Annotated in this window: 50 protein-coding genes (2 of these 50 cut by a window edge); 19 read left to right on the top strand and 31 right to left on the bottom strand. The window is 68.1% G+C overall.

All coding sequences use genetic code 11. From position 1 onward, the window contains the following. The 3 genes from ACAM26_RS16015 to ACAM26_RS16005 all read left to right on the top strand — a co-directional run. Positions 1-231: the final stretch of an AAA family ATPase gene (locus ACAM26_RS16015; RefSeq protein ID WP_369614090.1), read on the top strand. Its footprint begins 1,488 nt before the window's first position; 231 of the gene's 1,719 nt are visible here — the last part of the coding sequence; its start codon lies off the left edge, out of view; it ends in the stop codon at positions 229-231. Between the two features lie 17 nt (positions 232-248). Then, positions 249-710, top strand: a complete 462-nt coding sequence (locus ACAM26_RS16010) for a TIGR02281 family clan AA aspartic protease (RefSeq protein ID WP_369614089.1) — start codon at positions 249-251, stop codon at positions 708-710. 147 nt (positions 711-857) lie between these two features. Next, positions 858-1,544 (top strand): putative metalloprotease CJM1_0395 family protein, encoded by a 687-nt coding sequence (locus ACAM26_RS16005; protein ID WP_123140691.1) that lies wholly within the window; start codon positions 858-860, stop codon positions 1,542-1,544. A gap of 126 nt (positions 1,545-1,670) precedes the next feature. On the opposite strand, the gene ACAM26_RS16000 is transcribed toward ACAM26_RS16005, so the two are convergent. Further along, entirely contained in the window at positions 1,671-1,901 is a 231-nt protein-coding gene (locus tag ACAM26_RS16000; protein WP_132230476.1) for a putative motility protein, read from the bottom strand. 402 nt (positions 1,902-2,303) lie between these two features. On the opposite strand from ACAM26_RS16000, the gene ACAM26_RS15995 reads away from it, so the two are divergent. The 5 genes from ACAM26_RS15995 (at position 2,304) to ACAM26_RS15975 (ending at position 6,436) form a co-directional block, all read left to right on the top strand. Beyond that, a complete protein-coding gene (locus tag ACAM26_RS15995) occupies positions 2,304-2,621 on the top strand; it encodes a hypothetical protein (RefSeq protein ID WP_123142081.1) in 318 nt (105 codons plus the stop codon). Positions 2,622-2,694: 73 nt separating this feature from the next. Beyond that, positions 2,695-2,985, top strand: coding sequence for a PilZ domain-containing protein (locus tag ACAM26_RS15990; protein WP_123140694.1), 291 nt, complete (start codon positions 2,695-2,697; stop codon positions 2,983-2,985). Between the two features lie 183 nt (positions 2,986-3,168). Then, positions 3,169-4,131 (top strand): hypothetical protein, encoded by a 963-nt coding sequence (locus ACAM26_RS15985; RefSeq protein WP_123142080.1) that lies wholly within the window; start codon positions 3,169-3,171, stop codon positions 4,129-4,131. 121 nt (positions 4,132-4,252) lie between these two features. Continuing rightward, complete coding sequence (locus ACAM26_RS15980; RefSeq protein ID WP_123142079.1) at positions 4,253-5,464, top strand: HDOD domain-containing protein; 1,212 nt, start codon at positions 4,253-4,255, stop codon at positions 5,462-5,464. 117 nt (positions 5,465-5,581) lie between these two features. After that, the gene (locus tag ACAM26_RS15975; protein ID WP_123140697.1) at positions 5,582-6,436 is read left to right on the top strand and encodes an HDOD domain-containing protein; all 855 of its coding nucleotides are present in this window, start codon (positions 5,582-5,584) and stop codon (positions 6,434-6,436) included. A 25-nt stretch (positions 6,437-6,461) separates the two neighbouring features. Here ACAM26_RS15975 and ACAM26_RS15970 read toward each other — a convergent pair whose 3' ends face one another. From ACAM26_RS15970 to motA, 4 genes are all read right to left on the bottom strand, one after another. Next, positions 6,462-7,190 (bottom strand): OmpA family protein, encoded by a 729-nt coding sequence (locus ACAM26_RS15970; RefSeq protein WP_369614088.1) that lies wholly within the window; start codon positions 7,188-7,190, stop codon positions 6,462-6,464. Beyond that, positions 7,187-8,278, bottom strand: coding sequence for a hypothetical protein (locus ACAM26_RS15965; protein ID WP_369614087.1), 1,092 nt, complete (start codon positions 8,276-8,278; stop codon positions 7,187-7,189). Before ACAM26_RS15965 ends, ACAM26_RS15970 begins: the two co-directional genes overlap by 4 nt. Positions 8,279-8,461: 183 nt before the next feature. After that, the gene (gene motB / locus ACAM26_RS15960; protein ID WP_123140700.1) at positions 8,462-9,331 is read right to left on the bottom strand and encodes a flagellar motor protein MotB; all 870 of its coding nucleotides are present in this window, start codon (positions 9,329-9,331) and stop codon (positions 8,462-8,464) included. A gap of 5 nt (positions 9,332-9,336) precedes the next feature. Then, complete coding sequence (gene motA, locus ACAM26_RS15955) at positions 9,337-10,197, bottom strand: flagellar motor stator protein MotA (protein WP_123142075.1); 861 nt, start codon at positions 10,195-10,197, stop codon at positions 9,337-9,339. Positions 10,198-10,346: 149 nt separating this feature from the next. On the opposite strand from motA, the gene ACAM26_RS15950 reads away from it, so the two are divergent. Further along, positions 10,347-11,744 (top strand): HDOD domain-containing protein, encoded by a 1,398-nt coding sequence (locus tag ACAM26_RS15950; protein ID WP_369614086.1) that lies wholly within the window; start codon positions 10,347-10,349, stop codon positions 11,742-11,744. Here ACAM26_RS15950 and ACAM26_RS15945 read toward each other — a convergent pair. From ACAM26_RS15945 to ACAM26_RS15935, 3 genes are all read right to left on the bottom strand, one after another. Next, positions 11,737-12,735, bottom strand: a complete 999-nt coding sequence (locus tag ACAM26_RS15945; protein ID WP_369614085.1) for an HD domain-containing phosphohydrolase — start codon at positions 12,733-12,735, stop codon at positions 11,737-11,739. The two genes, ACAM26_RS15950 and ACAM26_RS15945, sit on opposite strands and share 8 nt — an antisense overlap. A 6-nt stretch (positions 12,736-12,741) precedes the next feature. Next, complete coding sequence (locus ACAM26_RS15940) at positions 12,742-16,818, bottom strand: response regulator (RefSeq protein WP_369614084.1); 4,077 nt, start codon at positions 16,816-16,818, stop codon at positions 12,742-12,744. A gap of 424 nt (positions 16,819-17,242) precedes the next feature. After that, positions 17,243-18,181 carry a putative 2-dehydropantoate 2-reductase gene (locus tag ACAM26_RS15935; protein ID WP_123140705.1) on the bottom strand — a complete coding sequence of 313 codons (939 nt, stop codon included), beginning with the start codon at positions 18,179-18,181 and terminating at the stop codon, positions 17,243-17,245. A 300-nt stretch (positions 18,182-18,481) separates the two neighbouring features. Between ACAM26_RS15935 and ACAM26_RS15930 the strand changes: the two genes are divergently transcribed. Continuing rightward, positions 18,482-18,733 carry a hypothetical protein gene (locus ACAM26_RS15930; protein WP_132230484.1) on the top strand — a complete coding sequence of 84 codons (252 nt, stop codon included), beginning with the start codon at positions 18,482-18,484 and terminating at the stop codon, positions 18,731-18,733. Between the two features lie 86 nt (positions 18,734-18,819). Here ACAM26_RS15930 and ACAM26_RS15925 read toward each other — a convergent pair whose 3' ends face one another. The 6 genes from ACAM26_RS15925 to ACAM26_RS15900 form a co-directional block, all read right to left on the bottom strand. Continuing rightward, positions 18,820-20,550 (bottom strand): nickel-dependent hydrogenase large subunit, encoded by a 1,731-nt coding sequence (locus ACAM26_RS15925; RefSeq protein ID WP_369614083.1) that lies wholly within the window; start codon positions 20,548-20,550, stop codon positions 18,820-18,822. Positions 20,551-20,606: 56 nt separating this feature from the next. Beyond that, entirely contained in the window at positions 20,607-21,914 is a 1,308-nt protein-coding gene (locus ACAM26_RS15920) for a (Fe-S)-binding protein (RefSeq protein ID WP_123142068.1), read from the bottom strand. Then, positions 21,911-22,573: a hypothetical protein gene (locus ACAM26_RS15915; RefSeq protein ID WP_123142067.1), complete on the bottom strand. Its 663-nt coding sequence runs from the start codon at positions 22,571-22,573 to the stop codon at positions 21,911-21,913. The genes ACAM26_RS15920 and ACAM26_RS15915 overlap by 4 nt, the downstream gene beginning before the upstream one ends. Then, positions 22,570-23,667 (bottom strand): hydrogenase small subunit, encoded by a 1,098-nt coding sequence (locus tag ACAM26_RS15910; protein WP_369614082.1) that lies wholly within the window; start codon positions 23,665-23,667, stop codon positions 22,570-22,572. Before ACAM26_RS15910 ends, ACAM26_RS15915 begins: the two co-directional genes overlap by 4 nt. Positions 23,668-23,684: 17 nt before the next feature. Beyond that, positions 23,685-24,125 (bottom strand): hydrogenase expression/formation C-terminal domain-containing protein, encoded by a 441-nt coding sequence (locus ACAM26_RS15905; RefSeq protein WP_369614081.1) that lies wholly within the window; start codon positions 24,123-24,125, stop codon positions 23,685-23,687. A gap of 120 nt (positions 24,126-24,245) precedes the next feature. After that, positions 24,246-24,746 carry a hydrogenase maturation protease gene (locus tag ACAM26_RS15900; RefSeq protein ID WP_369614080.1) on the bottom strand — a complete coding sequence of 167 codons (501 nt, stop codon included), beginning with the start codon at positions 24,744-24,746 and terminating at the stop codon, positions 24,246-24,248. 74 nt (positions 24,747-24,820) lie between these two features. Between ACAM26_RS15900 and ACAM26_RS15895 the strand changes: the two genes are divergently transcribed. Next, positions 24,821-25,051, top strand: coding sequence for a HypC/HybG/HupF family hydrogenase formation chaperone (locus ACAM26_RS15895; RefSeq protein WP_123140713.1), 231 nt, complete (start codon positions 24,821-24,823; stop codon positions 25,049-25,051). A gap of 8 nt (positions 25,052-25,059) precedes the next feature. On the opposite strand, the gene ACAM26_RS15890 is transcribed toward ACAM26_RS15895, so the two are convergent. Continuing rightward, a complete protein-coding gene (locus ACAM26_RS15890) occupies positions 25,060-25,518 on the bottom strand; it encodes a hypothetical protein (protein ID WP_369614079.1) in 459 nt (152 codons plus the stop codon). A gap of 332 nt (positions 25,519-25,850) precedes the next feature. Here ACAM26_RS15890 and ACAM26_RS15885 point away from each other — a divergent pair, with 332 nt between their 5' ends. From ACAM26_RS15885 to ACAM26_RS15865, 5 genes are all read left to right on the top strand, one after another. Continuing rightward, on the top strand, positions 25,851-26,687 hold the full coding sequence (locus tag ACAM26_RS15885) for a pyruvate, water dikinase regulatory protein (protein WP_005220989.1): 837 nt from the start codon (positions 25,851-25,853) through the stop codon (positions 26,685-26,687). 229 nt (positions 26,688-26,916) lie between these two features. Beyond that, positions 26,917-28,011: a Re/Si-specific NAD(P)(+) transhydrogenase subunit alpha gene (locus tag ACAM26_RS15880; RefSeq protein ID WP_123142063.1), complete on the top strand. Its 1,095-nt coding sequence runs from the start codon at positions 26,917-26,919 to the stop codon at positions 28,009-28,011. Between the two features lie 44 nt (positions 28,012-28,055). Further along, positions 28,056-28,352 (top strand): proton-translocating transhydrogenase family protein, encoded by a 297-nt coding sequence (locus tag ACAM26_RS15875; RefSeq protein ID WP_005220991.1) that lies wholly within the window; start codon positions 28,056-28,058, stop codon positions 28,350-28,352. A gap of 13 nt (positions 28,353-28,365) precedes the next feature. Continuing rightward, entirely contained in the window at positions 28,366-29,769 is a 1,404-nt protein-coding gene (locus ACAM26_RS15870) for an NAD(P)(+) transhydrogenase (Re/Si-specific) subunit beta (RefSeq protein WP_123140716.1), read from the top strand. A 338-nt stretch (positions 29,770-30,107) separates the two neighbouring features. Beyond that, positions 30,108-31,265: an AI-2E family transporter gene (locus ACAM26_RS15865; protein ID WP_123140717.1), complete on the top strand. Its 1,158-nt coding sequence runs from the start codon at positions 30,108-30,110 to the stop codon at positions 31,263-31,265. 81 nt (positions 31,266-31,346) lie between these two features. Here ACAM26_RS15865 and ppsA read toward each other — a convergent pair whose 3' ends face one another. After that, positions 31,347-33,722: a phosphoenolpyruvate synthase gene (gene ppsA / locus ACAM26_RS15860; RefSeq protein ID WP_123140718.1), complete on the bottom strand. Its 2,376-nt coding sequence runs from the start codon at positions 33,720-33,722 to the stop codon at positions 31,347-31,349. A 365-nt stretch (positions 33,723-34,087) separates the two neighbouring features. Here ppsA and ACAM26_RS15855 point away from each other — a divergent pair, with 365 nt between their 5' ends. Further along, entirely contained in the window at positions 34,088-35,350 is a 1,263-nt protein-coding gene (locus tag ACAM26_RS15855) for a hypothetical protein (protein WP_369614078.1), read from the top strand. A 244-nt stretch (positions 35,351-35,594) separates the two neighbouring features. On the opposite strand, the gene lpdA is transcribed toward ACAM26_RS15855, so the two are convergent. From lpdA to ACAM26_RS15835, 4 genes are all read right to left on the bottom strand, one after another. Then, positions 35,595-37,286 carry a dihydrolipoyl dehydrogenase gene (gene lpdA, locus ACAM26_RS15850; protein ID WP_369614077.1) on the bottom strand — a complete coding sequence of 564 codons (1,692 nt, stop codon included), beginning with the start codon at positions 37,284-37,286 and terminating at the stop codon, positions 35,595-35,597. 114 nt (positions 37,287-37,400) lie between these two features. After that, on the bottom strand, positions 37,401-39,089 hold the full coding sequence (gene aceF, locus ACAM26_RS15845; protein WP_369614076.1) for a dihydrolipoyllysine-residue acetyltransferase: 1,689 nt from the start codon (positions 39,087-39,089) through the stop codon (positions 37,401-37,403). Between the two features lie 30 nt (positions 39,090-39,119). Then, positions 39,120-41,774 (bottom strand): pyruvate dehydrogenase (acetyl-transferring), homodimeric type, encoded by a 2,655-nt coding sequence (gene aceE, locus ACAM26_RS15840; RefSeq protein ID WP_369614075.1) that lies wholly within the window; start codon positions 41,772-41,774, stop codon positions 39,120-39,122. 127 nt (positions 41,775-41,901) lie between these two features. After that, entirely contained in the window at positions 41,902-42,561 is a 660-nt protein-coding gene (locus ACAM26_RS15835; RefSeq protein ID WP_190287934.1) for a biliverdin-producing heme oxygenase, read from the bottom strand. A gap of 93 nt (positions 42,562-42,654) precedes the next feature. Between ACAM26_RS15835 and ACAM26_RS15830 the strand changes: the two genes are divergently transcribed. Beyond that, the gene (locus ACAM26_RS15830; protein WP_369614074.1) at positions 42,655-44,223 is read left to right on the top strand and encodes a GAF domain-containing protein; all 1,569 of its coding nucleotides are present in this window, start codon (positions 42,655-42,657) and stop codon (positions 44,221-44,223) included. Here ACAM26_RS15830 and fusA read toward each other — a convergent pair. Beyond that, complete coding sequence (gene fusA, locus ACAM26_RS15825; protein WP_369614073.1) at positions 44,220-46,268, bottom strand: elongation factor G; 2,049 nt, start codon at positions 46,266-46,268, stop codon at positions 44,220-44,222. The two genes, ACAM26_RS15830 and fusA, sit on opposite strands and share 4 nt — an antisense overlap. Before the next feature lie 382 nt (positions 46,269-46,650). Between fusA and ACAM26_RS15820 the strand changes: the two genes are divergently transcribed. Next, a complete protein-coding gene (locus ACAM26_RS15820) occupies positions 46,651-47,130 on the top strand; it encodes a YbhB/YbcL family Raf kinase inhibitor-like protein (RefSeq protein WP_123140726.1) in 480 nt (159 codons plus the stop codon). Positions 47,131-47,187: 57 nt separating this feature from the next. Here ACAM26_RS15820 and ccmI read toward each other — a convergent pair whose 3' ends face one another. The 10 genes from ccmI to rlmKL all read right to left on the bottom strand — a co-directional run. Next, positions 47,188-48,477 carry a c-type cytochrome biogenesis protein CcmI gene (gene ccmI, locus ACAM26_RS15815; protein WP_132230505.1) on the bottom strand — a complete coding sequence of 430 codons (1,290 nt, stop codon included), beginning with the start codon at positions 48,475-48,477 and terminating at the stop codon, positions 47,188-47,190. 6 nt (positions 48,478-48,483) lie between these two features. Then, the gene (locus ACAM26_RS15810; protein WP_123140728.1) at positions 48,484-48,978 is read right to left on the bottom strand and encodes a cytochrome c-type biogenesis protein; all 495 of its coding nucleotides are present in this window, start codon (positions 48,976-48,978) and stop codon (positions 48,484-48,486) included. Continuing rightward, positions 48,975-49,520: a DsbE family thiol:disulfide interchange protein gene (locus ACAM26_RS15805; RefSeq protein WP_123140739.1), complete on the bottom strand. Its 546-nt coding sequence runs from the start codon at positions 49,518-49,520 to the stop codon at positions 48,975-48,977. The genes ACAM26_RS15810 and ACAM26_RS15805 overlap by 4 nt, the downstream gene beginning before the upstream one ends. A 22-nt stretch (positions 49,521-49,542) precedes the next feature. Next, the gene (locus tag ACAM26_RS15800) at positions 49,543-51,528 is read right to left on the bottom strand and encodes a heme lyase CcmF/NrfE family subunit (RefSeq protein ID WP_132230507.1); all 1,986 of its coding nucleotides are present in this window, start codon (positions 51,526-51,528) and stop codon (positions 49,543-49,545) included. Further along, complete coding sequence (gene ccmE, locus ACAM26_RS15795) at positions 51,528-51,995, bottom strand: cytochrome c maturation protein CcmE (RefSeq protein ID WP_123140730.1); 468 nt, start codon at positions 51,993-51,995, stop codon at positions 51,528-51,530. Before ccmE ends, ACAM26_RS15800 begins: the two co-directional genes overlap by 1 nt. Then, positions 51,992-52,165 carry a heme exporter protein CcmD gene (gene ccmD, locus ACAM26_RS15790; RefSeq protein ID WP_005221019.1) on the bottom strand — a complete coding sequence of 58 codons (174 nt, stop codon included), beginning with the start codon at positions 52,163-52,165 and terminating at the stop codon, positions 51,992-51,994. Before ccmD ends, ccmE begins: the two co-directional genes overlap by 4 nt. Continuing rightward, complete coding sequence (gene ccsA / locus ACAM26_RS15785) at positions 52,162-52,920, bottom strand: cytochrome c biogenesis protein CcsA (RefSeq protein ID WP_123140731.1); 759 nt, start codon at positions 52,918-52,920, stop codon at positions 52,162-52,164. Before ccsA ends, ccmD begins: the two co-directional genes overlap by 4 nt. Before the next feature lie 27 nt (positions 52,921-52,947). After that, positions 52,948-53,622 (bottom strand): heme exporter protein CcmB, encoded by a 675-nt coding sequence (ccmB, locus tag ACAM26_RS15780; protein ID WP_123140732.1) that lies wholly within the window; start codon positions 53,620-53,622, stop codon positions 52,948-52,950. 7 nt (positions 53,623-53,629) lie between these two features. Further along, on the bottom strand, positions 53,630-54,247 hold the full coding sequence (gene ccmA, locus ACAM26_RS15775; protein ID WP_369614072.1) for a cytochrome c biogenesis heme-transporting ATPase CcmA: 618 nt from the start codon (positions 54,245-54,247) through the stop codon (positions 53,630-53,632). Between the two features lie 128 nt (positions 54,248-54,375). Further along, on the bottom strand, positions 54,376-55,898 hold the 3' portion of the coding sequence (gene rlmKL / locus ACAM26_RS15770) for a bifunctional 23S rRNA (guanine(2069)-N(7))-methyltransferase RlmK/23S rRNA (guanine(2445)-N(2))-methyltransferase RlmL (RefSeq protein WP_369614071.1). 664 nt of this gene lie beyond the right edge of the window; only the last 1,523 of its 2,187 coding nucleotides appear in the window; the start codon falls outside the window, past its right edge; the stop codon is at positions 54,376-54,378.

The raw sequence follows: 55,898 nt of genomic DNA, 5'->3' as shown, positions 1-55,898 counted from the left end.
ATCGCCGTCAGCAGTCTCGAGGCGGCGCGCGACTATGTGACGCGTCACCGTCTCGATGGCGTGCGCTTCCTGCCGATCCGCTCCCGCGATCGTGACTTCGTGGTCGTGCTCGCCGGGGCCTTTGCCAGTCGCGGCGAGGCCGAACGGGTTTATGCGGCCCTGCCCGAGGCGGTACGCGCCGATCGGCCGTGGATTCGCGCGATCGGTTCGGTGCAGGGATCACTGCGGTGAGGGCGCATCGATGGGGAATGGCGCTCGTGCTGCTCTGTACCGTGACGACCGGCCCGGTGATGGCGCTCGACCCCTGTCCCGGCGGACAGGCTCAAGCCGCGGGGCCGGAGGCACGGTTCTATCGCGACAGTCGAGGCGACTATCGGTTGCGTGGTCGGATCGGTCGCTCGGCGGTGACCTTTCGGCTGGCGCCCGAGGCCGACACCGTGGTGCTCGGCGAGCGTGAGGCGGCCAGGCTGGGACTCAGATATTCACGCGGCCGCATCGTGCGCCATCAGGGGGCGGCAGGTGTGGGCCTCGGGCATGCCGTGGTGCTCGACAGCGTGCAGGTCGGTGGTCTCGTGCGCGAACGGGTCGCTGCAGTGGTCGTCACCGGCGACGGGTCTGGCGAGGTCCTGCTCGGGCAGAGCTTTCTGCGTGGGCTCAGGCGATGTCGTGATGCCGGAGCCATCGTGCTGCGCGCGCTGTATCATCGCTGATGCTGCCGGGATCGCTCGGTTGGTGGGGAAATGGCCGAATCGCGTAGCATTCTCATGGAGATCCAGGTCGCATTGTCGAGGTGATGCTGCGGCAGCGTCATGCGCTAACGGCTAGACTGAGAGACAGTCGATACCCGGTGAGTGCCGATGGAGATCCATTCCGGGGTCGGTGCGTCGCTTCGACCATCTCCCGCGCCCGTTGCCGATTCCTCCGGTGGCGCCACCCGCCAGCAAGAGACGGCATCCACCGCTGGTCGCGAGAGCGGTGAGAACGCACAGCCCCACCCCGTAGAGCAACCAGAACAGACGCCCCCGCCCGAAGAGCTGCGGCTGATCGAGCAGTTGCGCCAGCGCGACCGCGAGGTCCGCATGCACGAGCAGGCGCATGTCGCTGCGGGCGGGCGTTATGTCACTGGCGGTCCTTCCTATACCTATCAAACCGGCCCCGACGGGCGTCAGTACGCGATCGGTGGCGAGGTGCAGATCGACACCTCGGAGGAGGCCGATCCGGCGGCGACGCTGGAGAAGGCCGAGACCGTGCTGCGCGCCGCCCTGGCGCCCGCAGAACCTTCCGGCCAGGATCAGCGGGTTGCCGCACAGGCGCGCGCGATGCAGATCGAGGCCCAACGCGAGATGCGTGTCCTCGAGCAGGCGGATCAGGAGATGCGTCGAATGGAGGGCGAGGCGTCGGCTGCGCGGGCCGATGCGAATGCGCAGGATACGAACGCTGCGGGCATGCAGGAGCCGGGCGCCGAGCGTGACCGACTCGAGCGTAGGATTGCCGGATTCTTTGCGCCAGCGCGCTCGGCAGAACAGATCAACCAGTTCGCCTGAGTGTGGAGCGGTTAGCACCCGGGCGTTGGTGTCGTCTCTTGGCCGGGCTGTGTCGCCGGGGTGGCGTGTCCCGTCAGGCGGATGTGCTCCGGCGGGACACGCGCCTCGGTGTCGCGAGGCGTGGATTCAGGCGGTGACGTTGATGTTGCGCCCGACATTCTCCGGCAGCCCCCGCGTGCTCGAAGGCTCTTGCGGCGCCTGCTGAGGCGTCAGCGACTGGTCGACCTGCTGCGCGGCCTGTTGTGCCTGGGTGTCGAGTGCCTGGTTGAGCGATGCGGCACTCGTGTCGTTTGCGGTCTTGCTGCCGGCCATCGTGTTGGTTACGGTGGCGACGCCTGCCATCGATGAGATGTCCATGATCGAATCCCGTGTTCTCTGTGTGTCGATTGGCGATGCCGGGGCTTGTCGGTTTTCTGCTGCTGCGTCTTTACCTGTCCCGCATCGCGATAAACCGCGGCCGACTCCCGATCCTCTCAAGGGCGGTATCGCGGCGTCCGGCGCGAACTGGGGACGTTAAACCCCTCATCTGCGATGACTGCGGTTTACCTAAACTGTAGACCAAGGTGGCTATCCTTGACGTCGGGTGGCGCACAGTCCGGTGCGGCAATGATCTTGCCGTACCAACTATTGCTTGAGGGCGAGCCTGTGTAGACTCAAGTTCGTGGTGCCCGGGTCGTTATCGATGGGGGAGGCGATGTCAGCGTCTCCGCGCGGGATGCCGGGCTCGGCTCCCGGCGACAATGATCCTGGAGTCGAACGATGCTCGAGCAAGGTCCCCTCAGCCCCCGGTCAGGAACGCCGCCTCCTGCGACGAACCTGCCTTTGCCACAGTCTCTGCTGAGCGGCTTTCGTCCCGCCTTCTGCGACGTGCGCAGCGGCGAGGTCAGATTGTGCCGTACGATCGACGGCGAGCTGGCCGAGGCGCATACGTTTGAGCATCTGCCACAGGAGTGGGTGGCCGAGTGTGATGGCGGCGGCCGCCCGGTGCGGCTGCGCTCGGAGATTCGTGCGGGGTTCCTGCGTGGGATCGATTTCTGGCGGTTGTCGGATCTGTTGCGCCCCACGCTGGATGCTTGATCGATCGACATGCCCCGGCGGCTGTTGGCCGCCGCGATTCAGTGACGCGCCTGGGGCTAAGGGGGGGGTGATAATGGATTCAGACAGGCGGCGTCATCCACGGTTGCCGATGCAGGTCGAGGTCGATCTCTTTCGGTCCGGTCGTCCGGCTCAGCGGGTCTGGACCAATGACCTCAGTGGCGGTGGGGTGATGATCCTGATGGATGACACCGACCGCCCCGCGGTTGGCAGCTGGGTCGAGCTGCAGGTGACCGGAACCCTCGGGGCAGGTGAAACGCCGCCCCTGGTGAGGGCGCAGGTGGTACGCCATCTGCCCGATGGTCTGGCGCTCTCGTTCGATGACGACGACGATCCCGTGGACTGATCCCCGCGCTTGCTCAAGATCTCGTGCTGGCGGCCGTTGTTGTTGCTGGGACGACGATTAAGCCTGCTCCCGCAGTGTCGGGAGGTGGGCGAGAGGGGCGTGTTGAGACGGAGTCTGCACGCCGATCAAGCGCGCGATCCCCTGGAGGCCGTCTCGTTCGTGCGCGCATCGGGAGTCGATGTCATGCTTGCCGCCCGTACCACCACGCTGTTCGCCACCGAACCCTTTCCCATGCGTCCAGCGCGTCCGCTGGCGCCGCCGGCGACTGCTCCTGCCAGTCAGCAGGTGGCCACCGCCGCGCTACCGAGCCAGGGCCTCGCTGCCGAGGTCGCCAATCGTGTCAATGCCGATCAGGACTATCAGATCCTGCGCAAGTCCTTCGATCTCGAAAAGGTTGCGGTTCCCCTCGCCGAAGGCCAATCCGGGACGCTCGATGCGCGTGCGACACGGATCAAGGAGCGGGTGATGAATGCCCAGGTCCGGCTCGCCCAGGAGCAGATCCATCGTCGTCTGGCCGAGCTCGAGCTCTCCTGGCAGAGCAGTAGCAGCCTGCGTCTCGAGTTCGGTGGCGGTGGCCTGCAGAGGCTCGAGTTTGCCCAGATGCAGAGTTTCAGCCTGAGTCTGCAGGCCGGTCCAGGCGGCGTGAACGTGCGTGACCCCCTGGTGCTCGACCTCTCCGGTGAGGGTCTCCAGACCACCGGGATCGAGGGCGGGGTGAGTTTTGATCTCGACGCCGACGGTCAAGCCGAACAGGTCAGTTTCGTCACCGGCGGGACCTGGGCGCTGGCGCTCGATCGCAACGGCAATGGCCAGATCGACGATGGTCGCGAGCTGTTCGGTGATCAGAACGGTGCCGCCCACGGCTTCGGTGAGCTGGCGCGCTATGACTCCAACGGAGATGGGCAGATCAACGCCGACGATCCGGTGTTCGGCGCCTTGCGGCTGCTGCAGATCGGCCCCGACGGCACCCAGGTGCAGCGTACTCTGGCCGAGGCATCGATCCAGTCCCTGGAGACCGGCTATCAGCATACCCGCAAGGCGCTCAATGCCTATGATGTCGTGGCCCAGACCGGCCAGTTCGTGCGTGACGACGGTTCGCGCGGTGAGCTCGCCGATGTCCTGTTGGGCTATCGGGCCGAGGCGTGATCGCAATGCGGATCCCGTCCGGGACGCATGACACCGCTGATGCGTAGCGATGCTGGACGCAGGTGCGATACTGCTAGACTATGTGCGATCACCGCCTTGTCGACTGTTCAGGTAGCACTCAATGTCCCAGACGCTCGAGGTCCTCTCACTGCTCGCCGAGATGGACATCACCAAGGATCTCCCCCAGGCCGCGCGCGAGGAACTGGCCGCGCACTGTGGTTTCGGTGAGGTTCCGGCCAAGCAGCGCATCCGCCTGACCGAGTCAGGGGGGCAGCGCCTGTTCCTGGTCGACGGACACTTGGTGCGTCTGACCGACGGTTCGGGCGAACGCTTCCAGAGCTTTCGTGGCCTGAGTGATCCGATCGAGGTGTTCGATGGCGTGACCCGTGGCGAGTCGATGATCGTCACCGAGAGCCCCTGCCTGCTGCTCAAGGTGTCCTCGGCGGCACTCGAGTCGGCGCAGCAGTCGGGTCTGGAGGTCAGCGACATCGAGCTCGATGCCACCGAGGGCGAGTTCCTCGCCGAACTCTACGGCCTGATCTCCAGCAATCGACTCGAACTGCCGGCACGGCCCGAGGTGGCGTTCAAGATCCAGGAACTCACCAACGATCCCGAAGCCGGGATCGTCGAGTTGACCGAGGTCATCCAGAGCGACGGGACCATCGCCGGGGCCCTGTTGCATGCCACCAACAGTCCGCTGTTTCGCGCCACCAAGCAGATCCAGTCGGTGCGAGACGCAGTCTTGCGGCTGGGATTCCGCAACACCCGGATGCTCACCACCAACCTGGCGTTGCGCCAGGCCTTCAAGGCGCGTCACGTGGTCACCCGCGAGGCGATGCAGCAGGTCTGGGCCGATGGCGTGCTGTGCTCGGCCTACAGCTACCTGCTGGCCGAGACGCTCGGGCTGCTGCATCGCGAGCGGGCGCTGCTCGCCGGTCTGGTGGCCGGGATCGGTGCCGTCCCCATCATCCAGTTCATCGAGATGCGCGACCCCGACCCCAGTCCTGAACTCATCGCCTCCCTGGTCGACAAACTCAGTGGTATCACCGGCGTTCTGGTGATCAACTACTGGGGGCTGGGCGAGGATCTGGTCGCGGTGGCCGAGCACTCGCACGACTGGTCCTATGTCGCGCCCGAGCCCGATTATGCAAGCATCGCCATCGTTGCCCGCTGGGCGGCGTTACAGAGCGAGGGCAGGGAGCACCCGGAGGCGAGCGAGGTTCCCGCCTTCGCCACCCTGGGGTTGACCCCGCCCGCGCCCGGTGAGCCAATCGGCGAACTGGCCTCGAGCACCGAAACCCTGGAGTCGCTGAAGATGATGTTCGATGTCTGATCCACTCCGCAGACGCGTTCGACCCGGGGGAATCCCCGGTCGTGTTTGCGATCCCGAGCCGCGCTTCCCTGTTGCCTGGCGCTCGGGACGATATTGGAGGATTGGCGCGTGTCCGCGATGACCATCGAAGGCCTGGTAAAGAACACGGGGCGGCTGCTGGCCATCCCTCGCGTGGTTGGCGAGGTGATGAAGCTGCTCGACGACCCCGACAGCCCGCAGCGCGAGATCGCCTCACGGCTGGAGCAGGACCCTGGGCTGGTGGCGATCCTGCTGCGGCTGGCCAACAGTCCGGCGTTCGCGCCGGCGCGCACCGTCGATTCGGTCGAGCGCGCGCTGGCGCTGCTCGGGCGTGAGCATGTGCGCAGACTGGTGATCGCCGGAGCGGTGACCCAGGCATCCGACCGTCTGCCGGTCCAGAACCTGTTGCCGCTCGAGGTGTTCTGGCACCACTCGGCCTACTGCGCGGTGATCGCACGCCTGCTTGCCGAGGATCGCTCGCGGGCCCTTGCCGGCACCGTGTTCCTCGGTGGCTTGCTGCATGACCTCGGTCAGCTGGTACTGTTCTCCGAGGTGCCCGAGGAGGCGCACCGCGCCTTCCTCAGCAGTCTCGATGCCCCCAACGAGATCTCGCCGCAGGCAGCCGAGCACGGCGAGCTGGGTTTCGACCACGCCGAGCTTGGTGGTGCCCTGGCCGAACGCTGGGGGTTGCCCGAGTCGCTGTGTGCCTGTCTGCGTTATCACCATGCCCCGCTGGATGCGCCCGCCGAGCACTTCGAGGCGGTCGCCATCGTCCATCTCGCCAACACCGGGGCCCATCTCGCCGAGCTCGATTCGCGTGACTGGAACGATGCGCCACCGATCGTTCCCGAGATCTGGGATCGTGTGGGGGTGACCCCCGATCAGCTGCTTGCCAGCCTCGATGCCGCGCAGTATCAGGTTTGCGCCGTCGAGGCATTGCGCGATCCCGGCTGAGTCCCGCGCCGCTCATGCGTCGGGCTCAGGGTGTCGCGGCGACATCGAGCCCGGTGGGGGCCAGCAGTCGGTCCTCGAAGTTGGTCAGCACGCTGAACTCCACCCGACGCGAGGCGGTCGGGTCCTCGTGTCCGGTGGCGTCGAGTACCAGCCGTGACGAGGACAGCCCGACCGCGGCCACCCGATACCTGAACCACTGCTCGTGACGCAGCGCCTCGAGTCCGTAGGCGAAGCGCAGCACTGCGCGGGTGCGTTTCTGACTGAGTTCCATGTTGGCGAAATAGGCCTCAAGCGGGCTGCTCCCCGGCGCCCATTCGCTGGAGGTATGACCCTCGATGCGGATCTCGCGGATCACCGTGCTGAACGGGCGCAGGCGCGCGACATAGCGTGGCAGGAAGTCGCTGAGGATGGCCTCGAACTCCGGCTTGATCCGCGACGAGCTGCGATCGAACAGCACGTCTGGCTCGCGAAAGCGCAGCGTCAGCGTGTCGCGCTCGAGTTCGGCGTTCCACCGCGGCAGGTCGTCGACGAACTCGTCTTCCAGCGCGTGATAGATCGCCTGACGCAGCTCGGCCGCGGAGGTTCGCACCTCGGTCTCGACCTCGTGGGCGCGCTCGATCTGCACCATGTGGAGCAGGGCGAGGAAGAGGAAGATCATCATCAGCGAGGCCATCAGGTCGGAGACCACCAGCCAGTGGCTGTCGCCCTCGTTCTGCTGGCGGTGTCCGGGGAGGCGTGGTGTGAAGGCGCTCATGCCCCGGCTCCCGCGGCCAGCGCCGTGCCGCGTGCGGGGGGGCTCTGGGCGATGCGTCGCTGTGCCTCGAGCGCCGAGAGCACTGCGTTCTCGATGTTCTCGAGCATCGCCTTGAGCCGGGTGTCCATCGCCGGGAAGGCCTCCTTGGCGCGATCACGCAGCTCGGCGATGCCGCTGAGCAGGGATTCGAGCTCCATGGTCTCGCGCCTCAGCCCGGCCATGGTCGTCTCCTGGTCCTCGACATGACGCGAGATCTGCATCGCCTGACGGGTGAGCGCCTCGATCGCGGTCTGTGACTGACCGACGGCACCGACGGCGTGGTCGAGTTGATCGCCGAGCGCCTGCATGTGCTGGCGATACTGCTCCTGCCATTGCAGCAGCTTGCCGACCGAGTCGTCGAGTCGGCGGAAGTTCTCACCGAACTGCACCCCGAGCTTGTCGTTGAAGTCGCGGATGGCGCCTTCGAGGGCTTCGATGAGCTGGCGTGAGCCCATCTCGCCGAGCCGCCGGGCGAAGTCGTCGAGCTGGCCGAGCAGCTGCGCGTGATGCGTCTCCAGGGTCTGGGTCAGGTCGTGGTCGAGATGCTCCAGCCGCCGTTCGAGCGTCTGGGTGGCTGCGAGCTGGGCGCGGGCGGCCTCGGCCTGGTGTTCGCCGAGCGCCACCAATCGCTCGAGGGCGTCGAGTTCCGGCCGCTCGATCTTGGTCGCGGCGTCGGACTGCATCTGCGCCGACGGGGTATCGGTGCCGAGCAGCAGCACCAGACGCAGGATGGCGCCGAGCAGGATGCCGATGATGCTGGTGACGAAGGCGAGCTTGAGTCCGTCGAGCAGCACCGGGATGCTGTATTCGATGTCGCGCACGTCGAATTCCAGCAGCCCGATGGCGATGCCGAGGAAGGTGCCGAGGATCCCCAGCGTGGTCAGCAGGGTCGGCGCACCGTGATAGAACTCCTCGCCGCGACCACGACCGATCGCCGCCAGCGCTGCGCCGAAGAGCGCGACCAGCAGCAGGGTGAAGGCGCCGATCACCGCCATCGCATTGAGTTGGTGAAGGGCCGAGAGTACGCCGAGTGCGATTGATTCGAGCATGGTTGAGCGTCCGCCGGTTATCGGGTTCGGGGCCATTCGGCCCTGGTCTGAAACCAGATAAGCAGGAAGCGCGCCACCTATTTGGTGTCACGAAACAATGTGGCGTCTGGGCTGTGTGCGTCAATAAGATGACGATTGTCGGCGGCGCTCTGGAGCAAGGCGTCGCGATGACGACGCCCGAACTCAGTCGCCGGGCAGCTCGATGGTGGCGCTGTCGTGTGCGAAGGCCGCCTCGGCTGCCTCCAGGCGCATCACCACGATGCTGATCCGCCGGTTGATCGGCGCGCTCGGATGCTCGGGGTCGGCCGGGGCGCTCGATCCCAGTCCGACGATGCGTCCAACCTGCTCGTCCGGCATTCCGCCGGCGATCAGCGCGCGCCGGGCGGCGTTGGCACGATCGGTCGACAGCTCCCAGTTGGTATAGTCCGGGCTGGTATAGGGGCGCGCGTCGGTATGCCCGGAGATGGCGGTGGGGTTGGGCACCGTCTCGATCATGGTGCCGATCTCCTCGAGGATGGCCGCGGCGTGGGGTCGCAGTCGGGCACTACCGAGGTCGAACATCGGTCGGTTCTCGCGATCGATGATCTGGATGCGCAGCCCCTCGGGGACGACATCGATCAGGAGTTGCTCCTTGTAGGGGGCGAGCGCGGCGCTGTCGTCGAGCGCCGCCTGCAGGCTGACCCGCAGGCTCTCGAGCCGTGCGGCATCGAGCCGTTGGGCCAGGGCCTCGAGCCGGGACGGACTCCACCCCTCGGGCGAGGGTGCGAAACCGCCCTCGAAGTCGATGATCGAGGGGGCGTTGCCGCTGCCCTCACCGGCCGGGACGGTAAGCACCGGGCTGCCGGCCTCGAACAGCGCCGGGTCCTGGAAATAGCCGGCGATCGCCGCGCGTTGCTGATCGTCGGTGGCGTTGAGGATCCACAGGAGCAGGAAGAAGGCCATCATCGCGGTGGCGAAGTCGGCGTAGGCGATCTTCCAGGCGCCGCCGTGATGAGCGCCCTTGCGGATCACCTTGCGGACGATCACCGGCTGTTTCTTCGGTTCGAGCGACATCCCGGCTACCTCGCCCGTCCGCCGTGCAGATGGCGCTCGAGCTCGGTGAAGCTCGGGCGCAGCGGGGCGTGCATCGTCTTGCGGCCGAACTCGACGGCGATCTGCGGGCCGTAGCCCTGGACGTTGGCGAGGATGCAGGCCTTGATGCAGGTGAGGAACTGCTGCTCCTCCTCGGCGCGATGCTCCATCGCGGTGGCGATCGGGCCGATGAGGCCGTAGGCGATCAGCACCCCGAGGAAGGTCCCGACGAGCGCTGCGGCGACCAGGGCGCCGATCTCGTCGAGCGCGCCGCCGAGCGCGCTCATGGTCTTCACGATGCCGAGGACTGCGGCGACGATGCCGAAGGCGGGCAGGGCATCGGCGCTGCGCTGCACCGCGTGGGCCGCTGCGGTGCGCGACTCGTGATGGGCGTTGAGCTCGACATCCATCAGCGCGTCGAGCTCGAAGGGGTTCATGCCGCCGCTGACCACCAGACGCATGTAGTCGGAGATGAACTCGAGCGCGTGCGGGTGCTGCAGCAGTCGGGGATGGGCGCGGAACAGCGCGCTGTTGCGTGGTTCCTCGATATCGGCCTCGACCCCCATCAGTCCGTCCTTGCGAATCTTGCCGAAGAGCTTGAACATCAGCGCCAGCAGATCGAGATAGTCAGCGCGGGTGTAGCACGGTCCACGCAGCAGCTCTGGCAGGGTGGCGAGGGTCTCGCGGATGATCGCGCCGGGGTTGGCGATGACGAAGGCGCCGAGCGCGGCGCCGCAGATGATGATGATCTCGTAGGGTTGCCAGATCGCCAGCAGGTTGCCGCCGTGGGCGGCGAAGCCGCCGAGCACGGCGCCGAAGGTGATCAGCGCGCCGAGCAGTAACTTCATCCCATGCCCCCTGAGTTGCCCGGGGACCAGCAGACGCGTAAACCGATGGGGTCTGACCCACTGCGTCGCTTGTCGCCGGCTGGTCCTTTTGCGAATAATGCCGCCGATCGATCCGATGGAGGGAAGGGGCCGCGATGGAGCAGGACTGGATGGGTCAATTGACCGCGCTGGTCGAGCCCGGGCGCCTGCCGGTGCTGGCGCGCTCGCGCGAGCGGCTCAGGGGGCTGCTCGCTGGCCCCGAGACCTCGCGTCAGCGCATGGCTGCGGTGCTGCTCGATGACCCGGCGCTGGCGCTGCAGGCACTGCATCGCGCCAACGCCGTGCCGCATCGCCATTTCCGCACCGAGATCGCCACCCTCGAGGATGCGGTGCACATGCTCGGCGAGCGCGGTCTTGCGCGCCTCCTCGAAGAGGTCGTCGAGGCCGAGCGCGAGCTTGAGGGGAACCGGCTGCGTGCCTATCGCCATGCCCTGGCGCGCGGCGCGCTGGCCGGTGCGCTGGCCGCCGACTGGGCGGCCTGTGGGCGTGACATGTTCCCGGCCGAGGTGGCCGCGGCCGCGCTCCTGCACACCCTTGGCGAGTTCGTCCTGCTCGCGGTGGGCGATCGGCGGATCGGACGCTATCTGCAGCTCGTCTATCTCCATCATGTCTTGCCGCACGAGGCCGATTATGTCGCGCTCAGCGACAGTCTGGGAACCCTGGGCTACCGGCTGGCCTGCCGTTGGGCGTTACCCGAGATGGTGCGTGAATCGATGCGTCCGCACAATGCCGCGCACAGCCGTCCGCTGGGGGCGATGCTCGCCAATCAGATGGCGCGCGATGCCTGCTCGGGATGGCGCCATCCGTTGCTCGGGCGAGACCTGTGGCTGGCGAGCGAGCTGCTCGAACTCTCTCCCGATGCCCTGACTCGACGGGTCAACCGGGTGCTGGCGCTGACGCGCGAGCGCCTCCCGGTGCTCGCCGAGACGGCGCTGACGCCCTTGCCGACGCCGGCGCGTGCGCCTGCGGTCTGGGAGCTGCGGGCGCCTTATCAGGCGCCTTTCTGTCTGGCACCGCGCGCCGACGAGCTGGCTCGGTGCCGACATCGGCTCGAGTGCGGGGGTGGGGAGGAGCGGCTGCTGACGACCCTGCTCTACGGGCTGCATCGCGGGCTCGGACTCAATCGCGTGGCCTTCTTCGCCTGCGCGCCCGACGATCGGACCCTGACCCCGCGGTTGTTCGTCGGTTCGGAGTTCGAGCCCGAGTTCAATCAGGGTGGTTGGCGGCATCGGGCGCGGACCTTGCTCGAGGGGTTGCTCGATGCTCCGGGCGTGGTGCGGGTCGGGTGCGGCGGTACGGTCACGCTACCCGATGAGCTGGCCGAACGTCTCGGGGTCGATGCCTTCCTGGCGATGCCGTTGTGGCGCGGCGGTGTCGTGCTCGGTCTGATCTATGCCGATCGGCGCTGTGTCTGCTGTCATCTCGATGCCGGGATCGAGGCGCGGTTTGCGGCGCTGGTCATGCGAGCCTCGGAGATCCTGTCTCGCACCTCGGGCGAGCTCAGTTGAGTTCGTCGGGTTCGCGAGCATCCCAGGTCGCCTTGATCTCGAGGATGCGTTCGAGCGATGCGTTGAACAGGGTGATCAGCTCCGGGTCGAAGTGCTTTCCCGCCTCGGCGTTGAGGGTCTCGACCACGCGCTCGACCGGCCAGGGATCCTTGTAGGGGCGGCGCATGCTCAGGGCGTCGAAGACATCGGCGACGGCGACGATGCGCGCCGACTGGGGGATCTCGGTTCCGGCGAGTCCTTCGGGATAGCCGCTGCCGTCCCAGCGCTCGTGGTGATAGAGCGCGATCTCGGCGGCGAGCTTGAAGACACGCGCCTCGCTGCGCGCGAGGATGTCGTGCCCGATCCGCGCATGGGTCTTCATCACCGTCCACTCGGCGGCATCGAGCTTGGCCGGTTTCTGCAGGATGGCGTCGGGGATGCCCATCTTGCCGGTGTCGTGCATCGGCGCGGCGAGCTTCATCAGCGCGACCGACTCCTGCGACCAGCCGACGGCCTCGGCGAGCAGCGCCGAGTAGTCGGCCATGCGCCAGATATGGACGCCGGTGTCGTTGTCGCGAAAGTGCCCGGCGCGCGCCAGCATGTCGATGGCGTCGCGCTGGCTGCGTTCGAGGTCGGTGGCGCGCACCAGTGAGAGGTGGGTACGCACCCGTGCCCTGAGTACCAGCGGCGAGATCGGTTTGGTGATGAAGTCGACCCCGCCGGCCTCGAAGGCCTCGTTCTCGTCGATCTCGTCGGAGCGCGAGGTGATGAACAGCACCGGGATCTGGTCGCCGCCGGGGCTGGCCTTGAGCCGGCGGCAGACCTCGTAGCCATCCATGTCCGGCATCTGCACGTCGAGCAGCAGCATCACCGGCGCGTGTTTGGCGACCGCCGCCAGCGCCTCCTGGCCATTGCGGGCGAATACCAGGTTGTAGTCCTCGCCGAGGATCTGCTCGATCAGTGCGAGATTGCTCGGCTCGTCATCGACGACCAGAAGCTTGCCGTGTTGCATTGCGGGTCACCCATCTAGCGTCGTATCCAGTGTCTCGATCAGGCGTCGAGTCGCCGTCTCCGCGGCGCGGAAATCGAAGGCCTCGAGTCGCTCGCGAATCGGGGCGAGCAGCTCGGGGGCGATGCGAGGTTCGAGGCTGTCGAGCAGCGGGCGAACCCTCGCCGGGTCGTCCTGATCGAGCGCTTCGAGCAGTTGCTGTACCAGGGCATCCGTCCCGGCCTCCGTGCTTGGCGATCGTTTTTGCGCCGCCGCGGCCGGCGGCGGGTGTTGCTCGATGTACTCGGCGATCGCGTGCAGGCTGGCCGTCATGGTGCGCGTCAGCTGGTCGATCGCCGATCTCGTCTGCTCGGCCATGCCTGAGTGCGCGGCCGTCTCCAGCTCCGTGGCCGCCTGCTGCAGCGACTTCAGCCCGAGGTTGCCGGCCGCTCCCTTGAGCTTGTGGGTGAGCGTCGCGATGGTGTTGCGATCGCCCGACTCCTCGAGCCGGTGGAGCTTGCTCCCGGTATTGGCGTACTCGTCGCCGAAACGGCGCAGGTTGGTCGTATAGACGGTCGCGTTGCGCCAGCGCGTCATCGCCTCGGCGCTGTCGAGCAGGGGCAGGCTGCCCTCTGTGTCATGGTGTGAGGGCGCCGGCGACTCGATTCCCTTGCCGTTCGTCGGCGTGTGACAGAGATGGCTGCGGATGGTCGCGATCATCTGGTCGACATCGAAGGGCTTGGGCAGGAAGTCATCCATCCCTGCGGCGAGCGCGGCCTCGCGCTGAGGCTGGAAGGCGCCGGCGGTCAGGGCGATCACCGGCAGTTGCGCGAGACCGAGCCGTTGGCGGATCTCTTGGGTTGCCATGTAGCCGTCCATCACCGGCATCTGGATATCCATCAGCACCAGATCGACACCCTGCGGGTGCTGCTCGACCCAGTCGACCGCCTCGCGCCCGTTGGCGGCCTCGTGGACCTCGGCGCCCTCGCCCTCGAGGATGGTGCGGGCGACCTCGCGATTGATCTCGCTGTCGTCGACCACCAGCAATCGAACCTCTTCAAGACGTGGCTCTTGGTGTCCGGGGGGCTGCGCCGCCGAGCCGGCGTGTCGCGTCGTCGGCTGTTCGATCTGCTGCATGGCGTTGTAGAGCGCCGAAGGGGTGACCGGCTTGTGGATGAGTGCGTCGATCTCTGTGGCGAGTTCGTGTTCGCGGCCATAGGCGGTGGCCATGATCACGCGGGGCATCTGTTCGGAGGGGAGCGTGTCGCGCGCGATCCTGACCGTCTCGATGCCGTCCATCCCCGGCATCCGCCAGTCGATCAGCAACAGGTCGAAGGGGGACGGTCCGGGTTGGCGATCGAACAGCAGCGCCAGCGCCTCCTCGCCCGAGCTGGCTGTCATCGAGTCCCAACCGAGGGTCCTGGCGCAGGCCTTCAGGGTTGCGCGCGCGGCCTCGTTGTCGTCGACCACCAGCACATTGCAGCGCGGCAGCGGGGGACGCTGCGACATGGTGGGTGCCGCGGCGTAGGGCAGAGTGAACCAGAACTCACTGCCTTGACCGACCTGGCTGGTCGCGCCGAGCGTCCCGCCCATCGCCTCGACCAGGCGCCGGCAGATGGCAAGTCCCAACCCGCTGCCGCCGAAGCGCCGGGTGGTCGAGGTGTCGGCCTGGGTGAAGGCCTGGAAGATTGCCTGCAGCTTGTCCGGGGCGATGCCGATCCCGGTGTCCTTGACGCTGAAGTGCAGCCTGAGCTGATCGGGTTCGGAGTCGTCGCAGAGGACCCGCACCAGCACCTGGCCCTGCTCGGTGAACTTGAGCGCGTTGGAGACCAGGTTGGTGAGCACCTGCTGGAGTCGCAGGGCGTCGCCGTAGAGGGTGTCGACTCCCTTGGGCGGGACGCCGACGATCAGCTCGACCTGATGGTTGCCGCTCTCCGGGGCCATGATGGTGGCGATGTTCTCGAGGACCTCGCCGAGACTGAACGGCACATGCTCGACCTCGAGTCGCCCGGCCTCGATCTTGGAGAAGTCGAGGATGTCGTTGACCAGCGCGAGCAGGGCGCGGCTGGCGCTGTGGATCTTGACCACCAGTCGCCGTTGCTCATCGTCGAGCGCGGTCTGGTCGAGCAGATAGGTCAGGCCGAGCACGGCGTTGATCGGGGTGCGGATCTCATGGCTCATGTTGGCGAGAAATCCGCTCTTGGCCTCGGTGGCCGTCTCGGCCTGGCGCACCGCCTCGCGCAGCCGCTCGTTGAGGGCGAGCAGCTCGTGGGTGCGCTGGCCGACCTTGAGTTCGAGCTGACGGTTGGCGTCGATCAGTGCCTGCTCGGCCTTGTACTTGTCGGTCACGTCGCGGTTGGTGCCGACCATCTGCAGTGGCTGCCCTTGCTGGTCACGCTCGATCAGCGCCGCCGAGTGGATGTGACGGATCTCGCCGCTGGTGTGCTGGATGCGGAAGCTGAGCTCGTCGACCTGTTTGCCGAGCAACTGCAGTCGCAATCGCTCCTCGACATGGGGGCGGTCGAGTGGGTGGATCCGTGACAGCCAGGCGGTATAGTCGAGTGCCGGCCTGCCGTCGCGACCGTGCTCGAGTCCGTAGATGGCGTACATCCGCTGGTCCCAGGTCAACTGGTTGTCGTCGAGTTGCCACTCCCAGATGCCGATGCCCGCGGCATCGAGCGCCAGGCGCATGCGCGAGAGTGTGGTGCGCAGCTGGGCCTCCAGACGATGGTAGTCGCTGAGGTCGCGAACGATATAGGACAGCCCGATGATCCCGCCGTCGCCGTTGCGGACCGGTGAGATGGTCGCGGCCAGCTCGATGAGACGCCCGTCGCGATGGCGATGCTGGATGCCGAATCGACGCAGGGTCTGGCCGCTGCGGACCTGGGCAAGTCCCGCCTTCCAGGCCTCGACATTCCCCTTGGTATCGAGTACCGGCGGTGGCTGGCCGATCATCTCATCGGCACGGTAGCCGAACAGCCGCTCCGCCGCCGGGTTCCAGCTGACGACCCGATTGTCGAGTCCCTGGCCGATGATGGCGTCGTCGGTCGACTCGATGATGGCGGCGAGTCGGCCGCGTGACTCGGCCGTCTGCAATCGCTTGCGGGTATTGTCGAGATAGATCCACAGCAGCCCCGAGATCAGAGTCGAGAACAGCGCGATCAGCCCGGCGACATGCTGGGGATCGCGCAGGTTGAGGTTGGCGAGGAAGGCTGGCAGTACCTTGATCTCGATCTGCCAGCGTCGTCCGTAGAGCGCGATGGTGTGACGGGCGACGAGGTCGTCGATGATCGGCGTGTCGCTGCCGGGCGAGCTGTAGAAGCGTTCGGGTCGTTCGTTGTCGTCGAGGTCGGTGAGCGTCAGGCTGAACTCGTCGCCGCGGAAGTCGAAGTCCGCCAGGACCTCGTCGATCACCAGTGCCGTATAGGCCCAGCCGACCACGGTCGTCTTGTCGTCCCTGGCCGCTGCCGGCTCGGAGAGCGCCAGCAACAACAGGAAGGAGCGTAGAGGCTTGCCGCTGGCCTGCACCAGGGTGATCGGCGCGGTCAGGGTCGGCTGACCGCTGTGCATGGCGTTGATGGCTGCCTGGCGTCGATTGGACTCCGAGGCGATGTCGAGACCGATGGCCTCGCGATTGTGCTCGAGCGGCTCGATGATCTGGATCACGAAGCGCTCGCCATCGTGTTTCTGGAGCTGGTGGACAGTGAAGTCGGGACGTCCATCGTGACGAATGCGCCTGATGAAGGCGTCGACCTGGTCAGGAGCGACCCGGCTGATATAGCCATAACCCCGTGATCCGGGAAACTCGCGTCGGTGCTCGCGTGAGGCCATGTAGCGGCGGAAGTCGGCGAGTCGGACCTGGTCGCCGCCGGCGCTGATGATCGCGCCGCGGGCACCGCGCAGGCCGTATTCGTAGATCTGCATGCGATCCCTGAGCTGGTCGACGACCCGCTCGACCAGGAAGGCGAAGCGTTCGCGCTTGGTGGTCTCGTTCTCGTTGGCCAGCTGGGCGTGGACCACGACGGCGAGGACCAGCCCGGCCGCGAGCAGCAGCAGCGGGAGGTACAGCGGGACCGTGGCAGCGAGCCGGCGGAGTCTGGAGGTCACCATCACGCTCAGTCGGGCAGGCGTCGGTCAGGATCCCGGCAGCAGAGTGCCGGCCATCGGTGGGGTGCCGGTCTTGGCGCGGAAGCGGCGTGATCGGTGAGCGTGGCTGCTCGGGTCGACATCATCGATTCCTCCACGAGGGCGCTTCCTGGGGGCTTCGTCCGGGTCCTTGTCGTTGCTGCTGGCGAGTGCGGTCTCGGCGCCTGTCACCGGTGTCGGCGACTACTGACGGGTGGACTCGGGCGCGCCCCCGCGGTGAGGCGCGGGTCAGTCCCGGGGTGGCGATCGTGCGTCCAGACTGCCGTTGGATGGTGGCGACGCTTGGGGTGGGTTCAAGCGCCGCTGGCCGGATCGTCGAGGTTGGCGGGAAACACCCGATGGGTGGCGCCCCATCTGCTGGGGCGCATCGTGGCTGCGAAGGGCTTCAACCGGCGGCGCGGTTGTGCCGATCGCGGAAGGCCAGGGCATCGGCGAGGGCGGTGATCACGGGCAGCTGCGCGCCGTGGCGCTCAGCCTCCCGCAGTGGGCGGCGATACATGTATTCGAGCTCCAGCGGACGCTTGTCGAGATAATCCAGCCGCATGCTCGGGGCATAGGGCCGCATCTGCTCGGTGAAGCGTATCAGCCGCTCGGGAAAGTCCGGTGCGAAGGGATGGCCGCAGGCCTCGGCGCCGCGCGCGACCTCGGCCATCAGCCGCTGGGCGAGGCGGCGCGCGTCGGGGTCGGCGATGATCCGGTCGGTATCGGCGTCGAGCAGCACCGAGAGACCGTTGAAGGGGATGTTCCAGGCGAGCTTGCGCCAGCGTGCCTGGTGCAGGTCGGGCAGGGACTCGACCTCGACCCCGGCGGCCGAGAAGGCCTGCATCAGCGGTTCGATGCAGGCGCGGTCGCGCTCGTCGAAGGGGGCGAAGCTCACGGTGCCGTAGTCGAGATGGACGATGTGTCCGGGTCCGACCTTGTTCGAGCACAGATAGCACATCCCCGCGATCACCCGCGCCTCGGGGAAGGCGGCGGCCAGCTCGTCCTCCATGGTCAGGCCGTTTTGCAGGTTGAGGATGATGGTGCCGGGACGGACCAGGGGGCGCAGCAGTGTCGGCAGGCGGTGGTTCTGGATGGTCTTGAGCGCGACGCAGACCACGTCGCTCGGCGGGATGGCGTCACTGTCGCGATAGACCTCGACCGGGTCGAGATGGAGGTCGCCGAGGGGCGAGTCGACGCGCAGCCCGTCGCGGGCGATGGTCGCCGCGTCGCTGCGGGCGATGAAGCGCACGGTCGCGCCGGCTGCCTGCAGCCGTGCCCCGTAGAAGCCGCCGAGTGCACCGGTGCCGAGGATGGTGAAGCTGAGATCGGTTGATGCTGTCATGTCTTGCTGGTGATGCGTCCGGGGACGCACTGGAGGTTGGATTGCAACATCTCAGTATACGCCCTCGACGATGCCTCGCCCGCGAGGCGGCCCGTCGTGCTGGTCGAGCGAGTGAAACGCGACCCGGATCGCGTCGCTCCGCCCCTGTCTGGGTTACCCTGAACCCAGGACGAAAGCGATGGTGTCTGGCTCCGCTGAGTCGCCGGTGGCGATGTCGGCGCGAGACCATCCCAATCCGGTGTATGCGACAGGCGACGGACTCTCCTCGTACGCGCATCGATCAAGCAGTGGAGTCCGATCGTGACCTATTTCTACCAATCCTTCGGTCTGGTCCCCGCCTGGGCCTTCGCCTCCGGGTGGATGCTCGGCATGTGCTCGCCAGCGGCCTATCGCTGGGTGCCGAGCGCGCTGGGGCTGGGCCATGTCGAGTCGGCGCAGGTGAGCGCCGCAGCGCTCCCGGAGGCCGTCGCGCCATCCCGACCGGTCGGCGCGCACACGAGTCGCCCCCGGTCTGCGAGCCGGGTCGACGAGGTGCTGTCCGAGGCCTGCTGAGCGCGACCTGGCCGCCCTATGGGCATCTCCCATGCCGAGCGCGCCTGGCCATCAAGGTCGGGCGCTGAGCTGTCCGCGCACCGGGGTCAGCAGACCTTGATCTCCAGTTGCTCGCCGGAGTCGGGGTCGGCCAGGTGCACGGCGCAGGCGATGCAGGGGTCGAACGAGTGGATGGTGCGCAGGATCTCCACCGGCTGTCTGGGGTCGACCAGCTGGTGGTTGTGCTCCAGTGCCGCCTCGTAGGCACCGGGCTGCTCCGCGGCGTCGCGGGGGCCGGCGTTCCAGGTCGAGGGCACCACCGCCTGATAGTTCTCGATCCGACCGTCTCGGATCACGATCCAGTGACCGAGCGCGCCGCGCGGGGCCTCCATGTAACCGGCGCCGCGCGCCTCGCGCGGCCAGGTCTCGGGGTCCCAGGTGCGGGCGTCGAAGGTGCGGGTGTCGCCGGCGCGGATGTTGTCGATCAGGCCGCGATACCAGTCGTCCATGGCGTCGACCAGAATACGGGTCTCGAGCGCGCGTGCGGCGGTGCGCCCGAGCGTCGAGTAGAGCGCGGTGATCGGCAGATCGAGCTGGCGCAGCGCCTGACCGACCAGCTCGCGGGTCTGTTCGTGACCGCGGGCGTAGAGGAGCAGCACCCGTGCCAGCGGGCCGACCTCGACCGCGTGGCCCTTCCAGCGCGGCGACTTCATCCACGAATAGCCATCGGCGACGTCGAGCTGGGTATAGGGCGGTCGCACCCCGCCGCGCCCGTCGTAGTCGAGCCGGGTCTCGCCGGCATAGGGGTGCAAGCCTTGATCCTTGCCTCCGGGATAGTCGTACCAGGCGTGGGCGACGAACTCCTGGATCTGCTCGGGGTCGTCGAGATCGATCTCGTGGATGGTGTCGAGGTCGCGCCCGAGGACCACCCCGCGCGGGAACAGGAAGCCCTCCGGGCTCAGCGTCTCGCCGCTGGGAAGGTCGCCGTAGCAGAGGAAGTTGCCGAGCCCCTCGCCGCGCTCGGCCCAGTCCTTGTAGAAGCCGGCGATGGCCAGGGTGTCGGGGAGATAGACCTGCTCGACGAAGGTGCGCATGCGCGCGATGATCGCGGCCACCTCGGCCAGTCGGCTGGCGTCGAGCGCCGAGTCGGAATCGAGGTCGATGGGGCAGGGTACGCCGCCGACGACGAAGTTCGGATGCGGATTCTTGCCGCCGAAGATGGCGTGCAGCCGGGCCGCGTCGCGCTGCCAGGCGAGCGCCTCGAGATAGTGCGCCACCGCCATCAGGTTGGCCTCCGGCGGCAGCCGGTAGGCCGGGTGCCCCCAGTAGCCGTTGGCGAAGATGCCAAGCTGGCCGGACTCGACGAAGCCGCGCAGCCGCTTGCGCACCTCGCTGAAGTAACCCGGCGAGGACTTCGGCCAGGCGCTGATCGTCTGGGCCAGGGTCGAGGTTGCCGCCGGATCGGCCTCGAGCGCCGAGACCACGTCCACCCAGTCGAGCGCGTGGAGGTGATAGAAGTGCATCACGTGGTCGTGGATGTACTGCGCGCCGATCATCAGGTTGCGGATGCGCTGGGCGTTGAGCGGCGGGGTGATGCCGAGCGCGTCCTCGACCGCGCGCACCGAGGCGATGCCGTGGACCAGGGTGCAGACGCCGCAGATGCGCTGGGCGAAGGCCCAGGCATCGCGCGGGTCGCGACCGCGCAGGATGGTCTCGATGCCGCGCACCGAGGTGCCCGAGCTGTAGGCGCGGGCGATGCGGTCACCGGACAGCTCGGCCTCGATGCGCAGGTGCCCCTCGATGCGGGTGACGGGGTCGACGACGACACGTTGACTCATGGAACTGGCTCTCCTGCTGCTGGCCGGGTCTCCCGGCCTGGCTCATGCGGGTTGGCTCAGGCCGGCTGGCCGGACTCGGTGCCCGCTTCGGGCTCGACGGCCGGTCGCTCGACCAGATGCTCGGCGATCATCTCGGTCAGCCCGACCACCGGGATGTCCATGTTGAACTCCTCGAGCCCCTCCTCGAGCTGGGTGCGGCAGGTGGCGCACATGGTCACCATGCGCTCGGGCTCGACCGCCTCGATCTGCGCCTTCTTGCGCTTGAAGGCGGCGAGCTTCAGCGGCTCGGCGCGCTCGTTGGAGCTGACCCCGCCGCCAGCCCCGCAACACCACTGGAAGCGCCCGTGCTCGTCGAGGTCGACGAAGTTCTCCGCCACCAGGCCCATCAGCGCGCGCTGCTCGCCGATCACCCCGCTCTTGCGCGCGAGGTTGCAGGGATCGTGCATCGACAGCCGGTCTGCCTCCTTGCCCTCGGTGTGCAGTCGTCCGTCGCGGCGCAGCTCGTCGAGCACCTCGATGATGTGGAAGACGCGGAAGGGATAGGGGCGCCCGATCAGGTTCGGGCCTTCCCAGCGGATCGCGGTGAAGGCGTGACCGCACTCGGGGCTGATCACCCGGCTCACTCCGAGCGCCGAGGCTGCGGCCACCACCCGCTCGACGAGCTCGGCGGCGATGTCCTTGCTGCCGATCTGGATGCCGGCGTTGGTGGCCTCGAAGCACTGGGTGGAGAGCGTCCAGCGCACCCCGGCGTGATCGAAGATGCGGGTGATCGCCTCGAGGTACTCGGGGAAGTTGATGATCTCCATCGACGAGAGCATCACCAGGTATTCGGCCCCGGCGCGATCGACCGGCACCGTCAGCCCGGTGCTGCGCTCGACGTGCTGGATCTGTACCGCCAGCGTCTTCCACTGCAGTCCCATCGGGCTGCCGGTCTGGATCGCGCGCACCGAGGCGGCGACCAGCCCTTCCGGGGCGTGGCCGGACTGCACCATGCCCTCACGGGTCTTGCGGATCATGTAGGCGAGGTCGTTGCCCACCGGACAGACCATGGAGCAGCGCCCGCACATGGTGCAGCTGTCGTAGAGCAACGGCTCCCACTCGGCGAGCATGGCGTCGCTGACCTCCTGTCCCAGACCCAGCCAGCGCTTGATCCGTCCCCACAGTGTGAATTCGGCCTCCCACACCCGTCGTAGCGGCTCGAGCTTGAGGATCGGGGTGTAGCGCGGGTCGCCGGTCTCCAGATAGAAGGGGCAGGACTGGGCGCACAGCCCGCAGCGCACGCAGCTCGAGAAGAAGGCCGCCACCGGGGCGTCGATCTCGGCGCGCAGCGCGGCCAGTCCACGTTCGAGAGAGAGTTCGCTCATGACCGCACCCCCTTGCGGCCGAAGGCCGCGCCGTTGTACCAGCGCGCGAAGACGGTGGTGAAGATATGGGTGAGCTTGGTGAAGGGCAGACAGATCAGCAGCAGCTCGGCGCTGAGGATGTGCATGCCGAGCGCCAGCGGATAGGGCTCGACCAGGCGGTGATAGGCGAGATAGCCGGTCAGCACCACGGCGAAGGTCAGTGCCCACACCAGATAGTCCTGGGGGATGCTGATCCGGCGCTTGACCGGGTGGAGCAGACGATGGAGCAGCGCCGCGACCAGCCCGGCCAGGGTGATGGCGGTGAGCAGGTCGATCACCGGGTTGGGCAGGGCCGGCCAGGAGACGCCGAAGACCCCGGCGATCAGCTCCACATGCGGCACGGAGAGCAGCAGCACAATGATGAAGCCGAGGTGCCAGACCCAGCCGACCAGCACGTCGAAGGGTGCGCGCCTGAAGGTGCCGGGGTCGGGGATGGTGCGGGTGAAGACGGTGCGCAGCCCCGGCAGCCACTCACCGGCGCGCGCCTCGGCATGGTTGGTGGCGCGCCCGAGCAGCAGGATCTCGAACAGCCGCGCCAGCATCCCCACGGCGAAGATGCCGAGTGCGATCTGGAACATCGGCCCCTTGGTCCACAGCAGGAATTCCATCGCGCCGTTCATAGCTTCTTCTCCAGCTCTTCGACGGTGACCGGTTCGCGGTGCTGCTGCTCGTCGCGGGTGAGGTGCCTGGCGGCCAGCGCCGTGCCGGCGCCGAGCGCGGCCCCGGCGGCGCCGGCGCCGAGCAGTGCTGCGGCGTTCACCCGTGGTGGTACCGAGACGGCCCGGTAGAAGCCGCCGGCGTCCCAGAAGGCCGGCTCCGAGCAACCGAGACAGGGGTGCCCGGCCTCGATCGGCCAGCTGGTGCCGCCGTTCCAGCGCTGGGTGGCGCAGGCGTTGTAGGTGGTCGGACCCTTGCAGCCGAGCCGGTAGAGACACCAGCCCTGGCGCGCGCCCTCGTCGTCGAAGGACTCGGCGAACAGGCCCCGGTCGTAGAAGGGACGGCGATAGCAGCGGTCGTGGATCGACTCGCCGAAGAAGGCCAGCGGCCGCCAGTAGGCGTCGAGCTCGGGCAGTCGACCGAAGGTCAGGTAATGCGCCAGCACCCCGGTGATCGCCATCGGGATCGGCGGACAGCCGGAGATGTTGACGATCGGCTTGTCGTGCACCAGCTCCATCACCGCGCGCGCGCCGGTGGGGTTGGGGGCGGCGCGCGGCAGTCCGCCGAAGGCGGCGCAGGTGCCCACCGCGATCACCGCCGCGGCATGCTCCACGGTCTCCATCAGGATCGCGTGATTGCTGTGACCGGCGACGGTGGAATAGCCGGGGTTGGCCTCCGGACCGGGGATGGAGCCGTCGACCACCACCAGATAGTCCCCGGCATTGTCGCGCATCGCCTGCAGCCGCGCGGCCTCGGCCGCTTCGCCCGAGGCCGCCTGCAGGGTGTGGTGGTAGTCGAGCGAGATCGCCTCGAAGATCAGCCCCTCGAGGGTCGGGGCGTGGCTGCGGGTGAGCGACTCGGTGCAGCCGGTGCACTCCTGGAAGGAGAGCCAGATCACCGAGGGGCGGCGCGCCGCCTCCAGCGCCTCGGCGATCCTCGGGATCAGGCTCGGCGGCAGCGCCATCAGCGAGGCGGTGGCAGCGCAGAACTTGAGAAAACCACGCCGCGAGACCCCTTGGGCACGCAGCTGCTCGGCGAGTGTCTGGGAGGCGGCCATGATCCCTCCTCGTGGCGTCAGGACGGTGGAGACGGGTCGCCCGCGCCGGCCAGCCCGGCGTCGAGGCGCTGCAGACCGGCGCTGAGCGTGGCCCGATCGGTGCGCAGGATCTGCGGGACGGTGGCGATCTCGAGATGCAGCGCGAGCCGCTGGTCGTCGGCGTCGCGGTAGTCGACGACCCACACCCCGGCGATGGCCGACTCGTGGACCCGGGTCGGTCCCATGGCGTCGATCCGCGCCTCGACCTCGCCGCGACCGATGAAGGCCAGCAGCTGGTCGATCAGCGTGGCGTCGAGCGGCAGGGCATGGAGGTCGATGCGGTGTTCGCCGCCATCGGCGACGAGCCGGGCGAGCGCGTGGCGCACCTCATGGAGCAGCGGGACCAGTGGTCCGGGCAGGGGGGGGAGAGCGTCCGTGTCCGTGTCCCCGGCGGGGGCGATGGATTCCAGTGTGGGCATGTCGCTCACCTCGGACTGACCTTGGGAGGGAGTTTAGGCGCTTTGTCTGCGTTTCGAGTTGACTTGGCGCAGCTATTTAAGAAGGTTAGCAAGCTCCAATATAGTGAGTGTCTCGCGGGGTTATTCATCGCCCCAACGTCTGAGCAGGGCGTGAACCGCGGCGATGGCGCCGGGCAGCGCGGCCTCGACCGAGAGGCTCAGGTGTTCGCCCCAGTCGATCCGTTCGGGCTCGATGGCCACCAGCGCGCGCGGCTGCGGCAGGCTGTCGGTGAGCCGGGTGATGTCGAGCAGATCGGCGAGCCCGACCTCGTGCACGCTGCTGGCGTGGGCGCGCAGATGCGCATCCATCGCCGCGTCCTCGAACACCCGGATGGTGCCGGGGGGCTCGCCCAGGGTGGCGACATCGACCACGATCAGCCGCGCGAAGGCGGCGATGTCGGTGGCCAGGGTGAATCCCAGGGTGCCGCCGTCGAGACAGCGGAAGGGCGCGCCCGGGCCGGACTCGACCTCGAGCCGGCGGACCAGGCGCGGGCCGAGGCCCTCGTCGCTGAGCAGCAGGTTGCCGATGCCGAGGATCAGGGTATCGGGTTCGCGGGGTGGCGGTGATGGGGGCTGATGCATGGTCTGGGTCCATCCTGGTTGGATGCGGGCGCGCCGTGCTGGAGAGACGGCCTCGGGCCGTCGGGAGAGAACAGATGTGTTTCGGGATACCGATGCGGATCCGCGCGATCGACGGTCTGGTCGCCCACTGCGAGGCCGGGGGCGTGGAGCGACAGGCCAGCCTGTTGATGCTGGCGCACGAGCCGCTCGTCGTCGGTGACTACGTGGTGGTCCACCTGGGGCACGCGATCGAACGGGTCGACCCCGAGGCCGCCGCCGAGGCCTGGCGTCTCTACGACGAGATGCTGGCGGCGGGACGGGAGTAGCGGGCCGCTCAGCCCTGGACCTCGCGGGCGAGCGCGTATTGCGCCTCGACCTCGGCGGACTCCGACTGCGTATCGTCCTCCATCATCGCGCAGTTGATCGCCATGCGTGCCTGCACCGCCGCCTTCCAGGCGGGGTTGCGGGCATCGCGACGTACGTCCTCGGGGGCGAGCGCGGCGCTGGCGGCGGCGGCGACGAAGTGCTCGGCCTGGGCCATCCAGTCGGTGTCCTTGCCACAGTCGGTATAGGTGCGGGTGGCGTGCGCCTTGGCGATGCGGAAGGCCTCGGCGAGCGCCTCCGGGGGGCTGGCCGGATCGACCCCGGTGGCGATCGCCTGATGGACGCGCGCATCGCTGCACAGCGCGCCGACACGCTCGGCGAAGCGGCAACCGAGGACGCGTCGCTCGCGATGCGCGAGCGCGTCGAGCGCGGCGCGAAGGTCCTGGTCGGTCTCGATACGGATGGCCATGATCGGCTCCTCGAGTTGGCGGGTGAAGGACCGGCTGAGATCGCGTCAAGAATATCAGTAAATGATCATATTGCCAGCCGCCAGCCGCCAGCCGCCAGCCGCCAGCCGCCAGCCGCCAGCCGCCAGCCGCCAGCCGCCAGCCGCCAGCCGCCAGCCGCAGTCTGCCCTCGATCGCTGGGCGTAGGGACGGGGCGGCAAGCGCGCGCCGTCGTTGCGGATACAGGCCCACTGGAGGCTGGCGGCTGATAGCTGGCGACTTTATGCGAGGATAGGGACAGTGGCCGGGTGTGCCCCGGTCGCGGGTGTCTTCCTCCCCGTCTGGAATCGAGTCTATGAACAGAACCGTCTTCTTCGTCTCCGAGAGCACCGGCATCACCGCCGAGACCCTTGGCCACAGCCTGCTGTCGCAGTTCGACACCGTCGACTTCGAGCAGGTCTACATGCCCTACATCAACACCGAGATGCGTGCCAAGGCGCTCACCCAGCGGATGCAGGAGGCGGCCGAGCGCGACGGGGTGCGACCGATCGTCTTCGCCACCATGCTCAACGACGAGATCCGCGACATCCTCAAGACCGGCAACTGCTTCTACATGGAGCTGTTCGAGGGCTTCGTCGAGCCGCTCTCGGCCGAACTCGGGGTCTCGCCGAGTCGTGAGTCCGGGCGCAGTCACGCCATCACCCGGCCGAACTTCTACACCAAGCGGATCGAGGCGATCAATTTCGCCATGGCCAACGACGACGGCGTGCGCCCCGACAACCTGAGCCGCGCCGACGTGGTGCTGCTCGGCGTCTCGCGCTCGGGCAAGACCCCGATCTGTCTCTATCTGGCGATGCACTACGGACTGCGCGCGGCCAACTACCCGATCACCGAGGAGGACTTCGAGCACGGCGACGTGCCCAAGCAGGTGTGGGACTGTCGCGACAAGCTGTTCGCGCTGATCATCGACCCCCAGCGCCTGCAGCTGATCCGCGAGGAGCGTCGCCCCGGCAGCCCCTATGCCTCGCTGTCGAAGTGCCAGCAGGACCTGCGTCAGGCGCAGCAGATCTTCCGCCGTCTCCAGGTGCCGGTGATCAACACCACCAGCCAGTCGATCGAGGAGGTCTCGGCGCAGATCATCAAGAGCTTCAAGGAGAACCAGGAGCGACCGCTGGCGCTGCGGGTACGCTGAGCGCGTGGGCGGGCCACGCCCGCCCGATCCCGTTTGGGTGTTGAATAAGCATTTAAAGATATTTTAAATTGCCGATTAATCCCTGACCCGAACAGGGTTTCGACCGCCGCTGTCGAGATGCGCGTGCCGGCTGACCGGTGCGGTTGCGGGCTGCTTTGGCGGTCCTGATAATGACTTACAGGCACGACCATGCACGTGTCGAGACGAGGACGAGAAGGGACAGACGCGAATGAAGATAGGCATTCCCATGGAGCGCCGTCCCGGCGAGGCCCGTGTGGCCTCGACCCCGGAGGTGGTGCGCAAGCTGGTGGCCAAGGGCCTGGAGGTCTGGGTCGAGGAGGGCGCCGGTGCGCGCGCCGGTTACCCCGATGCGGACTATGCCGAGGCCGGTGCGAGCCTCGGCGCGCGCGAGACGGTCTACGACGCCGACCTGGTGCTCAAGGTGCGCCGCCCCGAGCCCGATGAGGTCGCGCTGATGCGCCGCGGCGCGCGTTATCTCGGCTTTCTGGAGAGTTGCGGCGAGGACGACCTGCTGGCGGCGATGCAGGCGCGCGAGCTGCTGGTCTTCCCGCTCGAGCGGATGCCGCGCACCTCGCGCGCGCAGTCGATGGACGCGCTCTCCTCGCAGAGCAGCATCGCCGGCTATCGCGCCACCCTCGAGGCGGCGAGCCGCTACGGGCGCTTCTTCCCGATGATGATGACCTCGGCCGGCTCGGCCAAGCCGGCGCGGCTGGTGGTGCTCGGCGCCGGGGTCGCGGGGCTGCAGGCGATCGCCACCGCACGGCGGCTCGGCGCCGATGTCCACGCCTATGACGTGCGCCCCGAGACCCACGAACAGATCCGCTCGCTCGGCGCGCGCCCGATCGAGCTCGATCTCGGCGAGAGCGGCGCCGGCGAGGGCGGCTACGCCCGCGAACTCTCCGACGCGGCCAAGGCCCGCCAGCAGGCCGCGCTCGCCGACGAGCTGGCGCGCGCTCAGGTGATCATCACCACCGCGCAGATCCCCTGTCGCCAAGCCCCCATGCTGATCCCGGAGACGGTGGTCGAGCGCATGCGCCCGGGCTCGGTGATCGTCGATCTGGCCGCCGCCAGTGGCGGCAACTGCCCGCTCACCGTCGCCGACAAGGTCGTCGAGCGTCACGGCGTCACCCTGGTCGGGCTGACCAACTACCCGGCACTGCTCGCCGCCGACGCCAGCGCCTTCTACGCGCGCAACCTCGCCAACCTGCTCGAGCTGATGATCGAGACCGGGGCGTCCGGACCCCAGCTCAGGGACCCGGCGGACGACGAGATCACCGCCGCGATGGTGGCGCGCGCCGACTGAGCGCGCGCCCGCCATCCGTCCATCCATTGCCAACGGAGAGACTCATGCCCGAGTTGCTCGATCCAACCATCATCGCGCTCTATGTCTTCATCCTCGCCTGCTTCATCGGCTACTGGGTGGTGTGGGGCGTGACCCCCTCGCTGCACACCCCGCTGGTGGCGCTCACCAACGCCATCTCCGGCATCGTGCTGATCGGCGCGCTGCTGGTCGCCGGTGACCCCGAGGCCGGGCTGCTGACCCAGTTGCTCGGTTTCCTCGCGGTGCTGCTCGCCTCGATCAACGTCTTCGGCGGCTTCCTGGTGACGCACCGCATGCTCTCCATGTTCAAGAAGAAGCGATAGGGACGGCATTTCGATGGAGCTTTCAGTCAATCATCAGGCGCTGGCCTATCTCGCCGCGGCCGTCCTCTTCATCCTCGGGCTCAAGGGGCTGACCCACCCGGCCACCGCGCGACGCGGCAACCTCTACGCCATGCTCGGCATGGTGATCGCCATCGCCGCCACCCTGCTCGGCGCTCAGGTGCAGTCCTACGGCTTCATCATCGCCGGCATCGCCATCGGCGCGGTGATCGGCGCGGTGGTCGCGGTGCGTATCCAGATGACCGCGATGCCGCAGCTGGTCGCGGCGCTGCACAGCTTCGTCGGCATGGCCGCGGTGCTGGTCGGCATCGGCACCTTCCTCGAGCGCAGCGCCAGCGGCGGGCTCGACGCCCTGCTGATGAGCGAGATCTCGGCCGGGGTGGTGATCGGCGCGATCACCTTCACCGGTTCGGTGATCGCCTTCGGCAAGCTCCAGGGGCTGATCGGCGGCGCCCCGGTGCGCTTTGCCGGGCAGCATCTGCTCAATGCCCTGATCGCGCTGGCGACGGTGGCGCTGGCGGTGCACTTCGCGCTCACCGGCAGCCTGCTCTCGCTGCTGCTGATGACCCTGCTCGCGCTGCTGCTCGGTTTCACGCTGATCATCCCCATCGGCGGCGCCGACATGCCGGTGATCATCTCGATGCTCAACAGCTACTCCGGCTGGGCGGCGGCGGCCACCGGCTTCACCCTGCACAACAACCTGCTGATCATCGTCGGTGCGCTGGTCGGCTGCTCCGGGGCCATCCTCTCCTTCATCATGTGCCGGGCGATGAACCGCTCGATCCTCAACGTCGTCTTCGGCGGTTTCGGCAGCAGCGGTGGTGGCGGCGGCGAGAGCGCCGGCGCCCAGGCCGCCGAGCGCGGGGTCAAGTCGGCGGCGGTCGAGGACGCCGTCTACTGGATGGAGGACGCCGCGCGGGTGATCGTGGTGCCCGGCTACGGCATGGCCGTCGCCCAGGCCCAGCACGCGCTCAAGGAGCTGATGCAGCAGCTCGAGGGGCGCGGGGTGGAGGTGCGCTTTGCCATCCACCCGGTCGCCGGGCGGATGCCGGGGCACATGAACGTGCTGCTCGCCGAAGCGGACATCCCCTACGAAAACGTCCAGGAGATGGACGAGATCAACCCCGACTTCCCCGGCACCGACGTGGTGCTGGTGGTCGGCGCCAACGATGTGGTCAACCCCGCCGCGCGCGAGGACGCCTCCAGCCCGATCTACGGCATGCCGATCCTCGAGGCCGGTCGCGCGCGCCAGGTCTACTTCCTCAAGCGCTCGATGCGTCCCGGCTACTCCGGCGTCGACAACCTGCTCTTCTACCAGGACAACACCTCGCTGATCTTCGGCGACGCCAAGGACACCATCGAGGCGATCAACGCCGCGCTCAAGGGCGGCGGGCACTGAGACCCCGGCAGGGTCGCCCGGGTCCCGTGCGGGGCCCGGGTGCCCGCTTCGAACAGGTCGGGTCGGCCGAGACTGATCTGGCGCGGCTGGTCGTCTACTCTGGCTCGACTCACTGTTCGATGGCGGGGTTGCTGTCGGGTCGGTTGTGTCTCTCTGCGCCAGTCTTGTCTGCCCCGTGTGATTCGCGCCAACGTCCTCGACTGCATCCGTTAACCCCGAGCGGCTATGCTGTGCGCTCACGGGGCGGGGTGCGTGGCCGGGGAGGGCGCGTATCCTGTTGATCCCGTCCCCTTCGATGTCGCGGGCTTTGGCGCGGCGACTGCAAGACGAGAGCGAAGATGAATCAAGATTACGTCAACAAGACCGTGGTGCTGTTGCTGGCGCTGGGGATCTCGGCGCTGTTCCTGACGATGATCCAGCCCTTTCTGATGGCGCTGTTCCTCGCCGGGCTGTTCAGCGCGCTGGCCAGGCCGCTGTTTCTGAGGTTGCAGACGCGCTTCTCCGGGCGGCGTCATCTGGCCTCGATGACGACCCTGCTGATCATGGCGGTGGTGGTGCTGATCCCGCTCGGGGTGCTGTTCTGGGTGCTGTTGGCGCAGGCGCTCGATGTCAGCCACGCCATCGGCGAGTGGTTCAAGGGCTCGCTGCAGGACCCCGGCGTGCTCGCCGATCATCTGCACCGCCTGCCCTTCTACGATCAGCTGATGGTCTACGAGGACGAGATCCTCGGCCAGCTCGGCAATGCCACCACCGCGCTCAGCAAGCTGCTGGTGGAGTGGGTCTCGGGGGTGACGCTGGGGACGGCGAACTTCGTCTTCATGACCTTCGTGCTGCTCTACAGCATGTACTTCCTGCAGATGGACGGGTCCAAGCTGATCGAGCGCATCCTCTACTACCTGCCGCTCAAGACCAGCGACGAGCGGGTGATGCTGGAGAAGTTCACCTCGGTGACCCGCGCCACGCTCAAGGGCTCGCTGCTGATCGGGTTGTTGCAGGGGACGCTCGCGGGGATCGCCTTCGCCGTCGCCGGCATCGACAACGCGGTGTTCTGGGGCACGGTGATGGCGGTGCTGTCGGTGATCCCCAACGTCGGCGCGGCGCTGGTGTGGGCGCCGGCGGTGGCGATCCTGGTGGTGCAGGGCGATGTGGTGACCGGGGTGACGCTGGGGCTGTTCTGCGGCCTGGTGGTCGGCTCGCTCGACAACCTGCTGCGCCCGGTGCTGGTCGGCAAGGACACCAAGATGCACGAGCTGATGATCTTCTTCGGCACCCTCGGCGGCATCTTCATGTTCGGGCTGGCGGGGATCTTCATCGGCCCGGTGGTGGCCTCGCTGTTCATCTCGGTGTGGGAGATGTACGGGGTCGAGTTCGCCGAGGTGCTGCCCGACGTCGAGGAGGTGCTGGAGGGCATCGACCTGATCGAGGAGCCGCCGACCGCCCCCGAGCCCGCGCCGAGCGAGACAGGCGGCGATCAGGACGACGCCGCAGGGCGCTGAACGGGCATGAAAAAACCCCGGCCGCCGTGGCGGTCCGGGGTTCGTTGCGACCGGCGCTGCGGCGCCGGTGCGGGGTCGACCTCAGAGGGTCTTGGCCTGTTCGGCCAGGTAGAGCCAGGTGTCGATCACGGTGTCGGGGTTGAGCGAGATGCTGCTGATCCCCTGCTTGAGCAGCCAGTCGGCGAAGTCCTTGTGGTCCGACGGGCCCTGGCCGCAGATGCCGACGTACTTGCCCTTGGCGCGGCAGGCGGCGATCGACATGGCGAGCATCTTCTTCACCGCCGGGTCGCGCTCGTCGAAGTAGTCGGCGACCAGACCGGAGTCGCGGTCGAGCCCCAGGGTGAGCTGGGTCATGTCGTTGGAGCCGATCGAGAAGCCGTCGAAGTACTCGAGGAACTCGTCGGCCAGCACCGCGTTGGAGGGCAGCTCGCACATCATGATCAGGCGCAGCCCGTTCTTGCCGCGCTCCAGACCCTGGGCGGCGAGCGCCTCGCTGACCGCCTTGGCCTGACCGAGGGTGCGCACGAACGGGATCATGATCTCGACATTGGTCAGGCCCATGTCGTCACGCACCCGCTTGAGCGCCTCGCACTCCATCTCGAAGCACTCGCGGAAGTGATCGGCGACGTAGCGCCCGGCGCCACGGAAGCCGATCATCGGGTTCTCTTCCTCGGGCTCGTAGCGCGGACCGGCGATGAGGTTGGCGTACTCGTTGGACTTGAAGTCCGACATGCGCACGATCACCGAGTTGGGCGCGAAGGCCGCGGCGAGGGTGGAGATGCCCTCGGCGAGCTTGGCGACGTAGAACTCGCGCGGGCTGTCGTAAGCGGCGATGCGCGGGGCGATCTGGGCGCGCAGCTCCTCGGGCAGCTGGTCGTACTCGAGCAGCGCCTTGGGGTGGATGCCGATCATGTTGTTGATGATGAACTCGAGTCGCGCCAGACCGATACCCGCGTTGGGGGTGGCGGCGAAGGCGAAGGCCCGGTCGGGGTTGCCGACGTTCATCATGATCTTGACCGGGATCTCGGGCATGGCCGAGAGCTCGATGCGCTTGTGCTCGAACGCCAGCTTGCCGTTGTAGATGAAGCCGGTGTCGCCCTCGGCGCAGCTGACGGTCACCGCCTGGCCGTCCTTGACCACATCGGTGGCGTTGTTGCAGCCGACCACCGCGGGGACGCCCAGCTCGCGGGCGATGATGGCGGCGTGGCAGGTGCGCCCGCCACGGTTGGTGACGATGGCCGCGGCGCGCTTCATCACCGGCTCCCAGTCGGGGTCGGTCATGTCGGTGATGAGCACATCACCGGGCTCGACACGGTGCATGTCGGCGATGCTGTTGACGATCTTGGCAGCACCCGCGCCGATGCGGTTGCCGATGCTGCGTCCGGTGGTGAGCACCTCGCCCTTCTCTTGCAGGGTGTAGCGCTCGATGACGTTGCCCGAGCGGCTCTGCACCGTCTCGGGACGGGCCTGGACGACGTAGAGACGCCCGTCGATACCGTCCTTCGCCCACTCGATGTCCATCGGGCGGCCGTAGTGGCGCTCGATCAGCAGCGCCTGCTTGGCCAGCGCCTCGACCTCGGCATCGCTGATGCTGAAGCGTTGCTGGTCGGCCTCGGGCACCGGCTCGGTGCGCACCAGCTGGTCGCTGTCGGCGTCGCTGTAGACCATGCGCACGGCCTTGTCGCCGACGCTGCGACGCAGGATCGCCGGACGACCGGCCTCGAGGGTCGGCTTGTGGACGTAGAACTCGTCGGGGTTGACCGCGCCCTGCACCACCATCTCGCCGAGACCGTAGCTGGCGGTGATGAACACCGCGTCGCGGAAGCCGGACTCGGTGTCGAGGGTGAACATCACGCCGGAGGCGGCGAGGTCACTGCGCACCATACGCTGGATGCCGGCCGAGAGCGCGACGTTGTGGTGCTCGAAGCCCTGGTGGACACGGTAGGAGATGGCGCGGTCGTTGAACAGGGAGGCGAAGACCTCCTTGATCCGATGCTTGATGCTGTCGAGGCCCTGGACGTTGAGGAAGGTCTCCTGCTGTCCGGCGAAGGAGGCATCGGGCAGGTCCTCGGCGGTGGCCGAGGAACGCACCGCCCAGGACACCGCATCGCTGCCGGCCTCTTCGACCAGCTTGGCGTAGGCGGCGTCGATGGCCGACTCCAGCCCCTCGGGGAAGGGCTGCTCCATCACCCAACCGCGGATGCGCGGGCCGACCTCGGCGAGGGCGGCGACATCGTCGACGTCGAGCGCGTCGAGCGCCTCCCGGATGCGCGCATCCAGCCCGTCCTTGGCGAGGAACTCGCGATAGGCCTCGGCTGTGGTGGCAAATCCGCCCGGCACCTGGACACCGACATCGGTCAGGTTCTGGATCATCTCGCCCAGGGAGGCGTTCTTGCCCCCGACGATGGGCACGTCATCCATCCCGAGGTCGCTCAGCCAGCGGACGTAGTCGGTCATTGTGTTCTTTCTCCGGTCTTAGAGGTTGCGCCGCCCGGGCGTTGGCCGGGCGGTCGCGGTTCGTTGCGAGGTGAACGATAAAGCGGGCACGACCCACAGATGACGGCAGGTTTGATCGATCAGCCCCAGAAGAATCATAGGAATATAACGTATCGCCTGCATGACCGTCCCGGCGCTCAGTTAATAGTAAGTATTGACTGAGTCAAGCCTTGATCGGCCCGTCACCCCGCGCCGCGGCTCTCTGGGCTGGGTGATTCTCCCTTGAACCCTTGCGCCTATTCAGGCAGCCTAGGCAGGCTATACAAACACTCATCGCATGTTGTCGCCCCTGACATCCTGCACGTTCACGAAAGAGGACCAGTTTGATGAATGAGAGCGCGACCCGGCTCGCGAAGGCGAGGGAATCTTTAGAAACGGTCGACATTGGGAAGATACTCGTCTGGGCAGTGGGTATCGCCGTGATCTGCGGTGGTATCTATGTCGCCGTCGCGGAGAAGCGTGCGGAGAACCGGGTTGAGCCCTCTCCGGTTGAGGTGGCCGAGCATCTTGCCCCGATCGGCAGTGTGAAGCTCACCCCCGCGCCCGAGCCGGCCCCGGCGCCTGCCGCCCCGGCTGAAGAGGTCGCGGCGCCGGCTGAGGCTGCAGCGGTTGAAACGACCGCTGCCGCCGAGGAGGCCCCGGCTGCCGAGGCTGCGCCCGAGGTTGCCGAGGAGGCTGCCCCGGCCGAGGAGAGCGCCCCGGCTGAGCCGGCGGTGATCTCGAAGCCGCGTCCGGCCTGGATGGAGCACATGGCTCCGCTCAAGCCGAAGGCCGAGGAGCCTGCTGCTGCTGAGCCTGCCGTCGCCGAGGCCGCCGAGGAGGCGCCTGTCGCCGCCGAGGAGACCGCCGCACCGGCCGAGGCAGAGGCTGCTGAGCCTGCCGTCGTCGAGGCCGCCGAGGAGGCGCCTGTCGCCGCCGAGGAGACCGCCGCACCGGCCGAGGCAGAGGCTGCTGAGCCTGCCGTCGCCGAGGCCGCCGAAGAGGCGCCTGTCGCCGCCGAGGAGACCGCTGCACCGGCCGAGGCAGAGGCTGCCGAGCCTGCCGTCGCCGAGGCCGCCGAGGAGGCGCCTGTCGCCGCTGAGGAGACCGCCGCACCGGCTGAGGCCGAGGCTGCCGAGCCTGCCGTCGTCGAGGCCGCCGAGGAGGCGCCTGTCGCCGCTGAGGAGACCGCCGCACCGGCCGAGGCAGAGGCTGCTGAGCCTGCCGTCGTCGAGGCCGCCGAGGAGGCGCCTGTCGCCGCTGAGGAGACCGCCGCACCGGCTGAGGCCGAGGCTGCCGAGCCTGCCGTCGTCGAGGCCGCCGAGGAGGCGCCTGTCGCCGCTGAGGAGGAGAGCGCTGCACCGGCTGAGGCCGAGGCTGCTGAGCCTGCCGTCGCCGAGGCCACCGAGGAGGCGCCTGTCGCCGCCGAGGAGACCGCCGCACCGGCCGAAGCAGAGGCTGCCGAGCCTGCCGTCGTCGAGACCGCCGAGGAAGCGCCTGTCGCTGCTGAGGAGGCCGCTGCCGAGCCGGTCGCCGAGGAGCCTGCGCCTGCCGCCAAGCCGATCAACAAGCCGATGCCGGCCTGGATGATCCACTTCCAGTCGCGTTGATCCCCGCCGTCGTCGGACCGTCCGTCTGGTCGGTCCGATGGCACTTCGATCAGGCCGTCCCCCCGATGGCCTGATCGCCTCTCGAACAAGACCCTATCGATCCGTCGATACCGACGTGCACGATTCGTCGGGCGTGTTCGCGTGCCCGACAGATGCATGCGCCGGCGACGTCATGCGGTGTTGCTTGTCCTGGGTTGGGGGAGATCGCGCGCCGCGCACCCTGACGGCCGCGACGCGCGTCGGCTCAACGCTTCTTCGGCGGGAGCAGGTCGGTGATCGAGCCGTGCGCCATCTCGGCGGCCAGCCCGATGGTCTCGTTGAGCGTCGGATGGGGGTGGATGGTGAGGGCGATGTCCTCCATGTCGGCGCCCATCTCGAGCGCGAGCACCGCCTCGCCGATCAGCTCACCGGCGTTGGGACCGACGATCCCGGCGCCGAGGATGCGCTTGGTCTCGGGGTCGAACAGCAGCTTGGTCATGCCCTCGGTGCGATGGATGCCGAGCGCACGACCGCTCGCCGCCCAGGGGAAGACCCCCTTCTCGTAGGCGATACCCTCGGCCTTGGCCTTGGTCTCGGTCAGGCCCATCCAGGCGACCTCGGGGTCGGTATAGGCCACCGAGGGGATGGTGAGCGGGTCGAACAGCGCCGGCTGTCCGGCGATCACCTCGGCGGCGACCTTGGCCTCGTGGGTGGCCTTGTGGGCGAGCATCGGGCCGCCGACCACATCGCCGATGGCATGGATGTGCGGCACATTGGTGCGCATGTGCGCGTCGACCTTGATGAAGCCGTGCTGGTCGACCTCGACGCCCGCCGCCTCGGCGTCGATCAGCGCGCCATTGGGGCGACGACCGACGGCGACCAGCACCTTGTCGTAGGTCTCCTCGCCGTCGTGCTTGCCCTCGAAGCGGACCTGGATGCCGTCATCGGCGGCGGTCATCGCCGCAACCTTGGTCTCGAGCATCAGCTTGCGATAGCGCTTCTTGGCGACCTTCTCGAAGCTGCGCACGAGATCGGCGTCGCACCCCGGCATCAGCTGCGACTGCAGCTCGACCACGTCGATCTCGGTGCCGAGCGCGGCGTAGACGGTAGCCATCTCCAGTCCGATGATGCCGCCGCCGACGATCAGCATCCGCTCGGGGATGTCGCGGATCTCGAGCGCGTCGGTCGAGTCCATCACCCGCGGGTCGTCGTGCGGGAAGCCGGGGATGGTCATCGGCGAGGAGCCGCAGGCGATGATGCAGTGATCGAAGCGCACGCGCCGCTCGCCCTCGGCGGTGTCGACGACGATGCGGTTGGGGCCGCTGAAGCGGCCCGTGCCCTGGATGACCTCGACGCCGCGCTGCTTGGCCATGCCGGCCAGTCCGCTGGTGAGCTTGGCCACCACCTTGTCCTTGCCGGTGCGCATCTTGTCGAGATCGATCTCGGGTGCGGCGAAGGTCACGCCCATGGCGCCGAGTTCCTTGGCCTCGTTGATGATCGCGGCGGTGTGCAGCAGCGCCTTGGAGGGGATGCAGCCGACGTTGAGACAGACCCCGCCGAGGGTCGCGTGACGCTCGATCAGGGTGACGCGCTTGCCCAGGTCGGCGGCGCGGAAGGCGGCGCTGTAGCCGCCGGGGCCGGCACCCAGCACCACCACCTCGGTGACCTGCTCGGCGGGGTCCGTGGTGGTGTCTGGAGCCGACTCAGTGCCTGCCGCCAGCGGCGCCAGGGTCAGGATGGTGGCGCCCTGCGAGACCCGGTCACCGACGCCGAGATGGATCTCCTGGACACGTCCGGCGGCGGGGGCGGGGATCTCCATGGTGGCCTTCTCGCTCTCCAGGGTGATCAGCGAGGTCTCCTGCTGCACGCTGTCGCCAGGGGCGACCAGGACCTCGATGACCTCCACATCCTTGAAATCCCCGATGTCCGGGACCGTGACCTTGATGGTGTCGCTCATAGTGTGCTTGCTTCTCGATGGGCCGCGATGGGCGCTCTATGGGTGGTCGGGTTCGGCGCCTCATCCTATACGATCCCGGGGGCCAGGCGAAGGCTGACCCCGAGGATCAGGGGGTCATAGCAGCAACTCGCGGATGTCGCCGAGCAGGCCGCCGAGCAGGGTGGTGAAGCGGGCCGCATCGGCGCCGTCGACCACCCGGTGGTCGTAGGAGAGCGAGAGCGGCAGCAGCAGGCGGGGGACGAAGCGCTCGCCGTCCCACACCGGTCGGGTGGCGGCGCGGGAGACGCCGAGGATGGCCACCTCCGGGGCGTTGACGATGGGGGTGAAGGCGGTGCCGCCGATGCCTCCGAGGCTGGAGATGGTGAAGCAGCCGCCCTGCATCTCGTCGGGGCGCAGTCGTTGGGCGCGGGCGCGGGCGCCGAGATCGGCCAGCTCGCCGGCGAGGGTGCGCAGCCCCTTGCGATCGACGTCGCGCACCACCGGCACCATCAGCCCGTTGGGGGTGTCGACGGCCACGCCGATATGGGTGTAGTGCTTGTGGATGAGGTGCTCGCCGTCGGCGTCGAGCGAGGCCTTGAGCAGCGGCATCCGGGTCAGCGCGGTGGCCACCGCCTTGAGCAGGAAGGGGATCAGGGTGAGCCTGACCGAGGCGTCGTCGGGGTCGGTCTTGTGGGCGGCGCGGAAGGCCTCGAGCTCGGTGATGTCGGCCTCGTCGAACTGGGTGACGTGAGGGATGCCGGTCCAGCTCTGGTGCAGGTGGCGCGCGCTGATCCTGCGGATGCGTCCGAGTTCGACCCGCTCGACGGGGCCGAACCGGCCGTGGTCGATCGCCGGCGCCGGCGTCGCAGCGACCGTCGCCGGCGAGGCGGTGGAGTGGCTGGACGGCTCGGCGATGGTGAGGCTGCGCTTGACGAAGGCGCGTACGTCCTCCTTGAGTACGCGCCCCTTGGGACCTGTCCCCTTGACCACGTCGAGATCGACGCCGAGTTCGCGGGCGAAGCGCCGCACCGCCGGGCTGGCGTGGGCCTTGCGCCCCCGGGCGATCGCGGCGACGTCCTCGGGGCGTGGCAGCACCGGGGCCTTGCGCGGCGCCGTCTCGCCCGGCTGCGGCGCGGTGGTGGGTGCGGCTGGTGGCGTGTTGTCGGCGTTTGGGCGCGTCGGCTCGGGCGTTGCGGGCGCGTCGGTCTCGGCGGGGGCATCGGCGCGCAGCATCAGGATCAGGTCGCCGGTGTTGAGGGTGTCGCCGACGGCGACCGCCAGCTCGCTGACCACCCCGGCGGCGGGGGCGGGGATCTCCATGGTCGCCTTGTCGCTCTCCAGGGTGAGCAGCGACTGGTCGAGCTCGACCCGGTCGCCGGGCGCGACCAGCACCTCGATCACAGGGATCTCGGAGAAGTCGCCGATGTCGGGCAGCAGCACCGCGGTGTCCTCGGTCGCCGTTGCCGTGGGTGGCGTGCCCGTGGCCGGTTCCCGTGCCGCTGGCGCGTCCTCTGGCGCGGGGGTGGGCGGTGCTGCCTCGCGCGCAGGCTGTGGTGCGGCGGTGGGCGTCTGCGCCGGGGTGTCGGTCGGGCGGATGCTGAGTAACGGCGCGCCCATGCTCACCCGGTCGCCGACGGCGACCTTGAGGCGCTCGACCACCCCGGCGCGCGGCGCCGGGATCTCGATCGTCGCCTTGTCGCTCTCCAGGGTGAGGATGGATTGCTCCGCCTCGATACGATCGCCGGGGGCGACCAGGATCTCGATGATCTCGACGTCGGTGAAGTCCCCGATGTCGGGCAACAGGATGTCTTCGACGGTGGCCACTCGATGTCCTCCAATGCTGTGCGGGCGGTCTCAGACCGTCGTCGGGTTGGGCTTCTCCGGGTCGATCCGGTAGCGTTCGATCGCCTCGCTGACCCGCGCCGGTGGGATGGTGCCGGCGTCGGCGAGGGCCTTGAGCGCGGCCAGCGCGACATAGTGGCGATTGACCTCGAAGAAGCGGCGCAGCTGGCTGCGGGTATCGCTGCGCCCGAAGCCATCGGTGCCGAGGGTGACATAGGCGCGCGGGACGTGCGGGCGGATCTGCTCGGCATAGGCGCGGATATAGTCGGTGGCGGCGATCACCGGTCCTTCGGTGGCGCCGAGCTGGGTCTCGACATAGCTGGTGCGCGGGGGCTGCTCGGGGTGGAGTCGGTTCCAGCGCTCGGCGTCGATACCGTCGCGGCGCAGTTCGTTGAAGCTGGTCACGCTCCACACGTCGGCGGCGATGTCGAAGTCGCGCGCCAGCAGCTCGGCGGCGGCGAGGGTCTCGCGGAGGATGGCGCCGGCGCCGAGTAGCTGTACCCGGTGCACGCCCTGCTCGGCGACATGGACGCGATGCAGCCCCTTGAGGATGCCGGTCTCGGCGCCTTCGGGCATCGGCGGCTGGACGTAGTTCTCGTTCATCGCGGTGATGTAGTAGAAGCGATCCTCCTGCGCCTGGTACATCCGTCGCATCCCGTCCTGCACGATCACCGCCAGCTCGTAGGCGTAGGCGGGGTCGTAGGTGATGCAGTTGGGGATGGTGGCGGCGAGCACCGGGCTGTGACCGTCCTGGTGCTGCAGCCCCTCGCCGGCGAGGGTGGTGCGCCCGGCGGTGCCGCCGATGAGGAAGCCGCGCGCGCGCATGTCGCCGGCGGCCCAGGCCAGATCGCCGATGCGCTGGAAGCCGAACATCGAGTAGTAGATGTAGAAGGGGATCATGCTCTGGCCGTGGTTGGCGTAGGCCGTGGCCGCGGCGATCCAGGAGGACATGGCGCCGGCCTCGTTGATCCCCTCCTGGAGGATCTGCCCCTGCTTGTCCTCGCGGTAGAACATCACCTGATCGGCGTCGACCGGCTCGTAGAGCTGCCCCTGCGAGGAGTAGATGCCGAGCTGGCGGAACATCCCCTCCATGCCGAAGGTGCGCGCCTCGTCGGGGACGATGGGGACGACATAACGGCCGATCCCGGGGTCGCGGATGATCAGGGTGAGCAGCCGCACGAAGGCCATGGTGGTCGACATCTCCTTCTCGCCGCTGCCCTGCAGCAGCGACTCGAAGCGCTCCAGCGGCGGGATCTCGAGCGCCGGGGCCTCGACCTTGCGCGCCGGCAGGTGGCCGCCGCGCCGGGCCTCGCGCTCGCGCAGATAGGCCATCTCCGGGCTGTCGTCGGCGGGTTTGTAGAAGGGCGCGGCACCGATCTGGTCGTCGGAGATGGGGATATTGAAGCGATCGCGGAAGGCCTTGAGCGCGACCTCGCCCATCTTCTTCTGCGAGTGGGTGATGTTCATGCCCTCGCCGGCCACGCCCATGCCGTAGCCCTTGACCGTCTTGGCAAGGATCACGGTGGGCTTGCCGTTCGCCGTGGTCGCCGCGAGATAGGCGTTGTAGACCTTGATCGGGTCGTGTCCGCCGCGATTGAGTCGCCAGATGTCCTCGTCGGTCATGTTGGCGACCAGTTCCTTGAGCTCGGGATACTTGCCGAAGAAGTGCTCGCGGGTATAGGCGCCGCCCTTGGCCTTGTAGGCCTGATAGTCGCCGTCGACACATTCCTCCATGCGCTTGAGCAGCAGGCCCTGCTTGTCGCGGGCGAACAGCGGGTCCCAGTAGCGCCCCCAGACCACCTTGATGACGTTCCAGCCGGCGCCACGGAACACCGCCTCCAGCTCCTGGATGATCTTGGCGTTGCCGCGCACCGGGCCGTCGAGTCGCTGCAGGTTGCAGTTGACCACGAACACCAGGTTGTCGAGGCGTTCGCGCGCGGCCAGCGAGATCGCGCCGAGCGACTCGGGTTCGTCCATTTCGCCGTCACCGAGGAAGGCCCAGACCTTGCGGTCGGCGCTGTCGATCAGGCCGCGATGGTCGAGATAGCGCATGAAGCGCGCCTGATAGATGGCCATCAGCGGTCCCAACCCCATGGAGACGGTGGGGAACTGCCAGAACTCGGGCATCAGCCAGGGGTGGGGGTAGGAGGGCAGGCCGTTGCCGTCGACCTCCTGGCGGAAGTTGTAGAGCTGATCCTCGCTGATCCGTCCCTCGAGGTAGGCGCGGGCATAGATGCCTGGGGCCGAGTGTCCCTGCAGGAACACCAGATCGCCGCCGTGCTGCTCGCTGCGCGCGCGCAGGAAGTGGTTGTAGGCGACATCGAGCAGGGTGGCCGAGGAGGCGAAGCTGGCGATGTGGCCGCCGAGTTCGGACGACAGCCGGTTGGCCTGGATCACCATCGCCATCGCGTTCCAGCGCACGAAGGAACGGATGCGCCGCTCCATCGCCAGGTCGCCGGGGAAGCGTTGCTCCTGGTGGACGGGGATGGTGTTGAGATAGGCGGTGTTGGCGCTGTAGGGCAGGTAGGCCCCGGAGCGGCGCGCCTTGTCGATCAGCCGCTCGAGCAGGAAGTGGGCGCGGTCGACCCCTTCGTTCTCGAACACGGCATCGAGCGCGTCGAGCCATTCCTGGGTTTCCTGGGGGTCGATATCGGGCTGCTTGGTCATGACGGTTCCCGGAAGAAGGTCCAATGCAATCGCACGAGCAGGGTCGCAGTATACTGACCTTTGCTAGAAATTAAATACTAATGATCCATTTTCTTAATATTAACGATCGCTGATCTATTGTCCTGTTTCATCCCTTCTCTGCCTGCGCCCGTGCTCGCCCGATATCAAGGGGCGCGAGGGATAGCGCACCTGCGATGTCGGCGAAGACGGTCACGGCACCGTGCAGCACCCGAGGACGATCGATCCGGCCCTCATGCTCGAGTGCGTCGAGGGTGAGGGTGAATGCCCGCCAGCGCGCCCCGACCGCGGCACCGTACGGATCGATGGCCTCGGTGGCGGTGAAGCGTGCGCCGAATCGCGCGCGCAGACGGCGCGCGATCAGTTGTCCGCCGAGTGACGAGCCTTCGAGGACATAGAGCGCGCCGATGCCGCAGTCGATGCCCTGCTCGGCACACAGCCGTGCCGGCAGCGTGTTGTGCGGGGCGGGTGGTTCGGTGTCGAGTCGGGCAAGATCGTCGCGTAGCGCCGCGAGTCGTGGTCGAGCCCCGAGGCGTCGTCGCAGCGCGTCCGGCACGATCGTGGTGAGATGGGGCTCGAGCCCCTGATGGAGCAGGGTCAGGCGATAGAGATAGTCGCGGTATTCGTCCAGGGTCAGGTCGGGGGCGAGGAGGCGTCTGGACAGCGGCAGCGTCTCCACGGCCCGGTGCGCGGTTGCGGTGGCTTGACGCAGGGCTGTCGCCAGGGCGGCGGCGGGGGGAGGCGATATCGGTCGGGGGGCTTGGCTCATCGCGGCGCGCTCCAGCTCCATGAGGGCACAGGCAGTGTAGCATTGGCCCTGTGACGTCGATGGCGGGCATGATCGTTCGAGAGGGTCGGAGAGATGAGTGAGCTGGCGACACAGGGGTTCATCGCCGAGTGCGAACGCGAGCAACTGCAGCGCGCGCAGTCGATCCAGCCGTGCGGAGCGCTGCTCGGCGGTCGTCCCGGCGATGCGCGGATCCGCTTCGCCAGCGCCAATCTGGCGCACTGGCTCGGCGAGGAAGCGCAAGCGGTGCTCGGGCGGCTGTTGACCTCGCTGCTCCCCGACTTCCCGCCGCCGAGCGAGCCGGGTACCGAGGAGGGCGGCGACGATGCGTGGTTGCGTCCGAGCAGCGACAAGCGGTTCTATCCAGATCTCTGCATCGGTCCGCGGGGTGCGCTCGATGCGCTGCTCTCCTGCAGCGCCGAGACCTGGCTGCTGGAGTTCGAGCCGGCGCTTGCGCCCACCGAGCGTCACGCGGCCTATCGGCCCGTTCCCCATCAGCTCTATCGCATGCCCTATAGCGCCGAGGACTGGTCGCGTCAGTGTCAGTTCCTGGTCGATACGCTGCGCCACATCACCGGTTTCTCGCGGGTGCTGCTCTATCGCTTCCGCGACGACGACTGCGGCGAGGTCGTCGCCGAGAGTCTGCGAGAAGGGCTCGATCCCTATCTCGGGCTGCGCTACCCGGCCTCGGACATCCCGCAGATCGCCCGTCGTCTGTATCTGCTCAATCCCCATCGCCAGATCCCCGACATCGCGGCAGCGCCGGTGCCGTTGCTCGCCGATCCCGAGGGGACGCTCGCCGACCTGACCCTGTCCGAGCTGCGCGCCGTCTCGCCGGTGCACCTGACCTATCTGCGCAACATGGGGGTGAGCGCCTCGCTCTCCTTCTCGCTGGTCGTCTCCGGGCGGCTGTGGGGGCTGATCGCCTGTCACCACGACCAGCCCGCGCAGCTGGCGCCGGCGTTGCGCGCGCGCTGCGCCGAGATGGCGCGCGCCTTCACCCTGGCCATCTACGGTTATCAGAGCACGCGGCGACTGATGGACGTCAGCGAGAGCGATCGCGAGATCGCCGCGCTGGTCGAGCGGCTCGGCAGTGGTGGCAACATCGAATCGGTGGCGACGGCGGGGGAGGGCTCACTTGCCGGGCAGTTGCTGGCGCTCGTCGGCGCGAGCGGCGCGGCGTTGATCGACGGTGAGCGCTGCACGACCTTCGGCCAGACGCCGCCGTGCGCGGCGCTCCTCGCGCTGTGTCGTTGGCTGGAGGCGAGCGAGACGCCGACGGTGTTCGCCACCGCGGCGCTTGCCGAGCACTATCCGCCGGCGCGGGAGTGGCGCGATCGCGGCAGCGGATTGCTCGCGGTACGGGTCGAGCGCGCCGGTGTCTCTGTCTCGCGCACCTTTCTGTGGTGGCGCCCGGAGCAGCCGCAGGAGGTGCACTGGGCGGGCGATCCACGCAAGGACGCGCTGGTGCGATCGGGCGATGGCGAGCTCTCGCCACGCGCCTCGTTCGCGCGTTGGGTCGAGGTCACCTCCGGCCAGGCCGAGCCCTGGGGCGAGCGCGAGCTGTTGCGGGCGAAGAGGTTCCGTGGACTGATCCTCCACGCCATCAACGCCGATCTGCTCGGTGCGCTCGGTGCAGGCTAGGTCCGATCCTCCTGCTGGTGCGTCTCGATCAGTTGCCGCTGGATCGCCGCACCGACCGGCTCGTAGTGGCTGAACTCGATGCTGTAGACCCCCTCGCCGCCGGTGATCGCCTTGAGCCGTGACTCATAGCCCTCGAGTTCGGCCAGCGGCACCTCGCCCTCGATCACCACTCGCCCCTGGGACCTGGTCTCGCTGCCGCTGATGCGACCGCGTCGTCCCGCAAGATCGCCGGCGAGGTCGCCCATCGCCTGCTCCTGGGCGCTGATGCGGATCTGCACGATGGGTTCGAGGATCGCCGGACGGGCCTGTTCGACGGCGGCGACGAAGGCCTTGCGCGCGGCGGTGACGAAGGCGATCTCCTTGGAGTCGACGGCGTGCGACTTGCCGTCATAGACGGTGACCTGGATGTCCTGCAGCGGGTAGCCGGCGATCACCCCTTCGTCGAGGACCTGGCGTACCCCCTTCTCGATCGAGGGGATGAAGTTGCCGGGGATGGCGCCGCCCACCACCGCGTCGACGAAGCGGAATCCCGTGCCGCGCGGGGTCGGCTCGATGCGCAGGTAGACCTCGCCGAACTGACCCGCGCCACCGGTCTGCTTCTTGTGCCGATAGTGTCCCTCGGCGGGGGCGGTGATGGTCTCGCGATAGGGGATGCGCGGCGGTCGGGTATCGACCTCGACGTGGAACTGGTCGGCGAGGCGCTCGATCAGCAGCTTGAGGTGAAAGGCGCCGAGTCCGCGGATCACCGTCTCGTTGGTCGCGGCGTGATGATCGACCTTGAAGCAGGGGTCCTCGTCCTGGAGCTTGTGCAGCGCCTCGGTGAGCTTCTGCTCGTCGCCGCGACGACTCGGCGTGATCGCCAGTCCGTGGAGCGGGATCGGGTAGTCGGTACGGGCGAGGTGGAAGTGATCCTCGTCGTGCGAGTCGTGCAGCACGGCGTCGAGATGGACCTCGTCGACCCGGGAGACGGCGAGGATGTCACCCGGTACCCCGTCCTCGACCTCGATCAACTCTCTGCCCTGCAGCCGGTAGAGATGGGTGACCTTGAACGGCTTGCGCGCGTCGCCGACGAACAGTGCGCTGGTCGGGGTGATGCGTCCCTGGTGGATGCGGAAGATGCCGAGTCGACCGCGGTAGGGGTCGTTGAGCACCTTGAACACATGGGCGATGGCGTGACGCTCGGGGTCGGGACTGACGGCGACCGGCTCGGCCGCCTCGCCCTCGCCCTTGAGGAAGGCCGGCGGGTTGCCCTCGGCGGGGTTGGGCATCAGCCGGGCGATCACCTCGAGCAGCTCGGGGATGCCGGCCCCGGTGCGTGCCGAGACGAAGCAGATCGGAATCAGGTGGGTGTCGCGCAGCGCCGCTTCGAAGGGGTCATGAAGTTGCTCGGGCGCGAGGGTCTGACCCTGTTCGAGATAGGTCTCCATCAGCGCCTCGTCGAGCTCGACCACCTGGTCGACGATCTGCTCGTGGGCCGCGCTCACCGAGGAGAAGTCGGTGGCATTCTCCGCCGGGTTGAAGAAGCAGTCGGCGACCCGTTCGCCGCCCCCTGCAGGCAGGTTGATCGGCAGGCAGGCCGGGCCGAAGCCGTCGCGAATCTGCTCGGTCAGTGCGCCGAGATCGAGATCGGCTGCATCGATCTGGTTGACGATGATCATCCGGCAGAGCCCGCGACCGTCGAGCATCTTCATCAGTCGGGCGGTCATCGGCTCGATCCCGGCCTGGGCGTTGATCACCAGGGCGGCGGTCTCGACCGCGGGCAGGACCGCCAGGCTGCGCCCGAGCAGGTCGGGCAGCCCCGGGGTGTCGATCAGGTTGACCCGGCGCGCTTCGATGGGGAAGCCGACGATGGCCGCGTCGATCGAGTGTCCGAGCGCCTGTTCGCGTGGATCCTGGTCGCAGACCGCAGGACCGCGCTCGGCGGCCGTGGCGGCGGGGGTTGCGCCGGTCGCTGCAAGCAGCGCCTCGGCCAGGGAGGTCTTGCCGGCACCGGCATGACCGATCAGGGCGATATTGCGGACGTCATCAGCATTGTGGTCGGACATCGTTGCTCCTGTCGTTGTGCAGCACGTTGCAGGGGCGCGGGATCGCGTCGCAGCAATGGTGTCATGACAGGGAGTATAGATGGCAATCACCGGGGGATCGGCGGGGTGGGATTGAATCGCCGCGCGGGGTGCGCCAGATCAATCGGGATGGAGTGGATAAAAAGAGGCGGCCGATCGGCCGCCGAAGGACGCACAGTCTGTCAGGGATCCGCATCACTTGGGGGCGGATTCCCTCGATGCTGTGGCGCCAGGCCGATGGATGGAGTCACCGTCCTGGTGCCATGGACCATTCCGTCGAATGGACGATAATCAAGGCGATGATCGAAATGTCTCTCGCCTCGATCCTTGAGCCAGAAGGCTAGCACAGAACCGGAGATTGGCTATGGAACTCGTTCTCAAATCCGCCGCCTTTGTCGATGGCGGGGAGATCCCGGCGCGTCTGACGTGTCATGGCGAGGACCGATCTCCGCCGCTGTGCTGGTCCGATCCTCCGGAGGGCACACGGAGCCTGGTGCTGATCGTCGATGACCCGGATGCGCCGGATCCGGCAGCGCCAAGGATGGTATGGGACCACTGGGTGCTTTTCAATCTGCCGCCGACGTGCCGTGAGCTGGTCGAGGGGGTGGACCCGACGACCGGCCTGCCGCCGGGTGTCGGCCAGGGCCTCAACAGCTGGGGGCGGACGGGTTACGGCGGGCCCTGCCCGCCGGTCGGTCGACATCGTTATTTCCACCGTCTCTATGCCCTCGATACCCGTCTGCCCGATGAGCTGGGGACGCCGACCAAGGATCGGCTGCTGCTGGCGATGGAGGAGCACATCATCGCTCGCGCGATGTTGGTCGGGGTCTATGGCGAGGAGTGAGGGTGGATGAGGGCAGGTGGCGCGCGGCGGGTGCCGCGCGCCGGCGCCGCTGCGCGCTCAGGGCAGGGCGCGATCGATGACGACCGCAGTGGCGGTGGTCTCGCGGGTATCGATCGTTTCGCTTTGACCCTCTAGATCTCCGGGCTGCGGTGCCGCCTCGCCGCTGCGCGAGATTCGGGCGGTGACCTGGATCTCGGCGTGGGCCGAGAGACGCATCCCCGGGGCCATCGCCATGCTGTCGTCGAGGGCGAGCGTGGCCGGCAGCGATCCGGCCTGCAACCGCTGGGCGGCCAGCGGCATCGCCGGGCCGGAGGTGGCGCGGGCGAACACGAAGACGGTGTCCTCGGCGGCGACCTCGGCGGCAAGCGCCGGGTCCAGGCTCACGCTCACCTCGATGCGTTCGGCGCCGACGGCCTCCGTTGACTCATCGCTCGACCCCTCGACCGGGACAGCGACCGGCTCCTCGGTCGCGGCCTTGGCTGCGGCGATGCCGGCACGGCGGCGTGCCTCGTCGACCATCTCCTGCAGCTCGGCGGCCTCCTGGCTGCCGGGCTCGAACTCGTCGAGGATCTTCTGCCAGGCGACCGCGGCGGCCTGGAACTGGCCGTGCTGGAAGGCCATCAATCCGGCCAGCCAGCGGGCGTTGACGTTCTGCGGGTCGAGTTCGAGCGCCGCGCGCACCAGCTCGGCGGGCTTGCCCTCGAGACTGCGATCGGGGCGGTTGGCGGCGATCGCCTCGGCATAGGCGAGCATCACGTCGAGTCGCTCGGGGGCGAGCCGGTAAGCGCTGGCCACCGCCTCGAGTCCGTCCTCCGGGCGCTTCAGGGCGAAGTAGGTCCGCCCCATCATCAGCCAGCCCTCGACGTCGTCGGGGTTGTCCTCGAGGCGCTTGGCCAGGCGCTGTACCAGCACCTCCATCGATTGATCGGCGCCCTGGTCCTCGGCGGGCAGGCCGCGCGCGGCCAGTTCCATGCGCTCGATCACCGTCGGTTCGCCAAGCTGCAGATAGAGCAGGGTGGCGGTGCCGGGGAGCGCCAGCGCGAGCAGCAGCGCCAGCGTCCAGCGTCCGAACCGCGAGGCGCCGTGCGCGTCGACCGGCTGACTGCCGTCGACGTCGTGGAGCAGGTCACGCTCGAGGTCGTGACGCGCAGCGTCGTAGCGGGCACGGTCGAGATAGCCGGACTCGAGGTCGGCGTCGAGTTCCTGCAATCGCTGGCGGAAGACCTCGAGATTGAGCGCGTCCTGGGCGGGCTCATGTTGCTCCGGGGTCGGACGCAGCAGCGGCATGACGACGAAGAGGAAGGCCAGGCCGATCAGCCCGGCGGCGAGTATCCAGAAGATGATCATGGGGCGCTAGTCTCGTTGCTCGTCGTCGCGCGAGGCGATCAGTTGCTGGAGTCGGGCGCGTTCGTCCGCGGTGAGGTCCTGCTCGGGCTCGGCCTTCTTGCGTCTGATCGCGCGCCACAGCAGCAGCCCGGCGCCGCCGACCAGTACGAAGGGGCCGAACCAGAGGATATAGGTCGAGGGCTTGATCGGCGGATCGTAGAGCACGAAGTCGCCGTAGCGGGCGACCAGGAAGTCGACGACCTCCTTGCGACTCTGACCCTCGCGCATCATCGCGTAGACCTCCTCGCGCAGGTCCTGGGCGACCCCGGCCTGGGAGCCGGCGAGCGATTCGTTCTGACAGACCAGACAGCGCAACTCGCTGATCAGGTCGCGGAAGTCCTCGAACTGGTTCGGGTCCTCGAAGGTGAACTCCTCGAGGGTGTAGCCCTGGGCGGTGCCGGCGAGCAGGGCGCCGGCGAGTGCCATCCCGGCGAGCAGTGGACGGTGGTGACGACGCTTCATGAGTTCCTCGCGCGATACTGCTCGACGATCGGACGGATCTTCTCCTCCCACACCTCGGGGGTGATGGGACCGATCTCCTTGTGACGGATGATGCCCTCGGGGTCGACCACGAAGGTCTCCGGGGCGCCGTAGACGCCCCAGTCGATGCCGGCCTCGTTGTCCGGGTCGTAGAGCGAGACGGTATAGGGGTTGCCGTACTGGCGCAGCATCAGCAGCGCGCTGGCGCGGTCGTCCTTCCAGTTGAAGCCGATCACGCGGACGCCGTGCTCGCGGGCGATGCGCAGCAGCTCGGCGTGCTCCTGGCGGCAGGACGGGCACCACGAGGCCCAGACGTTGACCAGCGAGACCTCGCCGAGCAGCAGTTCGCGATCGAGTCGCTGCTGCGGGTCCTTCAGCGAGGGCAGGTCGAACTCGGGCGCGGGCTTGCCCACCAGTGGCGAGGGGACCTTGCGCGGGTCGAGCTGCAGCCCGTAGAAGAGCAGCGCGGCGAGGACCAGGAAGATCCCCAGCGGGATCAGTGCGCGGGTTTTTGAACCTTTCATCTGCATACCTTGCGGGTCTGGGTCAGGCGGCGCTCGTCGCCGCGCCGGACGGCGCGGTGGCGCGGTTGCGAACGCTGCGATAGCGCCGGTCGCTGGCGGCGAGCACGCCGCCGAGCGCCATCAGGATGGCGCCCAGCCAGATCCAGCGGACATAGGGCTTGTAGTAGAGACGCAGCGCCCAGTCGCCGCTGTTGCCGATCGGCTCGCCGAGCGAGACATAGATGTCGCGCAGCAGCCCGGCGTCGATCGCCGCCTCGGTCAACGGCATGCCGCCGGAGACATAGCGACGCTTCTCGGGGTGGAGCACGGCGATCTCGCGCTCGCCGTCGTAGACCACGAACTCGCCGCGCTGGGCGGTGTAGTTGGGGCCCTCGACCGGGGTGACGCCGTTGAACAGGAAGCGGTAGCCGGAGGCCTCGTGGACGTCGCCCGGCGACATCCGCACGTCGGTCTCGGCGCCGTCGTTGGAGACCAGGGTGACGCCGACGATGAACACCGCCAGCCCCAGGTGCGCCAGCAGCATGCCGTAGTAGCTGCGACTGCTGGGGTTGATGTCGCGGCGCAGCGCGCGCAGCCCGCCCTTGTGCTTGAGACGATCGAGCAGGCTGGCCAGATGGGTGACCACCAGCCACAGGCTCATGCCGATGCCCAGGCCGACACCGATGTCGCGCGCCGAGAAGCCGGGCCAGGAGACCAGCAGGAAGGCGGCGATGCCGAGCCCGGCGGCGAGCCACAGCGCGCGCAGCAGTCGCACCGGCTCGTCATGCTTCCAGCGGGTGTTGGGACCGACCCCGGTGGCCAGCACCAGCAGTGGCGAGAGCGCGACGAACATCTTGTTGAACCAGGGGAAGCCGACCGAGATCTTGCCCCAGCCGGCGGCCTCGTAGATCAGCGGCGCCAGGGTGCCGAACAGCACCAGCACGGTGAGGGTGGCGAACAGCAGGTTGTTGACCAGCAGGAAGCTCTCGCGCGAGAGCAGGTCGAAGCGCCCGCCGCCGGAGATGTCGGCCGCGCGCCAAGCGTAGAGCGCGAGCGAGCCGCCGATCACCACGCAGAGGAACAGCAGGATGAAGGAGCCGCGCGTTGGATCGGTGGCAAAGGCGTGCACCGAGGTCAGCACCCCGGAGCGCACCAGGAAGGTGCCGAGCAGCGACAGCGAGAAGGCCGAGATGGCGAGCAGCACGGTCCAGCTCTTGAAGGCCGCGCGCTTCTCGGTGACCGCCAGCGAGTGGATCAGCGCGGTGCCGACCAGCCAGGGCATGAAGGAAGCGTTCTCGACCGGGTCCCAGAACCACCAGCCGCCCCAGCCGAGCTCGTAATAGGCCCACCAGGAGCCGAGCGCGATGCCGATGGTGAGAAAGACCCAGGCAACGGTGGTCCAGGGGCGCGACCAGCGCGCCCAGGCCGCATCGAGCTTGCCGCCGATCAGCGCGGCGATGGCGAAGGCGAAGGCCACCGAGAAGCCGACATAGCCCATGTAGAGCATCGGCGGATGGATCGCCAGCCCCGGGTCCTGGAGCAGCGGATTGAGGTCGCGGCCCTCGAGCGGTGCGGGATAGATGCGCTCGAAGGGGTTGGAGGTCAGCAGCATGAACAGCAGGAAGCCGATCGCCACCATGCCCATCACCGCCAGCACCCGCGCCACCATCGGCAGCGGCAGGTTGTTGCTGTAGGCGGCCACCGCCGCGCCCCAGCCGGCGAGCATCAGCGCCCAGAGCAGCAGCGAGCCCTCGTGTGCGCCCCAGATCGCCGAGACCTTGTAGATCAGCGGCATCAGGGTGTTGGAGTTGCTGGCGACGTAGATCACCGAGAAGTCGTCGGTGAGAAAGGCCAGCAGCAGACAGCCGAAGGCGATGCCGATGAAGGTGAGCTGACCCCAGGCCAGCGGGCGCGCCATCACCATCCAGGTGCGGTTGCCGGTGAACGAGCCGGCCAGCGGCAGCACCGCCTGCACCAAGGTGATCGCGAGGGCGAGGATCAGGGCGAAGTGCCCGAGTTCAGGAACCATCAGTTGGATACTCCGGCCGTCTCCGCGGTGTCCGATGCACCCTCGGCCTGGGCCGTCTGCAGGGTGCTCTCGACCTCGGGGGGCATGTAGCTTTCATCGTGCTTGGCGAGGACCTCGTCGGCGTAGAACACGCCGTCGGGGCCGAGCCGTCCCTTGGTGACCACGCCCTGACCTTCGCTGAACAGGTCGGGGAGAATGCCGGTATAGGCGACGGTGACGGTCTCGGCGTTGTCGGTGACATCGAAGTGCACCGTCAGCCCGTCCTCCTGGCGCGCGATGCTGCCCTCGGTGACCAGTCCACCGAGGCGGAAGACGCGATCCTGGGGGGCCTCGTTGGCCAGCACCTGGGTCGGGCTGAAAAAGTAGGAGATGTTGCTGTTGAGCGCGGTCAGCGCCAGGGTGGCGGCGGTGCCGACACCGACGATGGCCAGGGCGACGAACAGTAGGCGTTTCTGTCGGGGTTTCATTGATCGTTGGCTCCTGCGTCACGAATCCGCATCAATCGACCGAGCCGGGCGCGAATGGTTCGCTGGCGCGCGCGCAACTGCAGCACCTCGATCACCAGCAGGAGGGCGGTCATGCCGTAGGCCCCCCAGACGAAGAAGGCGTAGCCGCCCTGGGCGAAGAAGTCGCTCATGCCTTGTCCCCCGTGTCGAGCAGGTCGCGCACCCAGGCGCTCTCGGACTCACGCTGCAGGATGATGCCGCGTAGTCGCATGAAGCTGGTGGCGAAGGAATAGGTCCAGAATCCGAAGGTCATCGCCAGCATCGCGAAGAGGATGTTGGCGTCGATCTGGGTGAGGTCGGAGCGCTGGTGCAGCGCGGCGCACTGGTTGGGATCGGGGCAGTTGATCGACCAGAAGATCACCGGGACCATGATCAGCCCGACGATCGCCAGCAGCGCCGCGGCGCGATCGGCGCGGCGCACGTCGTCGATCGCCGAGTGCAGCGCGATATAGCCGATGTAGAGGAAGAACAGCACCAGCTCGGAGGTCAGGCGCGGGTCCCAGTCCCAGTAGGTGCCCCAGCTCGGTCGGCCCCAGAAGGCCCCGGTCCACAGTGCGAGGAAGGTGAAGATCGCGCCGGTGGGGGCGACGGCATTGGCCATCATGAACGACAACCGGGTGTTGAACACCAGTCCGATCGCCGCCCAGCCGACCATCACCACGTAGAGCCACATCGACATCCAGGCCGCCGGCACGTGGATGAAGATGATGCGGTAGTACTCCTTCTGGGCATTGCTGCCGCCGAGTCGGTCGGCGGTCTCGAAGAAGCCCCAGTAGAGCCCGAGCCCGAGCAGGATCAGGGTGATGATCCAGAAGGCCGGGACCAGCCTGCCGGCGATCGGGTAGAAGGAGGCGGGCGAGGCGAATTTGAACCAGTTCAGTGCCATGGCGGGTGTCTGCGTTCGCTTGAGGGTTTATTCGAGTGAGATCTTGAGCGCGGCGGCGGCGGCCACCGGGGCGAAGACCAATGTCACCAGCAGGAAGGCGCCGAGCAGCTCGAAGTAGGGCCGGGTGTCGGCGACCGAGACCGTGGCGGCGACGTCGATCGCCCCGGCGCCGTAGACCAGCACCGGGATGTAGAGCGGCAGGATCAGCAGCGCCAGCAGGATGCCGCCGCCGCGCAGCCCCAGGGTCAGCGCCGCGCCGATCGCCCCGAGCAGGCTGAGTACCGGGGTGCCGATCAGCAGGGTGAGCATCATCACCCCGACGGCGGCGCCGGTGAGGTGGTACTGCATCCCCACCAGCGGGGCGATCAGCACCAGCGGCAGCCCGGTGAGCAGCCAGTGAGCGGTGATCTTGGCCAGCACCAGCAGCGCGCGCGGCTGATCGGTGAGCAGCATCTGCTCGAGGGTGCCGTCGACATGATCGGCGGCGAACAGCCGTTCGAGTGCGAGCATCGAGGCGAGCAGCGCCGCCACCCAGACCACGCCCGGGCCGAGCGTCTGCAGCACCTCGCGCTCGGTACCGACGCCGAGCGGGAAGAGGCTCACCACGATGACGAAGAAGAACAGACTGGTCAGCACGTCCGTGCCGCGTCTGAGCGCGAGGGTGAGGTCGCGCGAGAGGATGCACCAGAAGAGTCGCAACACCGGTGGTTCAGCTCCCGAGGTCGAGTCGCGCGACCTGCCCCGAGGTCAGGGGCACGTCCTGATGGGTGGTGAGCACGACGATGCCGCCGCCGGCGACGTGCTCGGCGATCAACGTCTCGAGCAGCGCCACGGCAGCGGTGTCGAGCGCGGTGAAGGGCTCGTCGAGCACCCACAGCGGCGCGCGGCTGAGTACCAAGCGCGCCAGCGCCACCCGCTTCTTCTGCCCCTGCGAGAGCATCCGCGTCGGCAGATCCTCGAAGCCCTGCAGACCGATGCGCGCGAGCGCCGCCCACAGCGCCTGCTCGTCGAGGCGAGCGCCGTCGAGGGTGGTGGTGACGCGCAGGTTCTCGACCCCGGTCAGGTCGCCCTTGATGCCGTTGAGGTGGCCGAAGTAGAGGAGGTCGCGGTGGTACTCGTCACCGAGTTCGGTGATCGAGGTGCCGCGCCAGCGGATCTCGCCGCGCTCCGGGGTGAACAGGCCGCAGAGTGCGCGCAGCAGGGTGGTCTTGCCGCTGCCGTTGCGACCGCGCACGTGCAGCAGGGTGCCGCCCCCGACCTCGACGTCCAGCGCGCTGAAGAGCAGCCGATCACCGCGTCGGCATTCGAGCTGCACTACCTCAAGCATGTCGTTCAGGGGTCCGGTCCATTGCTGCGGCGCAGCCCCCGCACGGGGCGGGCGCGCCCGGTTCTGACGTCTGGCGGGCCGCCGCGGGCCGCCGGGTCGAGCCGGCAACCTTAAACGCTGGTGACGTATTACTCAACATCGCTGCCTCGCGCCGGGTCGCGGCGGCGGATCTGCCAGCAGTTGTGGATGCGCGGGTTGCGCGCGAAGTCGTGGGGTAGGGTCTGCGCGGTGAGGTCGGTGATCTCGAGCCAGGGCAGGGCGGTGTGGTCCATGCGGAAGCCGCGGCGGTTGTTGGAGAAGATCAGCGTGCCCGTAGGGGCGAGCAGGCGCATCGTTGCCGCGATCAGGTCGACATGATCGCGCTGCACGTCGAAGGTGCCCTGCATCCGCTTGGAGCTGGAGAAGCTCGGCGGATCGAGGAAGATCAGGTCGAATTCGCGTCGTCCGGCATGACGTTCGATCCACTGCAGACAGTCGGCCTGGACCAGGGTGTGGTCGTGCCCGCCGATGTCGTTGAGCACCAGATTGCGCTCGGCCCAGTCGAGATAGGTGCGCGACATGTCCACCGTGGTGGTGGAGCGCGCGCCGCCGCGCGCGGCATAGACGGTGGCGCTGGCGGTATAGGCAAAGAGGTTGAGGAAGCGCGCGCCTGCGGCCAGCCGCCCGACCAGGGCGCGGGTATCGCGATGATCGAGAAACAGGCCGGTGTCGAGATAGTCCTCGAAGTTGACCAGGAAGCGGTGCCCGCCCTCGGCGACCTCATGGAAGCGGCGGGTCTCGGCGATGCGCTCGTACTGGCTGGCGCCCTTCTGCTGGCGACGGACCTTGAAATGGACCTGACCGGCGGGGATCTCGAGCACCTCGGGGATCATCGTCATCGCCTCGCGGGCGCGCAGTCGCGCGCGCTTCTGATCGACACTCGCCGGCGGGGCGTACTCCTGGACGTTGACCCAGCGTCCGTCGACGCCGCCGTAGACGTCGATGGCGAAGGCGTACTCGGGCAGATCGGCGTCATAGAGACGGTAGCAGTCGATCGCCTCGCGCTTGCACCACTTGCGCAGCGCCTTGAGGTTCTTGCGCAGTCGGTTGGCGAACATCTCGGCGCCGGGGCCGAGCGACTCCGGCGGCAGCGGGCGCGGGCGGTTGGTGGCGAAGCGCTCGGCCTCGATCTGGAAGTGCAGCAGGCGGCACTCGATCGGGCCATTGTAGAGGGTGTGGGTGCGGTGTGCGCGCAGCCCGAGCTGGTGACCGAGCTCGGGCGAGCCGGTGAACACCGCCGCCCGCCAGCCGAGGAAGCGCTCGCGCAGCACCGAGCCGAGTCGCGCGTAGAGCGCCTCGAGGTCGTCGTCGGCGCCGAGGCGCTCGCCATAGGGCGGGTTGACGATCACCAGCCCGCGATCCTCGGCGTGCACCGGCTGGCAGTCGCTCAGCTCGCGTCGCTCGAAGTGTGCGAGGCCGGTGAGCCCGGCCAGCGCCAGATCGTCGATCGCCACGCGGATGGCGTTGGGGTTGCAGTCGTAGCCGCGCAGGGTGCCGACGCGTTCGCGCCCGGTCTCGGCGCGCGCGCGCGCCTCCTCGCACAGTGCCGCCCACACCTCGGGCTGGTGCGCCGACCAGCCGAGGAAACCGAAGTGTTCGCGCAGCAGGCCCG

Source organism: Marichromatium sp. PS1 (assembly GCF_041155115.1).
In the GTDB taxonomy this organism is placed as follows: domain Bacteria; phylum Pseudomonadota; class Gammaproteobacteria; order Chromatiales; family Chromatiaceae; genus Marichromatium; species Marichromatium gracile.
The sequence above is the reverse complement of the archived record's forward strand: the minus strand, read 5'-3'. Positions and strand labels throughout refer to the sequence as shown.

Bases quoted from the DNA above. Each gene is read 5' to 3' on its own strand.
- ACAM26_RS15910 (WP_369614082.1), bottom strand. From the start codon at position 23,667: ATGGCCGCCTCCCAGACACTCGCCGAGCAGCTGCGTGCCCAAGGGGTC.
- motB (WP_123140700.1), bottom strand. From the start codon at position 9,331: ATGTCGCTCGAACCGAAGAAACAGCCGGTGATCGTCCGCAAGGTGATC.
- ACAM26_RS15885 (WP_005220989.1), top strand. From the start codon at position 25,851: ATGAACAGAACCGTCTTCTTCGTCTCCGAGAGCACCGGCATCACCGCC.
- ACAM26_RS15810 (WP_123140728.1), bottom strand. From the start codon at position 48,978: ATGAAGCGTCGTCACCACCGTCCACTGCTCGCCGGGATGGCACTCGCC.
- ACAM26_RS15905 (WP_369614081.1), bottom strand. From the start codon at position 24,125: ATGCCCACACTGGAATCCATCGCCCCCGCCGGGGACACGGACACGGAC.
- ACAM26_RS15985 (WP_123142080.1), top strand. From the start codon at position 3,169: ATGCTTGCCGCCCGTACCACCACGCTGTTCGCCACCGAACCCTTTCCC.
- ACAM26_RS15890 (WP_369614079.1), bottom strand. From the start codon at position 25,518: ATGGCCATCCGTATCGAGACCGACCAGGACCTTCGCGCCGCGCTCGAC.
- ACAM26_RS16010 (WP_369614089.1), top strand. From the start codon at position 249: ATGGCGCTCGTGCTGCTCTGTACCGTGACGACCGGCCCGGTGATGGCG.
- ACAM26_RS15865 (WP_123140717.1), top strand. From the start codon at position 30,108: ATGAATCAAGATTACGTCAACAAGACCGTGGTGCTGTTGCTGGCGCTG.
- ppsA (WP_123140718.1), bottom strand. From the start codon at position 33,722: ATGACCGACTACGTCCGCTGGCTGAGCGACCTCGGGATGGATGACGTG.
- lpdA (WP_369614077.1), bottom strand. From the start codon at position 37,286: ATGAGCGACACCATCAAGGTCACGGTCCCGGACATCGGGGATTTCAAG.
- ccmI (WP_132230505.1), bottom strand. From the start codon at position 48,477: ATGATCATCTTCTGGATACTCGCCGCCGGGCTGATCGGCCTGGCCTTC.
- ACAM26_RS15895 (WP_123140713.1), top strand. From the start codon at position 24,821: ATGTGTTTCGGGATACCGATGCGGATCCGCGCGATCGACGGTCTGGTC.
- ACAM26_RS15835 (WP_190287934.1), bottom strand. From the start codon at position 42,561: ATGAGCCAAGCCCCCCGACCGATATCGCCTCCCCCCGCCGCCGCCCTG.
- ACAM26_RS16005 (WP_123140691.1), top strand. From the start codon at position 858: ATGGAGATCCATTCCGGGGTCGGTGCGTCGCTTCGACCATCTCCCGCG.
- ACAM26_RS15805 (WP_123140739.1), bottom strand. From the start codon at position 49,520: ATGAAAGGTTCAAAAACCCGCGCACTGATCCCGCTGGGGATCTTCCTG.
- ACAM26_RS15880 (WP_123142063.1), top strand. From the start codon at position 26,917: ATGAAGATAGGCATTCCCATGGAGCGCCGTCCCGGCGAGGCCCGTGTG.
- ACAM26_RS15935 (WP_123140705.1), bottom strand. From the start codon at position 18,181: ATGACAGCATCAACCGATCTCAGCTTCACCATCCTCGGCACCGGTGCA.
- ACAM26_RS15970 (WP_369614088.1), bottom strand. From the start codon at position 7,190: ATGAGCGCCTTCACACCACGCCTCCCCGGACACCGCCAGCAGAACGAG.
- ccmE (WP_123140730.1), bottom strand. From the start codon at position 51,995: ATGAAACCCCGACAGAAACGCCTACTGTTCGTCGCCCTGGCCATCGTC.
- ACAM26_RS15945 (WP_369614085.1), bottom strand. From the start codon at position 12,735: ATGCAACACGGCAAGCTTCTGGTCGTCGATGACGAGCCGAGCAATCTC.
- ACAM26_RS15830 (WP_369614074.1), top strand. From the start codon at position 42,655: ATGAGTGAGCTGGCGACACAGGGGTTCATCGCCGAGTGCGAACGCGAG.
- ACAM26_RS15820 (WP_123140726.1), top strand. From the start codon at position 46,651: ATGGAACTCGTTCTCAAATCCGCCGCCTTTGTCGATGGCGGGGAGATC.
- ccmA (WP_369614072.1), bottom strand. From the start codon at position 54,247: ATGCTTGAGGTAGTGCAGCTCGAATGCCGACGCGGTGATCGGCTGCTC.
- ACAM26_RS15925 (WP_369614083.1), bottom strand. From the start codon at position 20,550: ATGAGTCAACGTGTCGTCGTCGACCCCGTCACCCGCATCGAGGGGCAC.
- ACAM26_RS15965 (WP_369614087.1), bottom strand. From the start codon at position 8,278: ATGCTCGAATCAATCGCACTCGGCGTACTCTCGGCCCTTCACCAACTC.
- ACAM26_RS15980 (WP_123142079.1), top strand. From the start codon at position 4,253: ATGTCCCAGACGCTCGAGGTCCTCTCACTGCTCGCCGAGATGGACATC.
- ccsA (WP_123140731.1), bottom strand. From the start codon at position 52,920: ATGGCACTGAACTGGTTCAAATTCGCCTCGCCCGCCTCCTTCTACCCG.
- fusA (WP_369614073.1), bottom strand. From the start codon at position 46,268: ATGTCCGACCACAATGCTGATGACGTCCGCAATATCGCCCTGATCGGT.
- ACAM26_RS15995 (WP_123142081.1), top strand. From the start codon at position 2,304: ATGCTCGAGCAAGGTCCCCTCAGCCCCCGGTCAGGAACGCCGCCTCCT.
- ACAM26_RS15990 (WP_123140694.1), top strand. From the start codon at position 2,695: ATGGATTCAGACAGGCGGCGTCATCCACGGTTGCCGATGCAGGTCGAG.
- ccmD (WP_005221019.1), bottom strand. From the start codon at position 52,165: ATGAGCGACTTCTTCGCCCAGGGCGGCTACGCCTTCTTCGTCTGGGGG.
- ACAM26_RS16000 (WP_132230476.1), bottom strand. From the start codon at position 1,901: ATGGACATCTCATCGATGGCAGGCGTCGCCACCGTAACCAACACGATG.
- ACAM26_RS15950 (WP_369614086.1), top strand. From the start codon at position 10,347: ATGGGTCAATTGACCGCGCTGGTCGAGCCCGGGCGCCTGCCGGTGCTG.
- ACAM26_RS15900 (WP_369614080.1), bottom strand. From the start codon at position 24,746: ATGCATCAGCCCCCATCACCGCCACCCCGCGAACCCGATACCCTGATC.
- ACAM26_RS15855 (WP_369614078.1), top strand. From the start codon at position 34,088: ATGAATGAGAGCGCGACCCGGCTCGCGAAGGCGAGGGAATCTTTAGAA.
- ACAM26_RS15870 (WP_123140716.1), top strand. From the start codon at position 28,366: ATGGAGCTTTCAGTCAATCATCAGGCGCTGGCCTATCTCGCCGCGGCC.
- ACAM26_RS15875 (WP_005220991.1), top strand. From the start codon at position 28,056: ATGCCCGAGTTGCTCGATCCAACCATCATCGCGCTCTATGTCTTCATC.
- aceE (WP_369614075.1), bottom strand. From the start codon at position 41,774: ATGACCAAGCAGCCCGATATCGACCCCCAGGAAACCCAGGAATGGCTC.
- ACAM26_RS15915 (WP_123142067.1), bottom strand. From the start codon at position 22,573: ATGAACGGCGCGATGGAATTCCTGCTGTGGACCAAGGGGCCGATGTTC.
- ACAM26_RS15975 (WP_123140697.1), top strand. From the start codon at position 5,582: ATGACCATCGAAGGCCTGGTAAAGAACACGGGGCGGCTGCTGGCCATC.
- ACAM26_RS15800 (WP_132230507.1), bottom strand. From the start codon at position 51,528: ATGGTTCCTGAACTCGGGCACTTCGCCCTGATCCTCGCCCTCGCGATC.
- motA (WP_123142075.1), bottom strand. From the start codon at position 10,197: ATGAAGTTACTGCTCGGCGCGCTGATCACCTTCGGCGCCGTGCTCGGC.
- ACAM26_RS15920 (WP_123142068.1), bottom strand. From the start codon at position 21,914: ATGAGCGAACTCTCTCTCGAACGTGGACTGGCCGCGCTGCGCGCCGAG.